Annotated in this window: 53 protein-coding genes, 1 tRNA gene, 1 pseudogene and 1 riboswitch (2 of these 56 cut by a window edge); of the genes and pseudogenes, 23 read left to right on the plus strand and 32 right to left on the minus strand. The window is 67.6% G+C overall.

Going from position 1 to position 55032, the window contains the following annotated elements:
* From tagH to QTI68_RS21640, 6 genes and pseudogenes are all read right to left on the minus strand, one after another.
* A protein-coding gene (gene tagH / locus QTI68_RS21615) for a type VI secretion system-associated FHA domain protein TagH (protein WP_286524339.1) crosses the window boundary here: on the minus strand, positions 1-752 show its 5' portion. The gene continues 535 nt to the left of window position 1, outside the view; only the first 752 of its 1287 coding nucleotides appear in the window; it begins with the start codon at positions 750-752; its stop codon lies off the left edge, out of view.
* A complete protein-coding gene (locus tag QTI68_RS21620) occupies positions 749-2254 on the minus strand; it encodes a serine/threonine-protein kinase (RefSeq protein ID WP_286524340.1) in 1506 nt (501 codons plus the stop codon). The genes tagH and QTI68_RS21620 overlap by 4 nt, the downstream gene beginning before the upstream one ends.
* Positions 2255-2267: 13 nt before the next feature.
* Positions 2268-3140 (minus strand): Tll0287-like and HAMP domain-containing protein, encoded by an 873-nt coding sequence (locus tag QTI68_RS21625; RefSeq protein ID WP_286524341.1) that lies wholly within the window; start codon positions 3138-3140, stop codon positions 2268-2270.
* 57 nt (positions 3141-3197) lie between these two features.
* Complete coding sequence (locus tag QTI68_RS21630) at positions 3198-4256, minus strand: FecR family protein (RefSeq protein WP_286524342.1); 1059 nt, start codon at positions 4254-4256, stop codon at positions 3198-3200.
* A 772-nt stretch (positions 4257-5028) separates the two neighbouring features.
* Positions 5029-6303, minus strand: a complete 1275-nt coding sequence (locus tag QTI68_RS21635) for a hypothetical protein (protein WP_286524344.1) — start codon at positions 6301-6303, stop codon at positions 5029-5031.
* Between the two features lie 309 nt (positions 6304-6612).
* Positions 6613-7065, minus strand: a pseudogene (locus tag QTI68_RS21640) (SOS response-associated peptidase family protein); the annotation flags it as partial.
* 191 nt (positions 7066-7256) lie between these two features.
* Here QTI68_RS21640 and QTI68_RS21645 point away from each other — a divergent pair.
* Positions 7257-8081 (plus strand): site-specific integrase, encoded by an 825-nt coding sequence (locus QTI68_RS21645; protein ID WP_286524347.1) that lies wholly within the window; start codon positions 7257-7259, stop codon positions 8079-8081.
* Positions 8082-8179: 98 nt separating this feature from the next.
* On the opposite strand, the gene QTI68_RS21650 is transcribed toward QTI68_RS21645, so the two are convergent.
* The 10 genes from QTI68_RS21650 to QTI68_RS21695 all read right to left on the minus strand — a co-directional run bounded on the left by QTI68_RS21650 (position 8180) and on the right by QTI68_RS21695 (position 16754).
* Positions 8180-8256: transfer RNA gene (locus QTI68_RS21650), tRNA-Pro, on the minus strand.
* Positions 8257-8282: 26 nt separating this feature from the next.
* Entirely contained in the window at positions 8283-8756 is a 474-nt protein-coding gene (locus QTI68_RS21655) for a MerR family transcriptional regulator (protein WP_286524348.1), read from the minus strand.
* Between the two features lie 63 nt (positions 8757-8819).
* On the minus strand, positions 8820-9191 hold the full coding sequence (locus QTI68_RS21660) for an integration host factor subunit alpha (RefSeq protein ID WP_286524349.1): 372 nt from the start codon (positions 9189-9191) through the stop codon (positions 8820-8822).
* Positions 9188-11620, minus strand: a complete 2433-nt coding sequence (gene pheT / locus QTI68_RS21665) for a phenylalanine--tRNA ligase subunit beta (RefSeq protein WP_286524350.1) — start codon at positions 11618-11620, stop codon at positions 9188-9190. The genes QTI68_RS21660 and pheT overlap by 4 nt, the downstream gene beginning before the upstream one ends.
* 23 nt (positions 11621-11643) lie before the next feature.
* Positions 11644-12720, minus strand: coding sequence for a phenylalanine--tRNA ligase subunit alpha (gene pheS, locus QTI68_RS21670; protein ID WP_286524354.1), 1077 nt, complete (start codon positions 12718-12720; stop codon positions 11644-11646).
* Positions 12721-12854: 134 nt separating this feature from the next.
* Positions 12855-13214, minus strand: a complete 360-nt coding sequence (gene rplT / locus QTI68_RS21675) for a 50S ribosomal protein L20 (RefSeq protein WP_012747009.1) — start codon at positions 13212-13214, stop codon at positions 12855-12857.
* A 24-nt stretch (positions 13215-13238) separates the two neighbouring features.
* Positions 13239-13442, minus strand: a complete 204-nt coding sequence (gene rpmI, locus QTI68_RS21680) for a 50S ribosomal protein L35 (RefSeq protein ID WP_028253491.1) — start codon at positions 13440-13442, stop codon at positions 13239-13241.
* A 151-nt stretch (positions 13443-13593) separates the two neighbouring features.
* On the minus strand, positions 13594-14217 hold the full coding sequence (gene infC / locus QTI68_RS21685; RefSeq protein ID WP_286524869.1) for a translation initiation factor IF-3: 624 nt from the start codon (positions 14215-14217) through the stop codon (positions 13594-13596).
* Between the two features lie 98 nt (positions 14218-14315).
* Positions 14316-16223: a threonine--tRNA ligase gene (gene thrS / locus QTI68_RS21690; protein WP_286524355.1), complete on the minus strand. Its 1908-nt coding sequence runs from the start codon at positions 16221-16223 to the stop codon at positions 14316-14318.
* Between the two features lie 219 nt (positions 16224-16442).
* Positions 16443-16754, minus strand: coding sequence for a putative quinol monooxygenase (locus QTI68_RS21695; RefSeq protein ID WP_286524358.1), 312 nt, complete (start codon positions 16752-16754; stop codon positions 16443-16445).
* A 113-nt stretch (positions 16755-16867) separates the two neighbouring features.
* Here QTI68_RS21695 and QTI68_RS21700 point away from each other — a divergent pair, with 113 nt between their 5' ends.
* The gene (locus QTI68_RS21700) at positions 16868-17830 is read left to right on the plus strand and encodes a GlxA family transcriptional regulator (protein ID WP_286524359.1); all 963 of its coding nucleotides are present in this window, start codon (positions 16868-16870) and stop codon (positions 17828-17830) included.
* 272 nt (positions 17831-18102) lie between these two features.
* Here QTI68_RS21700 and aceA read toward each other — a convergent pair whose 3' ends face one another.
* Together aceA and QTI68_RS21710 are read right to left on the minus strand one after the other, a co-directional pair.
* Positions 18103-19434 carry an isocitrate lyase gene (aceA, locus tag QTI68_RS21705; RefSeq protein WP_286367339.1) on the minus strand — a complete coding sequence of 444 codons (1332 nt, stop codon included), beginning with the start codon at positions 19432-19434 and terminating at the stop codon, positions 18103-18105.
* Between the two features lie 251 nt (positions 19435-19685).
* Positions 19686-20081, minus strand: a complete 396-nt coding sequence (locus QTI68_RS21710) for a gamma-glutamylcyclotransferase family protein (protein ID WP_286524871.1) — start codon at positions 20079-20081, stop codon at positions 19686-19688.
* A 30-nt stretch (positions 20082-20111) separates the two neighbouring features.
* Here QTI68_RS21710 and QTI68_RS21715 point away from each other — a divergent pair, with 30 nt between their 5' ends.
* Together QTI68_RS21715 and QTI68_RS21720 are read left to right on the plus strand one after the other, a co-directional pair.
* Complete coding sequence (locus QTI68_RS21715) at positions 20112-21038, plus strand: DMT family transporter (protein WP_286524361.1); 927 nt, start codon at positions 20112-20114, stop codon at positions 21036-21038.
* A 173-nt stretch (positions 21039-21211) separates the two neighbouring features.
* Positions 21212-21637 (plus strand): SWIB/MDM2 domain-containing protein, encoded by a 426-nt coding sequence (locus tag QTI68_RS21720; RefSeq protein WP_286524872.1) that lies wholly within the window; start codon positions 21212-21214, stop codon positions 21635-21637.
* A 79-nt stretch (positions 21638-21716) separates the two neighbouring features.
* Here QTI68_RS21720 and QTI68_RS21725 read toward each other — a convergent pair whose 3' ends face one another.
* Complete coding sequence (locus QTI68_RS21725) at positions 21717-23444, minus strand: thiamine pyrophosphate-binding protein (protein ID WP_286524362.1); 1728 nt, start codon at positions 23442-23444, stop codon at positions 21717-21719.
* A gap of 106 nt (positions 23445-23550) precedes the next feature.
* Between QTI68_RS21725 and QTI68_RS21730 the strand changes: the two genes are divergently transcribed.
* The 9 genes from QTI68_RS21730 (at position 23551) to QTI68_RS21770 (ending at position 32677) form a co-directional block, all read left to right on the plus strand.
* Positions 23551-24198: a TetR/AcrR family transcriptional regulator gene (locus QTI68_RS21730; RefSeq protein WP_286524365.1), complete on the plus strand. Its 648-nt coding sequence runs from the start codon at positions 23551-23553 to the stop codon at positions 24196-24198.
* Positions 24199-24330: 132 nt separating this feature from the next.
* Positions 24331-25104, plus strand: a complete 774-nt coding sequence (locus QTI68_RS21735; RefSeq protein WP_286507517.1) for an ABC transporter permease — start codon at positions 24331-24333, stop codon at positions 25102-25104.
* A gap of 34 nt (positions 25105-25138) precedes the next feature.
* The gene (locus QTI68_RS21740; protein ID WP_286524367.1) at positions 25139-26143 is read left to right on the plus strand and encodes an ABC transporter substrate-binding protein; all 1005 of its coding nucleotides are present in this window, start codon (positions 25139-25141) and stop codon (positions 26141-26143) included.
* A gap of 10 nt (positions 26144-26153) precedes the next feature.
* Positions 26154-26936 (plus strand): ABC transporter ATP-binding protein, encoded by a 783-nt coding sequence (locus tag QTI68_RS21745; RefSeq protein WP_286524369.1) that lies wholly within the window; start codon positions 26154-26156, stop codon positions 26934-26936.
* A gap of 8 nt (positions 26937-26944) precedes the next feature.
* Complete coding sequence (locus tag QTI68_RS21750; RefSeq protein WP_286524371.1) at positions 26945-28390, plus strand: enolase C-terminal domain-like protein; 1446 nt, start codon at positions 26945-26947, stop codon at positions 28388-28390.
* A 34-nt stretch (positions 28391-28424) separates the two neighbouring features.
* Positions 28425-29402, plus strand: coding sequence for a tripartite tricarboxylate transporter substrate binding protein (locus QTI68_RS21755; protein WP_286524373.1), 978 nt, complete (start codon positions 28425-28427; stop codon positions 29400-29402).
* 23 nt (positions 29403-29425) lie between these two features.
* A complete protein-coding gene (locus QTI68_RS21760) occupies positions 29426-30589 on the plus strand; it encodes a Gfo/Idh/MocA family protein (RefSeq protein ID WP_286524376.1) in 1164 nt (387 codons plus the stop codon).
* A gap of 13 nt (positions 30590-30602) precedes the next feature.
* Positions 30603-31790, plus strand: coding sequence for a dihydrodipicolinate synthase family protein (locus tag QTI68_RS21765; protein WP_286524379.1), 1188 nt, complete (start codon positions 30603-30605; stop codon positions 31788-31790).
* 8 nt (positions 31791-31798) lie between these two features.
* Entirely contained in the window at positions 31799-32677 is an 879-nt protein-coding gene (locus QTI68_RS21770) for a sugar phosphate isomerase/epimerase family protein (RefSeq protein WP_286524381.1), read from the plus strand.
* A 6-nt stretch (positions 32678-32683) separates the two neighbouring features.
* Here the strand turns inward: QTI68_RS21770 and QTI68_RS21775 are convergent, their stop codons facing one another.
* The gene (locus QTI68_RS21775) at positions 32684-33244 is read right to left on the minus strand and encodes a hypothetical protein (RefSeq protein ID WP_286524384.1); all 561 of its coding nucleotides are present in this window, start codon (positions 33242-33244) and stop codon (positions 32684-32686) included.
* Between the two features lie 98 nt (positions 33245-33342).
* On the opposite strand from QTI68_RS21775, the gene QTI68_RS21780 reads away from it, so the two are divergent.
* From QTI68_RS21780 to QTI68_RS21790, 3 genes are all read left to right on the plus strand, one after another.
* Positions 33343-33918: an NnrU family protein gene (locus QTI68_RS21780; RefSeq protein WP_286524386.1), complete on the plus strand. Its 576-nt coding sequence runs from the start codon at positions 33343-33345 to the stop codon at positions 33916-33918.
* 7 nt (positions 33919-33925) lie between these two features.
* Positions 33926-35020, plus strand: a complete 1095-nt coding sequence (locus QTI68_RS21785; protein WP_286524388.1) for a DNA glycosylase AlkZ-like family protein — start codon at positions 33926-33928, stop codon at positions 35018-35020.
* A gap of 105 nt (positions 35021-35125) precedes the next feature.
* Positions 35126-35284, plus strand: a riboswitch (FMN riboswitch).
* 87 nt (positions 35285-35371) lie between these two features.
* A complete protein-coding gene (locus QTI68_RS21790) occupies positions 35372-35884 on the plus strand; it encodes a 6,7-dimethyl-8-ribityllumazine synthase (RefSeq protein WP_286524390.1) in 513 nt (170 codons plus the stop codon).
* Positions 35885-35902: 18 nt separating this feature from the next.
* Here QTI68_RS21790 and QTI68_RS21795 read toward each other — a convergent pair whose 3' ends face one another.
* Positions 35903-37150: an MFS transporter gene (locus tag QTI68_RS21795; RefSeq protein WP_286524393.1), complete on the minus strand. Its 1248-nt coding sequence runs from the start codon at positions 37148-37150 to the stop codon at positions 35903-35905.
* An 89-nt stretch (positions 37151-37239) separates the two neighbouring features.
* On the opposite strand from QTI68_RS21795, the gene QTI68_RS21800 reads away from it, so the two are divergent.
* The gene (locus QTI68_RS21800; protein ID WP_286524395.1) at positions 37240-38094 is read left to right on the plus strand and encodes an AraC family transcriptional regulator; all 855 of its coding nucleotides are present in this window, start codon (positions 37240-37242) and stop codon (positions 38092-38094) included.
* Positions 38095-38252: 158 nt separating this feature from the next.
* Here the strand turns inward: QTI68_RS21800 and QTI68_RS21805 are convergent, their stop codons facing one another.
* On the minus strand, positions 38253-39650 hold the full coding sequence (locus QTI68_RS21805; RefSeq protein WP_286524398.1) for a coniferyl aldehyde dehydrogenase: 1398 nt from the start codon (positions 39648-39650) through the stop codon (positions 38253-38255).
* Between the two features lie 70 nt (positions 39651-39720).
* Here QTI68_RS21805 and QTI68_RS21810 point away from each other — a divergent pair, with 70 nt between their 5' ends.
* A complete protein-coding gene (locus QTI68_RS21810; RefSeq protein WP_286524400.1) occupies positions 39721-41433 on the plus strand; it encodes a SulP family inorganic anion transporter in 1713 nt (570 codons plus the stop codon).
* On the opposite strand, the gene arfB is transcribed toward QTI68_RS21810, so the two are convergent.
* From arfB to clpB, 3 genes are read right to left on the minus strand one after another with little or no spacing between them, the layout of a single operon-like run.
* Entirely contained in the window at positions 41402-41815 is a 414-nt protein-coding gene (gene arfB, locus QTI68_RS21815; RefSeq protein WP_286524403.1) for an alternative ribosome rescue aminoacyl-tRNA hydrolase ArfB, read from the minus strand. The two genes, QTI68_RS21810 and arfB, sit on opposite strands and share 32 nt — an antisense overlap.
* A 26-nt stretch (positions 41816-41841) precedes the next feature.
* A complete protein-coding gene (locus QTI68_RS21820) occupies positions 41842-42174 on the minus strand; it encodes a hypothetical protein (protein WP_286524405.1) in 333 nt (110 codons plus the stop codon).
* Between the two features lie 5 nt (positions 42175-42179).
* A complete protein-coding gene (gene clpB / locus QTI68_RS21825) occupies positions 42180-44801 on the minus strand; it encodes an ATP-dependent chaperone ClpB (protein WP_286524408.1) in 2622 nt (873 codons plus the stop codon).
* A 90-nt stretch (positions 44802-44891) separates the two neighbouring features.
* On the opposite strand from clpB, the gene QTI68_RS21830 reads away from it, so the two are divergent.
* The gene (locus QTI68_RS21830) at positions 44892-45884 is read left to right on the plus strand and encodes a Bug family tripartite tricarboxylate transporter substrate binding protein (protein WP_503011722.1); all 993 of its coding nucleotides are present in this window, start codon (positions 44892-44894) and stop codon (positions 45882-45884) included.
* A gap of 3 nt (positions 45885-45887) precedes the next feature.
* Here the strand turns inward: QTI68_RS21830 and QTI68_RS21835 are convergent, their stop codons facing one another.
* Positions 45888-46367 carry a molybdenum cofactor biosynthesis protein MoaE gene (locus tag QTI68_RS21835; protein ID WP_286524409.1) on the minus strand — a complete coding sequence of 160 codons (480 nt, stop codon included), beginning with the start codon at positions 46365-46367 and terminating at the stop codon, positions 45888-45890.
* Positions 46368-46675: 308 nt separating this feature from the next.
* On the opposite strand from QTI68_RS21835, the gene dapA reads away from it, so the two are divergent.
* Positions 46676-47512 (plus strand): 4-hydroxy-tetrahydrodipicolinate synthase, encoded by an 837-nt coding sequence (gene dapA, locus QTI68_RS21840; RefSeq protein WP_286524411.1) that lies wholly within the window; start codon positions 46676-46678, stop codon positions 47510-47512.
* Here the strand turns inward: dapA and moaD are convergent.
* The 6 genes from moaD to QTI68_RS21870 form a co-directional block, all read right to left on the minus strand.
* Complete coding sequence (moaD, locus tag QTI68_RS21845) at positions 47499-47750, minus strand: molybdopterin converting factor subunit 1 (protein ID WP_286524412.1); 252 nt, start codon at positions 47748-47750, stop codon at positions 47499-47501. The genes dapA and moaD overlap by 14 nt on opposite strands.
* A gap of 2 nt (positions 47751-47752) precedes the next feature.
* Entirely contained in the window at positions 47753-49000 is a 1248-nt protein-coding gene (locus tag QTI68_RS21850) for a molybdopterin molybdotransferase MoeA (protein WP_286524414.1), read from the minus strand.
* Entirely contained in the window at positions 48993-49538 is a 546-nt protein-coding gene (gene mobB / locus QTI68_RS21855; protein ID WP_286524416.1) for a molybdopterin-guanine dinucleotide biosynthesis protein B, read from the minus strand. Before mobB ends, QTI68_RS21850 begins: the two co-directional genes overlap by 8 nt.
* Before the next feature lie 99 nt (positions 49539-49637).
* Complete coding sequence (thrC, locus tag QTI68_RS21860) at positions 49638-51056, minus strand: threonine synthase (RefSeq protein WP_286524419.1); 1419 nt, start codon at positions 51054-51056, stop codon at positions 49638-49640.
* A complete protein-coding gene (locus QTI68_RS21865; protein WP_286524422.1) occupies positions 51056-52378 on the minus strand; it encodes a homoserine dehydrogenase in 1323 nt (440 codons plus the stop codon). Before QTI68_RS21865 ends, thrC begins: the two co-directional genes overlap by 1 nt.
* A gap of 27 nt (positions 52379-52405) precedes the next feature.
* Complete coding sequence (locus QTI68_RS21870) at positions 52406-53629, minus strand: pyridoxal phosphate-dependent aminotransferase (RefSeq protein WP_286524424.1); 1224 nt, start codon at positions 53627-53629, stop codon at positions 52406-52408.
* Positions 53630-53695: 66 nt separating this feature from the next.
* On the opposite strand from QTI68_RS21870, the gene QTI68_RS21875 reads away from it, so the two are divergent.
* From QTI68_RS21875 to QTI68_RS21885, 3 genes are all read left to right on the plus strand, one after another.
* The gene (locus QTI68_RS21875) at positions 53696-54070 is read left to right on the plus strand and encodes an Mth938-like domain-containing protein (RefSeq protein WP_286524426.1); all 375 of its coding nucleotides are present in this window, start codon (positions 53696-53698) and stop codon (positions 54068-54070) included.
* A gap of 152 nt (positions 54071-54222) precedes the next feature.
* Complete coding sequence (locus tag QTI68_RS21880) at positions 54223-54699, plus strand: peroxiredoxin (RefSeq protein ID WP_286507466.1); 477 nt, start codon at positions 54223-54225, stop codon at positions 54697-54699.
* A 190-nt stretch (positions 54700-54889) separates the two neighbouring features.
* A protein-coding gene (locus QTI68_RS21885) for a PhoH family protein (protein ID WP_286524429.1) crosses the window boundary here: on the plus strand, positions 54890-55032 show its start. It continues 1597 nt past the right edge of the window; only the first 143 of its 1740 coding nucleotides appear in the window; the start codon lies at positions 54890-54892; its stop codon lies beyond the right edge, outside the window.

Below are 55032 nucleotides of genomic sequence, written 5' to 3' on the forward strand. Positions count from 1 at the left end.
GCGCCCAGATGTTCCATCAACTCCGGCGTCAACGGCGGCACCTGGGCGCAGCCCAGTCCGGCGCCGCGACCGAATGCCGCGGCAAGCTCGGCCAGATCCGGCGATCCGCCCTCGGGCGCGGTCGATGCGGCCGCCGCTGCGGTGGCGGGCCGCGGCGGATCTGCCGACTCGGCGACCTGCCGGGGCAGCGAAGGCGGTGGCAACGAGGGCGCGTTGTGCACCATCGGCGTGCCGGTCCGCACGACCAGCGGATCCGTCTTCCAGGACACCACCGCGCTCGCTGACACCGCCTCGGGCGCCGATGCCACTTCGGGCGCCGGCGCCAGGGCCGGCAGCGGCGATTGCGCGGCAAGCGGATCGAGCGCGCCGTCCAGATCGAACCAGCGATCCAGACGCGCCCGCGGAGCCGCCGGCGCCGCAATGCACTCGACGGCGAGCTCGAACCCGCCGATGCGCAGGCAGTCGCCCACCGACAGGCCCAGCTGGTCACCCGGGGCGAGCTGCGTGTCGTTCACCCACAAGGGAGTGGTGGCGCTGATGCAGCGCACGAGCGCGTCCTGGCCGTCCATGACGACTTGCGCGTGTTGGCGCGACACACCGCGCAGCGGGTCGGCCAGCACCAGGTCGCATTCGGGAGAGCGGCCGATGATGACGCCCTCCGGCGAAAGCGGAAGCGCCGTCGCATCGGGCTCGGTGGCGCCGGGGCGGCGCATGACATGCAGCGCGATCACGGTGGGCCCGTTCGGATTCAACCCAAGGCTCGCCACAAGTCGGCCTGCACACGGCGGGCATCGACGGTGGGCGCGAGCTGTTCCATGACGCTGGCAACGAACTGCTCGCGGGTGTTCGATTTCGCGGCGCAGCGCTTCGCGACCACCCGCGCGATCGGCCCGAGCGAGGAAAGGAGTGCAGCGGCCGCCTTGTCGACATCGCCTTCGCGCATGGGCATGCCGTTCGGCGCCGCGACCTCCGCTCTCGTGACCTTGGAACCAGAGGCTCGTCCAGCCGACACCGCACTCTGGGTTGGCGGCACGCCGGCCCTGGCCAGGAAGCGCTCGCGCGCTTCGATGTCGGTGATCGCGCTGGCGACGGCATGGCGCACTTCCGCCAGCGTGGACAACCCACGCGCGGCGCGGCGCACCATCACGCGCGCCACCGCGCCCACGTGCTGGGCCAGTTCGCGCTCGACCTCGGCCAGCGCGACGGTGTCCCATCCGGTGGGCGCGGGAATCGAAGGCGGGACGGTGACGGGCAGCGACTTCGGATGCGCCGGAGCGTTCCGCTCCGGGTCGGGCACCGTCGGCACGATCGGCGCGCTCGGCCCGGGCATGTCGGACACGTGGCGCAGCGTCGGGACGGGCAGGCTCGGCTCGAGGCTCTCGATGACAGGCGCCAACACGATGTCGGCCGGCAGCACCTCCGGCAAGGTCTCGGTGGCGAGCGCCTGCAGCGCCGTTCGCATCGCCATCGCGTTCGGATAGCGCTGCGCCGGATCCTTCGCCAGCGCGCGGTCCAGCACCGCATCGAACGGCTTGAGGCTGGCGTCGTTCGTCACTTCGCTCAGCGGCTTGTGAGGCTCGTAGACGATCTTGTACATGATCGCGTCGTCCGTGCCGACGAATGGCGTCGTCCCGCTCAGCATCCGATAGAGCAGCACGCCCGCCGAGAAAACATCGACGCGGCGGTCGATCTCGCGGTTGGTGTACTGCTCCGGCGCGATGTAGCCGGGTGACCCGACGACCGAATTCGCGCGGGTCAGATTCGACGATTCGGTTCGCGCAATGCCGAAATCGGTGATCTTGAGGCGCCCATCATCGGCAATCAGCAGATTCGCCGGCTTGATGTCCCGGTGCACGATGCCGCGCTCGTGCGCATAGTGCAAGCCGTCGAGCAGTTGCATCATCACGCACAGCACCTGCGGCACCTCGAGCTTGCGCGGTGGCTGGACATAGTCGCGCAGGTTGCGTCCGGCGACGTACTCCATCACGATGTAGGCGAAGTCGTTGTCTTCGCCGAACTGGTAGATCGAGACGATGTTGCGGTGGGTCAGCCGCCCCGCCGCCTTGGCTTCCACCCGAAAGCGTGCCGCCACGCTCATGTCGTCGCCCCCCGATTCGAGCAGGCGGCGGTGAATCGTCTTGATCGCCACCGCACGGTCGATCGCCGGATCGTGCGCCAGGTACACGATGCCCATCCCGCCCGAGCCGATCACGCCGCGGAGCGGGTACGGACCGACGTGGGTGGGCGGCGACATGCGGGTACGGGCCTCAGGTATCGATCATCTTGATGGCCTGATCGAGGCTGCGGCGCATGCGGGTGAACGATTTCGCCAGGGTCCCGATCTCGTCACGGCCATCCGTCGCGAACTCCGGCACATCGGGTTCGCCCAGGCTGACGCGGTTGGCCACCTTCGACAGCGCCGTCACCGGCCGGATCACGAGCAGGTAGAGCATCACGTTCAACACGATGCCGATGGCCAGGAAGATGCCGACAAGCGAACCCATGAAGATCTTGAAAGTCTGTTCGGCGCGCGCCAGCGGCACCGACATCGGCACCGAAACGACCTGCGCGCCGATCACCTCGTTCAAATGCCAGCCGAAGCCGTTGGCCGGCCCGTACTTCTCGATCACCGTGCGCGGCGCCGCCTCGACCGTGCTGTGGCAGGTCAGGCAGGCGGCGTTCGTGATACGGATCGGGCGTGCGATGTAGAGCGCCCGCCCGGTACCCGACTCGCGCTCGCCAATGAACTCCTTCTGATCGGCCTGGGTGCGAAAGCGATTCACGATGTCGGCTTCCCAATCGACGGCCCGATCGCGCGGGTTGGTCGGATTCAGGGTCGCTTCCTTGTAGGTGTAGTCCGGGAAGCTCTTGGCCAGTGTCGCCAGCACTTCCGTGGCGGAATAGGCCGGCACGGTCTGGGGCAGGAAGGTGTACTTCATCTGCGTTTCGAGCAAAGGACGGATCTGGTCATTGGTGTAGGCGCGTACCGCCATCGCCTTTTCCATGGTCAGGCGAGCATGGTTGAGCACTTCCTGCTTGGCGTTGGCTTGCAGCAGGTCGTAGGAAATCTTGCCCGTGCCGGCCACACCTGCGACGAACACAACCAGGAAGATCAGATTGAACTTGAGTAGAAGGCTCATGAAATTCTCCAATCCTGGTCGTGGTAGTCGCTGGGTTGCGCCACGACAGGGAACGGTTCACTGAGACGTGCCGCGCCCGGTGCTGGTGCCCGAGGCTGCGGGGATGGATCCAGGTGCAGGTGCGGGGGCTGCGGCAGCGGCGGCGGCAGCCGCCCGGGCCCGTGCCGCTGCGGCCGCGGCCTCCCGCGCCCGGCGACGCTCGGCCTCTTCGGCCAGGCGGCGCGCATACCCCTCGGGGTCGGCATAGCGCTCCCACTCGGGGTGTTGCGCCAGATCGGCCTTGGCTCCCGCACGGAAGTCCAGGTCGGCCGCACGCGACTGCCACAGCGGCAGCAGCGGCAGCCGCAGCGCCGGTTCGGTGCGCAGCCAGGCGGCCACATCGGCGTAGGTGATTTCGCCGCGCGCCTTGGGTGCGACGTTGCGCTTGGCGCGCTGCTCGCCACGCGCGGGCAGCGAGTCGCGGAACTGGCTCGGCACCTTGCTCACGAACTCGGGCGCGGCACGCTGCCCGACCGTCGGCGTGGTGCCTTCGCGCCGCTGTGCGAAGTCGCCGCCGGCCAGTTGCATGACCGTCTGCGAGCCATCGCGCAGCGTCAGCCTGGCGGAGCCGGATTCGACGAACAACTCGTACTGCGCCCCCTTGGTGTGGATGACGGCAGCGGCGGCCTGCGTCGCCACCTCGACGCCGGGGCCGACGTAGCCGAAGGCGCCCGGGGCGGTGGTCTTGAGCCAGCCCTCGAGCAGATACAGCGGCGGCGCCGTCAGCCCCTTGCCAACGCGAGGCGCCAGCATCAGCCGCGTGGATTCACCGATGCCGACGAGGACGCCCCCGGGAAGTTCGATCTGGGCAAAGGCGCCGGGCGCCGTCTCGATGATGTCCTGATCATTCAACAGCACGCCCTCGGCGAGGGCGTAGCGCGTGGTCTGGCGGATCAGCGCGACCTCGCCTTCGACGATGCCGACGATGCTGCCGGATCGCGCCGAGGCCGGCGAGGCGCCGGTGGCTTGCGCACAAGCAAATGACGACGCGAACAGGCTCGCGGCGCACAGCAGCAGGAACCCGAACAAGAGCCTTGCGAGCCGCAAAGACGTAACTCCGCTGGCGTCGAGCATCATGGTTCCTAGCTGCAAGACAAATTTACAACTTCCATATTACTCAGTCCCCCGCGCCGTGTCCGTCTTTTTCCGGGCCGACGAGCGCGCAGCACGGTCGGTGGCGAGTTGCGGGCATGGTAGGCAGTTCCTGCCCTCGTCTCAAGAAGCCGGATGGCCTGTCCGGTTCAGCCAATGTCCGACCAAGGAGGCCGAGCGCACGGCCAGGAAGGTGTACAGGTCCAGGGAGCAGGCCCGCGCCGACGTGTTCGATGACACCCGGCCTCTGAAACGACGAAGGGGTTAGCAACTACTACGCTGCTAACCCCTGTCAAGTTTGGTCGGTGTGAAAGGATTCGAACCTTCGACCCCTTGCACCCCATGAGGGGGGCAATTCCGTCGCAAGGCGTTGTCATGGAACGGCTTTGCGGTAACACCCGTGACAAACCGACGGGCGGAAATCTCAGCATTTCCACATCCGGCTCCCTCTGACGGTGGCGCGTTTGTCACGGGGAAAGCTGGCTGCCTAACCAGCGTCGAGCATCGTGCCGATACACTGACTTCTTTCGCGGCGGCCTGCTTCGACAGATGCACCGAATCGGGCCCGTTGCTGTCCTTCGGCTCGCAGTGACAGCAGCAGACTGGTTCTCAAGTTCAGGGTCCGGCTCCAAATGACGGCTCCTGACGGGGAAGCTGTCATCGGCACATTCGCGGCGCAGAAGTCGTTCAATAAGATCCAGGGCACCACGGACTTCTGGATAGCATCGGGCCGTCAGCACCCTCAGACTCACGACCCCTATTGCTGCTTGAAGTTAAAGACCGTTAAACGGGCACGCGTTGAAAAACCTAGAACCGACTCACTGGAAATCGCTGTGAGGTGCAGGCTAGCGCCGTTCCCGTCCGTAAAAAATGCAAGTCCTTCCGCTTCCCAAAAACGATGACTCGTTGACGCTTGTCCGACATAATCAGCCAAGTGTAAAACCGGAGTGACTGTTCCGGTCTTCAAGTCAATCATATTGACGGTCATCTGGGGGTCGTTCCCGAACGTGAACAGGTAATTGCCACTTACCTTGCCGCACTGGACCAAGGATAACGGCTGAGACAGGTTCAGTTGCGTGCGCACAGGAACCCCATTCCACACGGAACTGAGCGTGAACATGTTCAGCTTGGTGGCATTTTGATATTTCATCGCGTACACCATCTGACGCCCCGAATCAACTGCCACCCACGGCACCCCGTCACTCTGGTCGACATCAAGAGGCAGAGCCGCGATCTGACCGGTAAACGAAAGATTGTTCGCATCATAGGTTGCGATAGCCGGGTGCTGGTATCCGGTCACCTCGTCCTCAAGAGGTACAAATATCTGCCCTTGATAGACATCGATGCACCCAATGTGATCGGAACGGTATGTGCTGTGGATGGCACTGGTTATAGCGACCGTATTGGACTTGATACTATTGAAATTCAAATCTGTCGTGTTCAGGCCGGTTCGCCCCGAAAATGCGATCGAATTGCTCTGCATGTTGAAGGCGATGCCTTGGGAGCGTGTGAGAGCAATTGCGGGATCGCTGCCCAAGCGAAACTCATTCGTATTGACCAGAGCCCATCTCGATATGGGCTGTGCGTCGGAGCCGATGTTCCAAAGCGCCCGGCCGCCGCCATAGATGACTAGGTTGCCGTCATCCTGCGCTGCCAGATACGCACCCGGGTTGCCGCTCGTTTGCGAGGCCCAGAGCGGGACGCCGTTGGCGTCATACACGACAAGATTGCCATCGCCCTGCATGGGGGCGAACGCACCGGGACTCTGAGTCTGGCTGTTCCAGCGCGGGGTCCAGTCCGATGTCCGGTAGTAGACAAGATTCCCGTCGCCCTGCATCACGAGGACGTAGCGGCCGTTGTCGGAACTGATGGCTTGCCCCGGTAAAAGCGCCGTGTTGGGCGCTAGGATGCCGGCGCTGGCGAAACATACGACGAGGACAAGTGCGAAGGCACCCAGTGCCCGAAATGACGTCACCATCACGACCCCCTTCAGGCATGTGACTGCCCGCACTGCATTGCGCTGCGCCAGCACGGATTGTCAGGCGCTGGCCCCGTCCCCGCTTGTGATGAGCGTGCAAGTGAGGCGGAAATTGTTTCGCAAAGTGATAGCGCGTGCAAGCGCGCCCAGCCAGTTTTCTCGGTGGCCGCCGGGACGAGGCGATCGGGATTCTGACGCGGAACGGATGTCGAGGCTTTCGCCCCCGGGACCGGACCCGGCCTCACAGCGTGAGCTCGGCCCGCGTGAGGGAAGGACAGCAACTTCTACACAGCTGTCGCTTGCTGGGCCGGGTCGAGCGGCCAGCTGATGCCGTTCGTCACGGCTTGCGGCCGCCAGATTGCATCAGCCCGGCGCCATGATAGGCCCGGCGTCGAACACCTCGACCGGCGTCAGGCGCATCAATTGCCTTGCCTCGTCCATGGTGCCCGCAAGCCACTGGTCGACGTCGCCCCGTTCGATCGCGATCACCGAGCGCTTATCCTGCTGGTCGGGCGGCAGCTTCGGATCTGGCTTGTGCATCCGGTTCATCAGTGGGTGGTGGTCGGCGTTCAGCGTGAGCATCGTGTAGCTCTCGTGCACCTCGCCCGTGGCCTTGTCGGTCCAGGTGCTCCACAGGCCGGCCAGGCCCCACGGATCGCCGTCGGCGCGCCGGAACTGCCACCACTGGTTTTTCCCGCTCTCCCAGTTCGGCTCGTCGAAGCTGGCCGCCGGGATGATGCAGCGCTGCCCGCGCTTCCAGGGGTCCTTGAAGGTGGCCTTGGCCGCCAGCTCCTCGGACCGGGCGTTGTTCGTGCTGTTCCAGCAATGTGGTACCCCTGATAGGCATAGAACACTGCAGGCATCGTCACCTCTTGCGCCATAACCACCCCCCCGTCGGCAGCCACGTAGGCCGCCGCCGTGAAAGGGTAGATCGGCGTCTCCACATACCCTGCGGCCTGATCCCAGATCCGGGCGGCGATGCTATTCACCTTGTCGGCGCGAGCCTTGTGCGTGCTGATCGTGATCTGGTTCTGGGCGGTGCTTCCGTCGTTGCTCCGCTGGACGATCGCGAGGCCCAGGGCCTGCTGCCCGGGTTCCTCAGCGCGGTCACGATCACCCAGCACCTGCACGACAACAAGGGCCGGGCCGCTTCTGCCAACAAGGACATCCAGCTGCTGTCGCGCATGTTCCGCCTGGCGCGCGTGCGCTGGGGCCTGACCACGTTCAACCCCTGCGAGGCCATCGAGTACCTGCCCGAAGGGCCGCGCACGATGTACGTGAGCGACAAGCGCTACGCCGACATCTACGCCGCGGCCAGCCCGGTCCTCCAGTGCATGCTGGAGATCTCGACCCAGACCGGCGCCCGGGAAGGGATGATCTTCGACATCCGGATCGGCGACTTCGACCAGGACCAGATCGAGCTGCGCGTCACGAAGAAGCGCAACGAGAAGGGCCACACCGCCAAGAGCTACACGATGACGCCCGACCTCTGGCGGGCTCTCGGCCGCGCGCTCGAGCTGCGCAAGAAGCGCCGCGGCGGCGCCGCCAGCCTGCCGAGCGACTACCTGTTCATCACGAAGAACGGCAAGCCTTACGCGAAGGAGTCGTTCAAGAGCCTGTGGCGGGTGGTGCGCACGAAGCTGAAGCTGGAGTCCCGCGAGATCACCTTCCACGACATGCGCGCGAAGGCCGGCTCCGATTCGGCGTCCGACGTGGCCGCGCAGGAGCTGCTGCACCACGAAGACGTGAAGGTGACGAAGCGGGTGTACCGCCGCAAGGTGCCCTCTTCCACCCCTTTGCCGTCTGCAATTGGGGGGCGTGGGAAGGGCTGATTCGGGCCGGGTTTGTCACGGCCCCCCCGAATTTGTCACGGACAAAGAAAAACGGGTCACGCCTTGTGAGCGTAACCCGTTGATCTATCTAACGATTTTGGTCGGTGTGAAAGGATTCGAACCTTCGACCCCTTGCACCCCATGCAAGTGCGCTACCAGGCTGCGCCACACACCGAAGCTCTCGATTATAGCCGCCTGAAATCAGTGACTCGCGCCGAGCAGCTCACGAATTTCAGTCAGTTCGCGCCGCAAGTAGAGCAATTGCGACAGATCGATGGTGCGACCCGGTGCTTCGACGCCCTCGGGCGGCGGCTCGATGCCATCTTGCACCGCGGCGTCGAACTCCTCCTGGTCGATCTCGATCGCCTCCATGCCCTCGAGCGGAATCTCGCCGGCGCGGCGCCGGTCACGCTCGGTCTGGACCAGTTCCTGCAGCTTGTTGCGCGCCCCGCTGATCGTGAAGCCCTGGTCGTAGAGCAGGTCGCGGATGCGGCGGATCATGAGCACCTCGTGGTGCTGGTAGTAGCGCCGGTTGCCGCGCCGCTTCATCGGGCGGAGCTGCGTGAACTCCTGCTCCCAGTAGCGCAGCACATGCGGTTTGACACCGCACAACTCGCCCACCTCACCGATCGTGAAGTAGCGTTTGACGGGGATCGGCGGGAGTGTTTTCTCCATTGAAATCAAGACAGTGCGAGCGAAACCTCATAGGTTACTCCACCGGCGCACGGATCACCAATGTTATTCGGCGCCGACGCTCCATTCCACCTCTTGAGGCGCCACGGCGTCGATGCTTCCGTGGATTTGTTCCTTCAGCTTGGCGCTCGCGTGGAAGGTCGCGACGCGCCGCTCGCCGATCGGAATGGCCTCGCCGGTGCGCGGATTGCGCCCCGGCCGCGGCGCCTTGACGCGGATCTGGAAATTGCCGAAGCCCGAGATCTTGACGTCGGTGCCTTCGATCAGGCTGCCGGCGATCAGGTCGAAGAAGGCTTCCACCATGTCCTTGGACTCGCGCTTGTTCAAGCCGATCTGCTCGAACAGCAGGTCGGCCAGGTGCGCCTTGGTGAGCGCCGGCGTTTCGAGGGCCTCGAGCGTGAAATCCATGGCGTTCATACCCGCAGTCGGGCGCCGAGCCGGGCGCCCAGTTGATCGATGATCTTGCGCACCGCCGCTTCGACCTGTTCGTCGGTCAGCGCACTGTCGCTGTTGAAGCTGAGCCGCACGGCCATGCTCTTCTCGCCCGCCGCCAGGCCGCCGCCCACCACCGCGCCATCGCGGCCGACGGTCGGGCGGTAGATGTCGAACAGCGCCAGATCGCGCAGCAGGCTGGCGTCCGAAGCGGCCCGGATCGCGCCCATCAGCGCGTCGTGCGTGACCGCCTCGGCCACCACCAGCGCCAGATCACGCTCCACCGGCTGCTGCTTGGGCACCGGCTGCGCCACCGGCACCGGGCGTGCGGTGACCGCATCGAGCGCCAGTTCGAACAGGATCGGCGCCTGGGCGAAGTCCCACTTCTGGCGCCAGCGCGGATGCAGCTCGCCGACGACGCCGATCTCGCGGCCGTCGAGCAGCACGCGCGCTGCCCGTCCCGGGTGCAGCGCCGGGTGCTCGGTCGCCTCGAAGGTCGGCACGCGGGGCGCCAGCAGGGCCTCGACATCGCCCTTGATGTCGAAGAAGTCGACCCGTTCGGCCTTGCCTTCCCAGCGGCCATCGGCCGCATCGCCCCACGCCAGGCCGGCCAGCCGCATCGGCTGGTGGACGCCCTTGACGGTGCTGTCGGTGGTGGCGACCGAAGCGTCGCGCAGGAACACGCGGCCGAGTTCGAACACCCGCACCTGCGTCGCCTTGCGGTCGAGGTTGAACTTCAGCACCTGCAGCAGCGAGCCGAGCAGCGACGAACGCATGACGCTCATCTGGCTGGCGATCGGGTTCAGCAGCTTGATCGGGTCGGCGTTGCCGGCCAGGTCCTGCTCCCAATGCGCTTCGACGAAGCTGAAGTTGATGGTCTCCTGGTAGCCCAGCGCAGCCACCCGATGGCGCACCGAGAACCGGCTGCGTTCGGCCTCCAGCCGCAGGCGCGCGGTGATCGGGGCCAGCGGCGGCGTGGTCGGCAGGTTCTGGTAGCCGACCAGGCGGGCCACTTCCTCGATCAGGTCTTCCTCGATCAGGAGATCGAAGCGATGCGGCGGCGGCGTGACCACCAGCGTGCCATCGCCCTCCGCCACCGGCAGCGAGAGCCGAAGCAGCGCATCGGCGCACTGCGCCTGCGTGAGCGGCATGCCGATCACGCGCGCCGCGCGCGCCACGCGCAGGGTCACGGGCCGGGCTTCCGGCAGGCGCAGGGTCTGGTCGTCCATCGCGCCGGCCACGCCGCCGCAGATCTCGGTCACCAGCTGCGTGATGCGCTCGATGATCTCGACCGTGCGGCTCGGGTCGACGCCGCGCTCGAAGCGATGCCCCGCATCGGTCGAGAAATTGAAGCGGCGCGAGCGGCCCTGGATGCTCTCGGGCCACCAGAAGGCAGCCTCGATGTAGATGTTGCGGGTGTCGTCCGAGACCGCGGTGGCGTCGCCGCCCATGATGCCGGCCAGCGACTCGACCTCGCGCTCGTCGGCGATCACGCCGACCTTCTCATCGACCGTGACGGTGTTGCCGTTGAGCAGCTTGAGCTGTTCGCCCGGACGGCCCCAGCGCACCGTCAGGCCGCCATGGATCTTGTCGAGATCGAAGATGTGGGTCGGCTGGCCGTACTCGAACATCACGTAGTTCGAGATGTCGACCAGCGGCGTCACGCTGCGCTGGCCGCAGCGCGCCAGGCGCTCGACCATCCAGGCGGGGGTCGCGACCTGGGTGTCGACGCCGCGCACGATGCGCCCGGAGAAGCGCCCGCACAGTTCGGGCGCGTCGACCTTGACCGCCAGCTTGTCGCCGAAACCGACCGCCGCCGGCGCGATCGCGGGCTTCTTCAGCGGTGCACCGGTCAGCGCGGCGAGTTCGCGCGCGATGCCGTAGACGCTCAGACCATGCGCCAGGTTCGGCGTCAGCTTGAGAGTCAGCAGCGAATCGTCGAGCTTCAGCACCTCGCGGATGTCGGCCCCGATCGGCGCATCGGCGGCCAGCTCGAGCAGGCCGCCATGGTCGTCGCTGAGCTGGAGCTCGCGCGCCGAGCACAGCATGCCCTGGCTCTCGACGCCGCGCAGCTTGCCGAGCTTGATCAGGAAGGGCTTGCCGTCTTCGCCCGGCGGCAGTTCGGCACCGACCAGCGCCAGCGGCACCTTGATGCCGACGCGCGCATTCGGCGCGCCGCAGACGATGTTGAGCAAGGCGCCCTGCCCGGCATCGACCTGGCACACGCGCAGGCGATCGGCGTTCGGGTGCTGGACGGCTTCCTTGATCTCGCCGACCACGATCTTGCTGAACGGCGGCGCCACCGGCCGGCGCTCCTCGACCTCGAATCCGCCCATCGTGAGCGTCTCGGCCAGGGCTTCGCTGCTGAGCTGCGGGTCGCAGAATTCGCGCAGCCAGGACTCGGGGAATTGCATCTCGTCGTACTCGTTCTAGTCGTTTATTGGAATTGGCTCAGGAAGCGCAGGTCGCCGTCGAAGAACAGGCGCAGGTCGTTGACCCCGTAGCGCAGCATCGTGAGCCGGTCCGGCCCCATCCCGAAGGCGAAGCCGATGTAGCGCTCGGGGTCCAGCCCCATGTTGCGCACCACGTTCGGATGCACCTGCCCCGAACCCGCGACCTCGAGCCAGCGGCCGGCCAGCGGGCCACTCTGAAACTGGATGTCGATCTCGGCGCTCGGCTCGGTGAAGGGGAAGAAGCTCGGGCGGAAGCGCAGCACCAGGTCGTCGCTCTCGAAAAAGGTGCGGCAGAAATCGGTGAAGACGACCTTCAGGTCCTTGAAGCTCACGTTCTCGCCCAGCCACAGGCCTTCGCACTGGTGGAACATCGGCGAGTGCGTGGCGTCGCTGTCGACGCGGTAGGTGCGGCCCGGCGCGATCACGCGGATCTCGGGCGCCTTGACCGTGCCGGTGGTGTCGGCGGCCGCGGCCGCGAACTGCGCCGCGTACTTCTTGACGTGCTGGTTCGCGTAGCGCACCTGCATCGGGCTGGTGTGCGGACGCAGGTTGTAGGGCACGCCGTCCTCGCCGTCGATGTCGACGTAGAAGGTGTCCTGCATCGAGCGCGCCGGATGGTTCGGCGGGTTGTTGAGCGAGGTGAAGCTGTGCCAGTCGCTCTCGACCTCGGGGCCGTCGGCGACGTCGAAGCCCATGCTCGAGAAGATCGCCTCGATGCGCTCCAGCGTGCGGCTCACCGGATGCAGCCCGCCGCCCACGCGGCGGCGGCCGGGCAGGCTGACGTCGAGCGCCTCGGCCCGCAGCTGCACCGCGAGCTCGTCGTCGGCCAGTTGCTGGCGGCGCGCGGTGAGCGCGGCCTCGATGGCCTGCTTGGCGACGTTGATGGCGGCGCCGCGCGACTTCTTCTCGTCGACGCTGAGCGCGGCCATGCCCTTCATCAGCTCGGTGATGCGGCCGGCCTTGCCGAGAAACAGCGCCTTCGCGTTCTCGAGTTCGGCCGGGGCTTTCGCTTCGGCGAAGGCGGCACGGGCGGTGTCGACCAGGGAGTCCAGCTCGTTCATGGAGAAATTCTTCGAGATCAAAAAAGAAATGCGAGGGCTGCCGCAGGATGAAAAAAGGGCTGGAGCCCTTTCAAGCGCCAGCCCTTGACGTGGGCGCAGATCGCCGTCCGGGGACGGCGCTCTGCTGTGCAGGATCAAGCAGCCAGCTTGGCTTTGACCTGCTCCACGATGCCGGCAAAAGCGGCCTTGTCGTGCACAGCGATATCGGCCAGCATCTTGCGGTCGATCTCGATGCCCGCCTTGCGGATGCCGTTGGCGAACTGGCTGTAGGTCAGGCCCAGTTCACGGGAGGCGGCGTTGATACGCGCGATCCACAGTTGACGGAACACGCGCTTCTTGGTGCGGCGGTCACGGTAGGCGTATTGGCCCGCCTTCATCACCGCCTGCTTGGCGATGCGGAAGACATTGCCGCGGCGACCGCGGAAACCCTTGGCGAGTGCGAGAACCTTCTTGTGGCGGGCGCGAGCCGTTACACCACGTTTGACGCGAGGCATGTGTGTACTCCTTGTTCGTCTGGATTAAATGCCGCTACCGGGCAACATGGCGGCCATCGAAACCATGTTGGTCTCGTGAACTGCCGTGGCACCGCGCAGGTGGCGCTTGTTCTTGGTGGTCTTCTTGGTCAGGATGTGACGCTTGAAGGCTTGACCGCGCTTGACGGTGCCACCGGGACGAACGCGGAAACGCTTTTTCGCGCTGCTCTTGGTCTTCATTTTGGGCATGTGAATGCTCCTTTAGTTTGTGCTCGTGAGGCGCCGCGGAAACTCCGCGGGCTTGTTGGCCCCGAGACACTTCTTCATCCCGCCGCCGCCTTCACCCGAAGGCAAAGGCCACAGCGAAATCCCTGCAACAACTTGCCGGCCTGCGCCGGACTCAGGCAGCCGCGGGCGCCGCCGTCGGCACCGCCGCCGCATCGGCAGCCGGCTTGGCCGCCCCACCCGCCTTCTTGCGGCCCGGCGCGATCATCATGATCATCTGCCGGCCCTCGAGCTTCGGAAACTGCTCGACGACGATCAGGTCGGCGAGTTCGTCCCGAATGCGCTGCAACAGCGCCAGGCCGAGTTCCTGGTGGGTGATTTCACGACCGCGGAACCGCAGCGTGATCTTGCACTTGTCACCATCCTCAAGAAAGCGCCGGATGTTGCGCATCTTGATGTTGTAGTCACCATCGTCAGTACCGGGCCGGAACTTGATTTCCTTGACCTCGATGACCTTCTGCTTCGACTTCGCCTCGGCCGCCTTCTTCTGCTCGTGGTACTTGAACTTGCCGTACTCGATCAGGCGGCAGACGGGCGGATTGGCCGCCGCGACGACTTCGACCAGGTCGACGTCTTGTTCACCAGCCAGGCGCAAGGCCTCGGCAAGACTCACTACACCCAATGGCTCGTTCTCGGGCCCGATCAGGCGGACTTCCGGGGCCATGATTTCCCGGTTCAGGCGGTGTTGGCGTTCCTCGCGGTGGCGGCGGTCGCGGAATGCAGTAGCGATGGTCAGAATCCTTCAAACAATATGCTACAAAAAATGTAGCGATTGCCTTCAAAGTCCGCGCCCACAAGCCACCTGATCACAGAATCAGCCCTTGAACTCGTTCAAATTCAAAGCTTGTGTTGGATGTCGTGGGCGATCTTTTGGGAGAACGCTTCCACCGACATGGCACCGAGGTCAAGATTGCCCCGGGCGCGCACTGCGACGGCACCTGCTTCCTTTTCCTTGTCGCCTACGACGAGGATGTAAGGCAGCTTTTGCAACGAATGCTTCCGTATTTTATACGTAATCTTCTCGTTGTGCAGGTCGAGCGCCACTCTAAGCCCTTGATTCTGCAGCGTTTTGGCAACTTCCCCAGCGTAATCGGCCTGGTTTTCGCTGATGTTGAGCACCGCGACCTGCACCGGAGCGAGCCACGCAGGCAGTGCGCCGGCATGGTGTTCGATCAGCATCCCGATGAAGCGCTCGAGGCTGCCGACGATCGCGCGGTGCAGCATCACCGGGTGGGCGCGGCCGCTGGATTCCGTGACGTACTCGGCGCCCAGGCGCTCGGCCATGTTGAAGTCGACCTGCATCGTGCCGCACTGCCAGTGGCGGCCGATCGCGTCGCGCAGTGTGTATTCGATCTTGGGGCCGTAGAAGGCGCCCTCGCCCGGCGAGATGACGAACTCCACGCCCGAGCGCCGCAGCGCCTCCATCAGCGCGTTCTCGGCCTTGTCCCACAGTTCGTCGGAGCCGATGCGGTTGTCGGGCCGCGTCGCGACCTTGTAGAGGATGTCCGTGAAGCCGAAATCGGCATACACCTTGAGCAGCTGCGCCGTGTAGGCCACGCATTCCTCGAGGATCTGGTCTTCCGTGCAGAACACGTGGCCATCGTCCTGCGTGAAGCCGCGCACGCGCATGATGCCGTGCAGGCCGCCTGACGGCTCGTTGCGGTGGCACTGGCCGAACTCGCCGTAGCGCAGCGGCAGGTCGCGGTAGCTGCGCAGGTCCGACTTGAAGATCAGCACATGGCCCGGGCAGTTCATCGGCTTCAGGGCGTAGTCGCGCTTCTCCGACTCCGTCGTGAACATGTTCTCGCGGTAGTTCTGCCAGTGGCCCGTCTTCTCCCACAGGCTCTTGTCGAGGATCTGCGGACCCTTGACCTCCTGGTAGCCCGTCTCGCGGTAGATCTTGCGCATGTACTGCTCGACCTGCTGCCAGATCGACCAGCCCTTCGGGTGCCAGAACACCAGGCCCGGCGCGGCCTCGTCGATATGGAACAGGTCGAGTTCCTTGCCGAGCCGGCGGTGGTCGCGCTTCTCGGCCTCCTCGATCCGCTTGATGTAGTCGTCGAGCTGCTTCTTGTCGGCCCAGGCCGTGCCGTAGATGCGCTGCAGCTGCTCGTTCTTGGCGTCGCCGCGCCAGTAGGCGCCGGCCAGCTTCGTGAGCTTGAAGACCTTCAGGAAGCGCGTGTTCGGCACGTGCGGGCCGCGGCACATGTCGACATATTCCTGGTGGTAGTAGAGGCCCATCGCCTGCTCGTCGGGCATGTCCTCGACCAGGCGCAGCTTGTAGTCCTCGCCGCGGGACTTGAAGACGTCGATCACCTCGTCGCGCGGCGTCATCTTCTTGACCACGTCGTAGTCCTGCGCGATCAGCTCTCGCATCCGCTTCTCGATCGCCTCCATGTCCTCGGGCGTGAAGGGACGCTCGTACGAGATGTCGTAGTAGAAGCCTTCGTCGATCACCGGGCCGATCACCATCTTGGCCGTCGGGTAGAGCTGCTTGACCGCGTGGCCGACCAGGTGGGCCGTCGAGTGGCGGATGATCTCGAGGCCCTCGTCGTCCTTGGGCGTGATGATCTGCAGCTTCGCCGAGTGGTCGATGATGTCGCTGGCGTCGACCAGCCGGCCGTCGACCTTGCCGGCGACCGTCATCTTGGCCAGCCCGGGACCGATCGATTTGGCAACGTCGGCCACCGAAACCGGGCCGGGGAACTCGCGCTGCGAGTTGTCGGGAAGCGTGATCTGGATCATTGGAAAACCTCGTCGAGAAAACAAAAAAGCGCGGTACGAGACCGCGCTTTGCTCTGGTTGATGGGCCGGGGATTTCCGGCGCGCGCGGCCTACCGGCCTTTTCCTTCGGGGAAAAGACCGCTCGTTGCGTGCGGTGTAGTTCGCGGTGTCATAACCAGGGTGCCTTTCTCGCTCTTGTGGGGTGCTGAGATGGAGCCGCAGATTCTATCCGCAGCGCCGTCAGCTCGCCGCGGCGGCGTTTTTGAGGCCCAGGACCTCGATCGGCTCGATGGACGGCGGCTTGGCGAACAGGTCCGGCGCCTTCGCCATGAGCGCCTGGGCGATCGGCCCGCTCAGGTGGGCCTGGCGCCCGGCTTCGTCCTCGAAGGCGTCGAAGACGCCGAAGACGCTGGGCGACAGGCGCAGCGCGAACCAGATGGGCGTGGTCTTCTCGTCGCGCGCCATGGCCAGGCCGGCTTCGAGGAACTGCTGGACCTCGGCTTCCTTGCCCGGCTTGGCTTCGAGGCGGGCGAACAGTGCGTACTTGATCATGAAAGTCTCCGGTGAATGCGGTTGCGCGAGATTGCGTCGACCGGCGTTCACTCTAGGCCCCGCCACGGATTCGCCCTATTGGCATTTTTGACATCTTTGCTATCGTTATTGCCATGAAAATCAACATCCTCGCACTCGATGGCGTGTTCGATACCGGGCTGGCGACGGTGCAGGACGTCTTCGGCACCGCCAACGAGCTGGCCGGCATGCTCGGCCTCGCGGTGCCGCCGTTCGAGGTCGTGCTGGTCGGCATGCGGCGGAAGGTGCGCACCGCGCAGGGGCTCGGCGTGCCGGTGCTGCCGGCCGGCCAGGCAGGCACGCCCGACTGGACCGTGATTCCGGCGATCGGCGAGAAGATGCCCGACGGGCTCCAGGTGGCGCTGCAGCGGCGCGACATCGCCGACGCCACGGCCGCGCTGCGCGAGCAATCGGCGGGCGGCGTGCGGATCGCCGCCGCCTGCATCGGCACCTTCGTGCTGGCCGAATCGGGTCTGCTCGATGGCCAGGGCGCGACCACCACGTGGTGGCTGTCGAACCTGTTCCGCCAGCGCTATCCGGCGGTCCGGCTCGAAGAGTCTCGCATGCTGGTCAGCTCCGGCGCCTTCGTCACCGCGGGCGCCGCGCTGAGCCATGTCGACATGGCGCTGCTGCTGGTGCGACAGGCCAGCCCCGAGCTCGCCGCGCTGGTGGCGAAGTACCTGATCGTCGACTCGCGGCCCTCGCAGTCCGCCTATGTCATCACCGATCACCTGAGCCACTCGGATGCGACCGTCGAGCGCTTCGAGCGCTGGGCCCGCGGCCGGCTCGCGGAGGGCTTCTCGCTCGACGAGGCCGCGAGCGCCGCCGGCACCAGCAAGCGCACGCTGGCGCGCCGCATGCAGCAGGTGCTCGGCAAGACGCCGCTGTCGTACTTCCAGGACCTGCGGGTCGAGCGCGCCGTGCACCTCCTGAAGACCAGCGACAAGAGCCTGGAGCAGATCGCGACGCTGGTGGGCTATGCCGAAGGCGTCACCTTGCGCGCCTTGCTGCGCCAGCGGCTGGGCCGCGGGGTGCGCGATCTGCGCACGGCGGACTAGTTCGATTCCTGGGTCGGGGCGGGCTCACGCCGACGGTGTGCGCCATCACGGCCGTCGTTCATTGGCTGGAACCACCTCCTGCTACCCGTGCCGAGGGCACCGGGTGGCCCCCGCAGCGAAATAAAGGAGGAGCCGAAGGCGGGGGACATTCGCGGAGGGGGCCACCCGGTGCCCTCGGCACGCACCCCGGAGTTCCTGGATGCCCCCCACCAAGACAAAAAAAGCCCCGCGTGATCGCTCACGCGGGGCTGTCAATCAGCGACCGTCAGCTCTCAGTGGAACTGCTCTTCCTCGGTCGAACCGGTCAGCGCCTTGACGCTGGACGAGCCGCCCTGGATCACGGTGGTGACGTCGTCGAAGTAGCCGGCGCCGACTTCCTGCTGGTGCGACACGAAGGTGTAGCCCTTGTCGCGCGCCGCGAATTCGGGTTCTTGGACCATGTTCACGTAGTGCTTCATGCCTTCGCCGTTGGCATAGGCGTGGGCGAACTGGAAAGTGTTGTACCAGTTGATGTGGATGCCCGCGAGCGTGATGAACTGGAACTTGTAGCCCAGTGCAGAGAGGTCTTCCTGGAACGAGGCGATCTGCTTGTCGTCGAGGTTCTTCTTCCAGTTGAAGGACGGCGAGCAGTTGTACGAGAGCAGCTTGCCCGGGCAGGCGGCGTGCACCGCTTGCGCGAATTCGCGGGCGAAGCCGATGTCCGGCACGCCGGTTTCGCACCACACCAGGTCGGCATAGGGCGCGTAGGCGACGCCGCGGCTGATGGACTGCTCGAGGCCGTTCTTGACGCGGTAGAAGCCTTCCTGCGTGCGCTCGCCGGTCAGGAAGGGCTTGTCGTTCGCGTCGTGGTCGGAGGTGATCAGGTTGGCGGCTTCGGCATCGGTGCGGGCCAGCACGATGGTCGACACGCCCATCACGTCGGCTGCGAAGCGCGCCGAGATCAGCTTCTCGCAGGCTTCGTGCGTCGGCACCAGCACCTTGCCGCCCATGTGACCGCACTTCTTCACGGCGGCCAGTTGGTCCTCGAAGTGCACGCCGGCAGCGCCCGCGGCGATCATGTTCTTCATCAGTTCGAAGGCGTTGAGCACGCCGCCGAAGCCGGCTTCGGCATCGGCCACGATCGGCAGGAAGTAGTCGATAAACTCCTTGTCGCCCGGGTTCACGCCGCGGCCCCACTGGATTTCGTCGGCGCGCTTGAAGGTGTTGTTGATGCGACGGACCATGGTCGGCACCGAGTCGTAGGCGTAGAGCGACTGGTCCGGGTACATGGTTTCGGAGGTGTTGCCGTCGGCGGCGACCTGCCAGCCCGACAGGTACACGGCTTCGAGGCCGGCCTTGGCCTGCTGCATCGCCTGGCCGGCGCTGATGGCGCCGAAGGCATTCACGTAGCCCTTCTTGGCGTCGCCGTTGATCTTCTCCCACAGCTTCTCGGCACCGCGGCGTGCCAGCGTGTGCTCGATCGGCAGCGAGCCGCGCAGGCGCACCACGTCGGCGGCGCTGTAGCCGCGCTTGACGCCCTTCCAGCGCGGGTTGGTGGCCCAATCCTTTTCGAGGGCGGCAATCTGCTGTTCGCGGCTCAGTTGTTCTGTGAGGGTCTGGGGCATGGTCACTCCGAGGGGTTGATTGAGAGGTGGGCGCTGTCGCGTCTTGGGCTTTACTGTAAGTCAGAGCCGGACTCTTATGTCTTATAGAAGACATATTTTTGCATGAGCAAAATCAACAACTTACAGATGTTTTTCTCAATGCAAAATTAATTTTCTCGTATTGAGAAAAAATATTGCAGCGCAGCACCTCGCGTTTTCACAATGTGAAGTGAACTTTTCGCGCGTGAAAACCTTGCGCGCAAGAGGTGCATTCAGTCGCGCCGGAACCAGTCGCCGCTGGCGATCGGCGCCCGTCCCGCGATGCGATCGGGATGGATCTCGTAGACCAGGCAGCAAAGCGCCGCCCCGGCCACGCGCACCTGCACTTCGCGCTTGATGTACTCGCCGCTGTCGTCGGGCCTGACCTCTTCGAGCGCATCCAGCTGCGCCTCGAGTGCCGGCGCGATGCGGTAGATCTCGCCCTGCACCCAGCCCTCGCCGCCCAGCACCGCGCCCGGATAGGCGCCCAGGTCGTAGAGCGTGCCGGCGATCACGCCTTCGCCGATGCGCAGCGGGGCGGGCGAGAAACGGGCGATGTCGTTGCTGCCGCCGGCGCGCAGGGTGCCGTAGACGAAGACATGGCGCGGTATCGGGGGGGAATCAGGCATCATCGAATCATCCTCGGAACGACGCCTCGATTGAACACCGCATCCCACGCACCCGGCCGCCTGGTGGCCTATGGCTGCCTCGCCCTGAGCATGTCGCTGGTCGGCAGCTACGTCGCCCTTTCCAAACCGTTGGTCGCCGCCTTTCCGGTGCTGCTGCTGGCCTGGCTGCGCTTCGGCATCGCGGCGCTGGCAATGCCGCACTGGCTTCGGCGGCCACCTGGAGAGGCACCGATGACCCGCCGCACCCGCGGGCTGGTCTTCCTCGAATCCTTTCTCGGCAACTTCCTGTTCTCGATCTGCATGCTGTTCGGCGTCAGCCTGACGAGTGCGGTGTCGGCCGGCGTGATCATGGCGTCGATCCCGGCGGTGGTGGCGATCGGCAGCCGGGTCTTCCTGCGCGAGGGCATCACGACGCGGGTCGCGCTGGCGATCGCCTGCGCCGCGCTGGGCATCGGGCTGCTCGCGCTGGCCCCGGCGCCGGCCGGCGCGCATGCCGGGCCCGCGGCCGGGGCCTCGATGCCCTGGCTGGGCAACCTGCTGGTGTTCTGCGCGGTGGTCTGCGAAGCCGCCTATGCGGTGATCGGCAAGTCGCTCACCGGACGGCTCGGACCCAAGCGCATCTCCTCGCTGATCAACCTCTGGGGCTTCGTGCTGTCGACGCCCTTCGGCATCTGGTTCGCGCTGCGCTTCGACTTCGGCGCTGTGTCGATCGGCCTCTGGAGCCTGCTGTTCGTCTATGCGCTGGCGGCGAGCATCTGGACCGTATGGCTCTGGATGACCGGCCTGAAGAGCGTGCCGGCCTCGCAGGCCGGCGTGTTCACGGTGATGCTGCCGGTGAGCGCCGCGGTGGTCGGCGTGCTGGTCCTCGGCGAGCGCCTGAGCACCATGCAAGGGGTCGCCTTCGCGCTCGCGCTGCTCGGCGTCGTGCTCGCGACATGGCCCTCGCGCCGCAACTGAGGCCGCTCCGAGGAGAACGGCACCGCTTCTCCCCCTCTGAAAAAACAACAGCTCCCAATGAAAAAGTCGCTTTTTCCCTTGGAAACGCGTTTCTTCTCCTTTAGCATCCGCAATGCCGATGGAGACACTGCTTTTCATTGGTGAAAGTGTCCAACCAAAAAAGGAATTCAACCATGGCAACTGCAAAGAAGGCTCCGGCCAAGAAAGCTCCCGCAAAGAAGGCCGCTCCGGCCAAGAAGGCGGCTGCACCGGCGAAGAAGGCTGCTCCTGCAAAGAAGGCAGCACCCGCCAAGAAGGCTGCTCCTGCAAAGAAGGCTGCTCCTGCGAAGAAGGCGGCTCCCGCCAAGAAGCGCACCCCGAACGCTGCGTTCATGAAGGCACTGACCCCCAGCGCGGCCCTCGCCGCCGTGGTCGGCTCGACGCCTCTGCCGCGCACCGCCGTGGTGAGCAAGCTGTGGGACTACATCAAGAAGAACAACCTTCAGGACAAGGCCAACAAGCGCAACATCAACGCCGACGCCAAGCTGAAGGAAATCTTCGGCAAGCCGCAAGTGTCGATGTTCGAACTGGCTTCGCTGATCGGCAAGCACGTCAAGTGAGCCCGCGGGCGCCTCGCGCGCCTGCCTCAAGAAAGCCGGCAGCCGCCGGCTTTTTTTTCGCCCCTGGGGCGTGTTCGCCCTAGCGTCCCGCGGCCTGCGCCTGGGCCGATCGGGTGATGGCGCTCAGGGTGCCGCGCGTGGTGATCACCTCGGGATCGAGCGGGATCTCGATCAGCGTCCCGGTATCGGCCGCCAGCGCGCGCAGCAGTGCGGCCTCGAACTGCGCGGTCGCGGTCACGCGTTCGGCCGCATAGCCATAGGCCCGCGCCAGGGCGCAGAAGTCGGGGTTGCGCAGCGCGGTGCCGCTGACCTTGGTCGGGTACTCGCGCTCCTGGTGCATTCGGATGGTGCCGAACATGCCGTTGTTGAGCAGCACGATGATGCTCTTGCCGCCGTGCTGCGAGGCCGTGGCCAGCTCCTGGCCGTTCATGAGGAAGTCGCCGTCGCCCGCGATCGTGAAGGCGATGCGGCCGGTGGCGATGCTGGCCGCGATGCCCGCCGGCACGCCATAGCCCATCGCGCCGCTGGTGGGCGCCAGCTGCGTCTTGTGGCCCTTGGCCAGGCCGTGGTAGCGGAAGTAGCGATGCACCCAGCTGGCGAAGTTGCCCGCGCCGTTGGTGATCACGGCATCTTCCGGCAGGTGCTTCTGCAGCAGCTGCACCACCGCCACCATGTCGACCTCGCCGCGGGGCGCGTCGGCCGGCAGGCCGGCCAGCGGCTGCGGTTCGAGGTTGGCGAGGTAGTCGGCCTGGGCAGCCGCGGTCCAGGACTCCCAGGGCAGCTCCGGCGGCGCGCTCAGCACCTCGAGGCTGCGCGCGGCCGAGGCCATGCCGGCATTGATCGCCAGGTCGGCCTGGTAGACGCGGTTGAGCTCCTCCGCGCTGGCATGGATGTGCACCAGCGTCTGCTTCGCCTTCGGCGCTTCGAGCAGCGTGTAGCCGCCGGTGGTCATCTCGCCCAGGCGCGGACCGATCGCGAGGATCAGGTCGCTCTGGCGCACGCGCTCGGCCAGCTTCGGATTGATCGCGATGCCGACATCGCCCGCGTACTGCGGGTGGTGGTTGTCGAAGGTGTCCTGGAAGCGGAAGGCGTTCGCCACCGGCAGCTTCCAGTTCTCGGCGAAGCGCTGCAGAGCCTGCGCCGCCTGCGGCGTCCAGCCGCCGCCGCCGGCGATGACCAGCGGACGCTCGGCCTTCAGCAGCAACTCGCGCAGGGTGCGCAACGCGCCGGGGTCGCTCCAGGCGGCCACCGGCTCGACCCGCCTGAGCGGCCGCGCGGCCGTCATGCTGCGAAGCATGTCCTCGGGCAGCACCAGCACCACCGGGCCGGGGCGGCCGTTCATGGCCGTGGCGAAGGCCCGCGCCACGTACTCGGGAATGCGGTCGGCGTCGTCGATGCGCTCCACGCGCTTGGCGAAGCCCTTGGTGCTGGGGCCGAAGAAGCTCGCGTAGTCGACCTCCTGGAAGGCCTCGCGATCGCGGAAGTCGCTGCCGACGTCGCCGACGAAAAGCACCATCGGGGTCGAATCCTGGAAGGCGTTGTGGACGCCGATCGAGGCATTGGTGGCGCCCGGTCCGCGCGTCACGAAGCACACGCCCGGCCGGTTGGTCAGCTTGCCGTGCGCCTCGGCCATGAAGGCCGCGCCGCCCTCCTGGCGGTTGACGATGAAGCGAATGCGATCGCCATAGGCATGGAAGCCGTCGAGCACCGCCAGGAAGCTCTCGCCGGGAACACCGAAGGCCAGTTCGACGCCTTGCTCGACCAGGCACTCGACAATCAGGTGGCCGGCAGGTTGGGATTGACTCATGGAAGGGCGCCTCTTTCTCTCTGATCTGGATGCAACGGGGATGTGCCGGATTATCCGTTCGCCCCTGCCCGCTTGCCTTAATTCCCCAATTGGTTAAATTCGCTCCATGAAAGCTTCCACCTCGGCCGCCGCCGAACCGCGCTCGCGCGACGCCGACCGCTCGCAGCTCGCGATCCTCGAGGCCGCCCGCGACGAGTTCTCGCAGCGCGGACTGGCCGGCGCCCGCATGGACAGCATCGCCGAGCGCGCCGGCCTCAACAAGCGCCTGATCTACTACTACTTCGGCAGCAAGGACGACCTCTTCCTGGCGGTGCTCGAGGGCACCTACGCCGACATCCGCCAGGCCGAGCAGCGGCTGCACCTCGACGAGGTCGAGCCGGTCGAGGCGATCCGGCGGCTGGTCTCGTTCACCTGGCACTACTACCTCGAGCATCCCGAGTTCATTACGCTGCTCAACAGCGAGAACCTGCACCGGGCCGCGCATCTCAAGCGTTCCGAACGGATCCAGGAAATGAACTCCCCGCTGGTCGCCCTGCTCGACGGCGTGCTCGAGCGCGGCCGGCGCGACAACCTGTTCCGGGCCGGCGTCGACCCGGTGCAGCTCTACATCTCGATCGCGTCGCTGTGCTACTTCTACCTGTCGAACAACGACACCCTGTCGGCGGTGTTCGGACGCGACCTGCGGGCGCCGAAGGCGATGGCGCAGCGCCTGTCGCACATGACCGACCTGGTGCTCGGCTACGTGCTGCGCTGATACGGGTATCTCCTAGTGGCTCGCCGGTTGACGGGCCGACGACGGCGTTCCTAGAATTGCTAATTCACTTTTTGGTGAATTGAGTTGCGCGGCGCCGCCGTTCGATTCCAGGTCAACCCACCTCCTTCGTCGATGCTCCGCAATCTCCTGCTCGCGCCCGCGCTCCGGCCCTTCCTGCTCATCCTGATGCTGCTGGTGCTGTGGGATCTCGCGATCCGCGTCTTCGGCATCCCGGCCTACCTGGTCCCGCCGCCGCTGGAGGTGGTCAAGATGCTCGGCGCCGAATGGCCGCGCCTGCTGGCCGAGAGTTGGAAGACCACGCTCGCCACCCTGGGTGGCTTCGCGCTCACGATCGTCATCGGCATCCCGATCGCGATGGTGATCGCCTATTCGCGCCTGGTGGAGTCGTATGTCTATCCGCTGCTGGTGTTCTCGCAGAGCATTCCGAAGGTGGCGATCGCACCGCTGTTCGTGGTGTGGTTCGGCTTCGGCATCTTCCCGAAGGTGATCTCGGCCTTCCTGCTGGGCTTCTTCCCGGTGGTGGTGTCGACCGTGATGGGTTTCAAGTCGGTCGAGCCCGACATGCTGGACCTGGCCCGCTCGATGGGCGCGAGCCGGCTGCAGACCTTCTTCAAGATCAGCTTGCCGCAGGCCCTGCCCGCGATCTTCAGCGGGCTCAAGGTCTCGGTCACGCTGGCGGTGGTGGGTGCCGTGGTCGGCGAGTTCGTCGGCTCCAACTCGGGCATCGGCTACGTGCTGCAGGTGGCCAACGGCAACTTCGACCTGCCGCTGATGTTCGCCGCGCTGGTGGTGCTGTCGAGCATCGGCGTGATCCTGTTCGTCGCCGTCGACGGGGTCGAGCGGCTGATGATTCCGTGGCACGCCTCGCAGCGCCACGTCCAGTGAGTTCCGTCGCAACAACATCCCAAAGGAGACAAGCATGAAGATGATGACTTCGCTGATCGCCGGCGCCGCAGCCGCCCTGGTGCTCGCCGTGACGCCCGCGCAGGCGCAGAACAAGCCGCAGGACAAGGTCACGCTGATGCTCAACTGGTACCTCTACAGCGAGCATGCGCCCTTCTTCCTCGGCAAGGAGCGCGGCTACTACGCCGACGAAGGCATCGACCTGGAAATCCAGGAGGGCCGCGGCTCGGCCGTCACCGCCCAGGCGGTGGCCGCCCGCTCGGCGACCTTCGGCTACATCGACGTCACGACCATGATCAAGGCCGCCGCCAAGGGTGCGCCGCTGAAGTCGACCGGCGTGCTGTTCCAGGTCAGCCCGATGTCGGTGATGGGCTTCAGCGAGAAGGGCATCAAGGCGCCGAAGGACATCGTCGGCAAGACCGTGGCGGTCACGCCGGGCGACTCGATGTCGCAGATGTGGCCGCTGTTCCTCAAGGTCAACAACATCCAGCCCGACCAGGTCAAGATCGTCTCGGGCGACGCCCAGACCAAGCTCAATGCCGTGACCACCGGCCAGGCCGACCTGCTGCTGGGCTACGTGATGGACCAGGCGATCAAGCTGCAGGACGCCACCGGCAAGCCGGTGACGCCGATCCGCTTCGCCGATTCGGGCGTCAACCAGATCAGCTCCGGGATCATCGCCAACAAGAACCTGCTGACCGAGAACCCCGACCTCGTGAAGCGCTTCATGCGGGCCTCCACGCGGGCGGCCGAGGCGGCCGAGAAAGACCCGGCCGCGGCCGTCGACGCGATGCTCAAGGCCAACCCCAAGGCCGGCGTGCGCGACACCCTGATCGTCGGCATGAAGCAGAGCGCGGCTCTCTATCACACCAAGGACACCGCCAACCAGCGGCCGTTCCGGGTGGCGATGAAGAACGTCAACGACTCGCTCGACCTGCTGGTGCAGTACGGCGGCATGGACGCGGCCACCCGCGGCAAGCCCGAAGACTACGTCACGCTCGACTTCCTGCCGACCAACTGACCTGCTTCCCATGGCCCTGGACACACTCATCGAAGCGCGCGGCGTCGCCAAGACCTACCAGAGCAAGGACGGCCCGGTCGAGTCGCTCAAGCCGCTCGACTTCTCGATCCGCGAGGGCGAGTTCGTCTCGGTGGTCGGGCCCTCGGGCTGCGGCAAGAGCACGCTGCTGAAGATGGTGGCCGGGCTGCTGCCGATCAGCGCCGGCACGCTGACCCTGGCCGGCAAGCCCATCACCGGGCCGCAGAAGGACGTCGGCATCGTGTTCCAGAGCGCGGTGCTGCTGGCCTGGCGCAGCATCGAGGACAACATCCTGCTGCAGGCCGAGATCCGCCGCCTGCCCAAGGCCGCGGCGCGCGAGCGGGCCCGGGCGCTGATGCAGATGGCGGGCCTCGCCGGCTTCGAGAACAAATACCCGTGGCAACTCTCGGGCGGCATGCAGCAGCGGGCCTCGATCTGCCGCGCGCTGCTGCACGATCCCTCGGTGCTGCTGATGGACGAGCCCTTCGGCGCGCTCGACGCCATGACGCGCGAGAAGATGAACCTCGAGCTGCAGCGCATCTGGTCGGCCTCGAAGAAGACGGTGCTGCTGATCACGCACAGCATCCCCGAGGCGATCTTCCTGTCGGACCGGGTGATCGTCATGAGCGAACGCCCGGGGTCGATCGCCGCCATCTACGACATCGACCTGCCGCGGCCCCGGCCGCTCGACGTCATGGGCACCGAACGCTTCGCTGCCTATGCCCGGACCCTGCGCGCGCATTTCTTCGCGCAGGGCCAGCTCGACGCCCACTGACACCTGCCGTGACCGCTTCCGCCTCGCCCAGCGCGCCGGCCGTGCGCATTCTCGCCGTCGATTTCGGCGTGCGCGCGATGACCTTGCGCCTGCCCTTCAAGTTCGGCGCCGTCACGCTCACCCGCTGCCCGCAGGTGTTCGTGCGCGCCACCGTGGATTGCGGCGCGCAAGGCACGGCCCAGGGCTGGGCCGCCGAGCTGATGGTGCCGCGCTGGTTCGACAAGCGGCCAGGGCTGACCCAGGCCGACAATGTCCGCCACCTTCAACTGGCGCTGGAAGCCGCTGCCGCGGCCTACACCCGCGGCGCGCCGGCGCCGGCCTTCGGCCTGTTCGCCCGGCACTACGAGGCGCTGACGATGCAGGGCGAAGCCGCGGGGCTCACGGCGCTGGCCACCGGCTTCGGCCAGGCGGTGCTCGATCGCGCGGTCCTCGACGCGCTGTGCCGCGCGATGAAGGTGCCGATGCATGTCGCTTTCCAGCGCAACCTGGTCGGCATCGGCGACACGCCGCTGGCCGACGACCTGCGCGGCTGGAACTGGAACGGATGGCTGGCGCGCCTGGCGCCTGCCGCCCATCTCGAGGCCCGCCACACGATCGGCATGCTCGATGCGCTCGAAGGTGACACCGTGGATGCGGCCGGGCTGCCGGTCAGCCTTCCCGCGGTGGTGCGCCGCTACGGCCATCGCTATTTCAAGATCAAGCTGGGCGGCGACCCCGCCGCCGACCTTGCGCGGCTCGATGCGGTGCTGGCGGCACTCGACGCCGCCGCGCCCGGCCATCGCTTCAGCCTCGACGGCAACGAGCAGTACGCCGACATGGCGGCGCTGCAGGCGCTGTGCGCCGGGCTGCGCACGCTGCCCCGGCTGGCCGCGCGGCCCGAAGCGCTGCTCTACATCGAACAGCCGCTGCCGCGCGAAGCCAGCATGACAGGCGCGCTGGCGGGGCTGGGCGCCCCGGCCCCGCTGCTGCTCGACGAGGCCGACGGCACGCTCGACGCTTTTCCGGTCGGCCGCGCGCATGGCTGGCGCGGCGTCTCGAGCAAGGGCTGCAAGGGCCTCTACAAGGCGGTGCTCAACCGCGCCCGTTGCGATCAGTGGAACCTGACGGCCCGCGACCCCAGCGACCGCTGCTTCATGTCGGCCGAAGACCTGACCTGCCAGGCCGGCCTGGCCGTGCAGCAGGACCTGGCGCTGGCATCGCTGCTGGGCCTGGTGCACTGCGAGCGCAACGGCCACCACTACGTCGACGGTTTCGGCACCGCCCCGACCGCCGAGCAGCAGGCCTTCGCCGCGGCCCATGGCGACCTCTACGAGAGCGCCGGCGGACCGCCGCGGCTCGCGATCCGCGGCGGCCGGATCGCGATCGGGTCGCTGGCGCAGCCCGGCTTCGCGCATGGCCCCGACCCCGACTTCAACAGCCTGCAACCCCTCTCGCAAGCGCCTGCCCTCGTGTAGCCGCTCGCTTCACCCCCCGCCACAAGGAGACTCCATGCCCTTCACCCGACGCGCCGGCCTCGCAGCCTGCCTCGCTCTCGGCGCCGCATTCGGCGCCACGGCCGCCGAAACGGCCTACCCGACCAAGCCGATCCGCGTGATCGTGCCGTTCGCGGCCGGCAGCACCACCGACATCATCGCCCGCGCCATCACCGACAAGATGAGCGCCAGCATGGGCCAGATGCTGGTGATCGACAACCGCGGCGGCGCCAGCGGCACCATCGGCCAGCAGGCCGTGGCCACGGCCGCGCCGGACGGCTACACGATCATGATCCACTCGTCGTCGCACACGGTGAGTCCCTCGACCTTCGCCAAGCTGCCCTTCGACACGGTCGCCGACTTTGCCGGCGTGACGCCGATCTCGACCTTGCCGAACGCGCTGGTGATCTCGCCATCGAAGAACATCAAGACACTGAAGGAACTGGTCGCCGCCGCCAAGGCCAAGCCGGGCACGATCAACTTCGCTTCCGCCGGCCAGGGCAGCGCCACCCACCTGAACGCCGAGAAGTTCAAGCTGGCCGCGAAGATCGACGCCACCAACATCCCGTTCAAGGGCTCGGCCGACGCCGTGACCGAGGTGCTGTCGGGCCGGGTCGACTACTACTTCTCGCCGATCGCGCCGGTCATCGGCCAGATCCGCGAAGGCCACCTGCTGGCCCTGGCGGTCGGCTCGCCGAAGCGCGCGGCCGCCCTGCCCGAAGTGCCGACCACCGCCGAAGCCGGCGTGCCCGGCTCCGAGTTCAATTTCTGGATCGGCATGATGGCGCCCGCCAAGACGCCGCGCGAGGTCGTCAACCGGCTGCACGACGAGGTCGCGAAGGCCCTCGCCAGCCCGGAGGTCAAGGAGCGTTTCCTGAAGCTGGGCGCCGACGCCTGGACCCTCAAGCCCGAGCAGTTCGACGCCTACATCAAGGACGAGATCGCCAGCAACGCCACCCTGGTGAAGGCCGCCGGCCTGTCGCCAGCCCCCTAAGCCAACTTACAGCGGAGAACCCCATGGCACAACAACGACTCGGAATCATCATGCACGGCGTCACCGGACGCATGGGCATGAACCAGCACCTGATCCGCTCCATCGTCGCGATCCGCGCCCAGGGCGGCGTGACGCTCTCGAACGGCGACAAGGTCATGCCCGACCCGATCCTGATCGGCCGCAACGCCGAGAAGATCGAGGCCCTGGCCAAGGCCCACGGCATCGCGCGCTGGGGCACCAACCTCGACGCCGCGCTCGAGAACAAGGACGACACGATCTTCTTCGACGCCGGCACCACGCAGATGCGCCCGACCCTGCTGGCCAAGGCGATCCGCGCCGGCAAGCACGTCTACTGCGAGAAGCCGATCGCGACCAACCTCAACGAGGCGGTCGAGATCGCCCGGCTGGCCGAAGGCTCGGGCCTGAAGCACGGCGCGGTGCAGGACAAGCTGTTCCTGCCCGGGCTGCGCAAGCTCGACATGCTGCGGCGCGCCGGCTTCTTCGGCCGCATGCTGTCGGTGCGGCTGGAGTTCGGCTACTGGGTGTTCGAAGGCGACCTGCAGCCGATCCAGCGGCCGTCGTGGAACTACCGCAAGGAAGACGGCGGCGGCATGATCCTCGACATGATGTGCCACTGGCGCTACGTGCTGGACAACCTGTTCGGCGAGGTGCAGTCGGTGTCGTGCCTCGGCGCCACGCACATCCCGAAGCGCTGGGACGAGGACGGCAAGCCCTACGAGGCGACCGCCGACGATGCCGCCTACGCCACCTGCGAGCTCAAGGGCCACAACGGCGAGCCGGTGATCGCCCAGATCAACATGAGCTGGGTCACGCGTGTGCGGCGCGACGACCTCGTGACCTTCCATGTCGACGGCACCGACGGCTCGGCCGTGGCGGGCCTGTCGTCCTGCCGCGCGCAATCGCGGGTCGCCACGCCGCGGCCGGTCTGGAACCCTGACGAGAAGCAGACCATGAACTTCTTCGACCAGTGGCAGGAGATCCCCGACTCGCAGGTCTACGACAACGGCTTCAAGATCCAGTGGGAACATTTCATCCGCCACGTGGTCGAGAACGCACCCTACAAGTGGACCCTGCCCGAAGGCGCCAAGGGCGTTCAGCTGGTCGAGACCGCGCTCGAAAGCTGGAAGGACCGGCGCTGGGTCGACGTGCCGGCGCTGAAGATCTGACGAGGACATCGCCATGACCCTCTCGCTCACCCTCCCCGTGGCCGGCGGCGCGCTGGCGCCGTACGCGCTGCGCGGCAGCGCACCGGTGCGGCCGCCCGCGGGCGTCAAGTTCAACCGCATCGCCTATTCGGCGGCGCACGTGGTGGCCGATCCGCTGGCCGCCATCGACCCCTGGCTGCAAAGCGCGGTCGACTGGGACGCCACCATCGCCTTGCGCCGCCACCTGTGGTCGCTGGGCCTGGGCGTGGCCGAGGCCATGGACACCGCGCAGCGCGGCATGGGCCTGGACTGGCCGACCTCGCTCGAGCTGATCCGCCGCTCGCTCGACGCGGCGAAGGACGTGCCGGGCGCGCTGGTGGCCTCGGGCTGCGGCACCGACCACCTGAACATCGACGAGGTCCGCAGCGTCGACGACGTGATCCGCGGCTACGAAGAGCAGATGGCGGCGATCGAGGCGCTCGGCGGCAAATTGATCGTGATGGCCAGCCGCGCGCTGGCCCGGGTCGCGAAGAGCCCGGCCGACTACGAGCGGGTGTACGACCGCATCCTGCGCCAGGCGAAGCAGCCGGTGGTGCTGCACTGGCTCGGCGACATGTTCGATCCGGCGCTGGCAGGCTACTGGGGCACGAAGGACGTGGATGCCGCCATGGCCACCGCGCTCGGCATCATCGCGGCCCATCCGGACAAGGTCGACGGCATCAAGATCTCGCTGCTCGACAAGGACAAGGAGATCGCGATGCGCCGGCGGCTGCCGCCGGGCGTTCGCATGTACACCGGCGACGACTTCAACTACGCCGAGCTGATCGCGGGCGACGGCCACGGCAGCGAGAAGACCCACGGCCAGAGCGACGCGCTGCTGGGCATCTTCGACGCCATCGCGCCGGCCGCGAGCGCGGCACTGGGCGAACTGGCGCAGGGCAACGTCGAGAAGTTCCACGCCATCCTCGGCCCCACGGTGCCGCTGTCGCGCCACATCTTCGCGGCGCCGACGCGCTTCTACAAGACCGGCGTTGTCTTCATGGCCTGGCTCAACGGCCACCAGAGCCACTTCACGATGGTCGGCGGCCAGCAGAGCACGCGTTCGCTGCAGCATTTCGCCGAACTGTTCCGGCTCGCCGATGCGGCCAACCTGCTGGAGCAGCCCGAACTGGCGGTGCGGCGCATGAAGACCTTGCTTGCGCTGCACGGCGTCGACGGGTGAGGCCGGCCATGCGCGACTTCTCGCAGAACCACGACTGGCTGTCGATCAACACCGCGACGATCCGCAAGCAGCGCGGCGCCGAGGTGCCGCTGGACCGGATCATCGACCAGTGTGCCGCGCACGGCATCCGCGCGATCAGCCCCTGGCGCGACCAGGTCGCCGCGGTCGGGCTGGACAAAGTCGCAAGGCAGCTGAAGGCCCATGGCATCGGGCTCTCGGGCTACTGCCGCGGCGGCTTCTTCCCGGCGCCCGATGCGGCCGGCCTGCGGGCCGCGCTCGACGACAACCGCCGCGCCATCGACGAGGCGAAGACGCTCGACGCCCCCTGCCTGGTGCTGGTGGTCGGCGCCCTCCCCGGCGCGCTCGACGGCAAGGCCGCCTACAAGGACATCGGCCGCGCGCGCGGCGAGGTGCGCGACGGCATCGCGGCCTCGCTCGACTACGCGCGCCAGGTCGGCATGCCGCTGGCGATCGAACCGCTGCACCCGATGCAGGCAGCCGACCGCGCCTGCGTCAACACGCTGGAGCAGGCGCTCGACCTGTGCGACGAACTCGACGCCGCACGCTCGGGCATGCTGGGCGTGGCGCTGGACATCTATCACGTGTGGTGGGATCCGAAGCTGCAGCAGCAGATCGCTCGGGCCGGCCGCGAACGCCTGCTGGCCTACCATGTCTGCGACTGGCTGACGCCGACGCGGGACTTGTTGTCGGACCGCGGGATGATGGGCGACGGCGTGGTCGAGCTGCGCAAGATCCGCGGCTGGGTCGAGGCCGCAGGCTTCGAGGGTTTCAGCGAGGTCGAGATCTTCTCGGCGCTGGACTGGTGGCAGCGCTCGGGCGAAGAGACGCTGGTCACCTGCATCGAGCGGCATCGCAGCGCGGTCTGAGCGCCTTCATCGATGATGCGCCCGCAGGGCGGCATCATCGATCCGCACCAGCAGACGGCGCCGGATCAATCCGCTGACCGGACGAATCAGCCACCAGTACGGCGTGAAGTGACGCCGTGCATTGGCGTCGATGCAATGCACGCGGGTTTCGGTCGTCAGCCGCGTGCGTCCGCCGGGCAGCGCTTCGGTGCTGAAATTCAGCACCAGCTTGGCCAGCCCGGGTTCGGAAAAGCCGGCGAACTGCTGCCTCGGGTGGGCCAGCGTGACGAGGCCGTAGTCGCGCTGCCAGAAGCGTCCCACCAGCCCGAAGGCGAGTTCGCGGTCGGCGTCGCGGCCCAGGATCATGAAGTCCTCGATGCCGAAGGCGGGGCGCCCGGCCAGGCCGCTTCGGGCGCCGAGCAGCCGGTCCGGCGCCTCGCGCAGGCGGATGAAGAACCGCGCCAAAGGATCTTCGGCCACGCCCGGAAGAAGCACGGCGTTCAGCAGCGCCTTGGGCGTCGCGCGGGTGATCAATGCGTGCCGCTCGCGGAACTGAAAAACGGGCAAGAAGTCATCGATCAGCGGCATGTTCATCATTCCTGGTGGTGCGGCATTCGCCATCCTGGTCCTGGACAAAGGGTAAAAGACACGCCACCCTCTTCCCGCCGCCATCCGGAGTCCTCATCATGTCCCTTCTCGTCCTCGGCCTCGTCCTGTTCCTCGGCATCCACTCCGTGTCGATCGTCGCGCCCGCCTGGCGCGATGCGCAGGTGGCGCGACGCGGCGAGCGAGCCTGGAAAGGCATGTACGCCCTGGCCTCGCTGGCCGGCCTGCTGTTGCTGATCCATGGCTACGGCCTGGCCCGCCAGGCCCCCGTCGTGCTCTACACACCGCCGACCGGGCTGCGGCATCTCGCGCTGCTGCTGATGCTGCCGGTGTTTCCGCTGCTCTTCGCCGCCTACCTGCCCGGGCGCATTCAACGCGCGGCCCGGCACCCCATGCTGCTGGCCGTGAAACTCTGGGCCACCGCCCACCTGCTGGCCAACGGCACGCTGGCCGATGTGCTCCTGTTCGGCGCCTTTCTCGCCTGGGCAGTGGCCGACCGCATTTCCGTCAAGCGCCGCGCGGTGCCGCGCAGCGTGCCCGGTGCGCCGCCGAGCGCCGTGAACGACATCGTCGTGGTGGTCGGGGGCTTGGGCGTGTATGCCGCCTTCCTGTTCAAGGTCCACGGATGGCTCACGGGCATGCCGCTGCTCGGCTGACGAGCGCATGCCCACTGACCCTACGCTCGACCACCTGCGCCGCTACGCGGTGGCGCGCACCCTCTTCGCGCCCACCACGCTGCCGGCCGCGATCCGGCGCCTGGGCTTCGTGCAGGCCGACCCGATCCGCGCCCCGGCGCGGGCCCAGGACCTGACCCTGCGCCATCGCGTCAGGGACTATCGCGCCGGCGACCTCGAAGGCCGCTACGCGCGACTCGCGGTCGAGGAGGATTGCCTGGTGAACTACGGCTTCCTGCCGCGCGAGCACCTGGCGCTGATGCACCCGCGCGAGGCCGCCCGCCCTTGGGATGCCGAGACCCGGCGCAAGGCGGCCGAGGTGCTGGCCTTCGTTCGCGAGCGCGGGCCGGTCCATCCGCGCGCGGTCGAGCTGCAATTCGCGCACGGCCGCATGAAGAACTACTGGGGCGGCTCCAGCAACGCCAGCACGCACCTGCTCGACGACATGCACTACCGCGGCCTGCTGCGGGTCCAGCGGCGCGACAGCGGCACCCGCATCTACGAGGCGGTGGCCCACCCGCCCGCCGACGACAGCCCGGCCGGCCGCGCCCGACGCGCCGCCGCGCTGGTCGACCTGATCGTGCGCAAGTACGCACCGCTGCCGGCCGCGAGCCTCACCTACCTGGTGCGGCTGCTCGGCTACGGCGCCCCGCACCTGTCGGCACAGACGCAAGCCGCGCTGGCGCTGGCGCGCGAGCAGCTCGCCAGCTGCCGCATCGACGGCACGACCTGGTACTGGCCGGCCGACGAGAACCCGCGCTCGCAGCGCCACACGCCGGACGACGAACTGCGCCTGCTCGCGCCCTTCGACCCGGTGGTCTGGGACCGCCGCCGCTTCACGCTGCTGTGGGGCTGGACGTACAAGTTCGAGGCCTACACGCCGGCTGCGAAGCGGCAGTTCGGCTACTACGCCCTGCCGATGCTGTGGCGGGACCAGGTGATCGGCTGGGCCAACGTCCCGGCCCGCGACGGCCGGCTGCAACCCGCCTTCGGCTACGTCGCAGGCCAGCCGCAGGGCGCCGCGTTCCGTGCCGCGCTCGACGACGAGCTGCAGCGCATGGCGCAATTCCTGGCAGCCCGCTGATGCGCCGTGGCGCGGCCCTGCCCCGCGATGGGGCTTGGCTCGTGGGCGACAGCGCGCAGCGGCCGACTTGCCTAGAATCCGGGCTGCTTCGACAACCGTCGAGGCAAGCGTTCTCAGGGCGGGGTGAAACTCCCCACCGGCGGTGATGGCAGCCCAGGCTGCACGAGCCCGCGAGCGCCTGCGGCGACGCAACTCGCCGCAGGGTCAGCAGACCCGGTGCGATCCCGGGGCCGACGGTGACAGTCCGGATGAAAGAGAGCGCGACCCCGTGGCGGGGTCGGCGCCGTCGCGTGCCGGCCCCTGCCGCGGGTTCGTGCGCCCTGATTCAGGCAATCCTTGCAAAGGCAAACCATGAGTCAGATCAACGACCTTCCCCTCTCCGCCGTTCCGGCCGCCGATGCACCGCGCGGCCAGCGCATCGCCTTCGTGCAGGCGCAGTGGCATTCGGACATCGTCCACCAGGCGCGCGACGCCTTCCTGGCCGAGATGAAGCGCCTCGGCGTGCCGGTCGACACCATCGACGTCTTCGACGTGCCCGGCGCCTTCGAGATCCCGCTGCATGCCAAGCGCCTGGCCGGCTCGGGCCGCTATGCAGCGATCGTCGGCTGCGCGCTGGTGGTGGATGGCGGTATCTACCGCCACGACTTCGTGGCCGCCACGGTCGTGGATTCGCTGATGAGGGTGCAGCTCGAGACCGGCGTGCCGGTGCTGTCGGCGGTGCTGACGCCGCACCACTTCCACGAGCACGTGGAGCACCGCAAGTACTTCCACCGGCATTTCGCGATCAAGGGCACCGAGGCGGCCGAGGCCTGCGTCAAGACCATCGAGGGCCTGCGCCGCGTCGAGGCGCTGATCGCCGCCTGAGCGAGCGGCGGCGCGGCGTCAGGCCGAGGCCGGCACCAGCGCCTCGCGCCGCACCCGTCGAACATTGAAGGCGCTGGCGATCAGCACGCCCTGCACCACCGCCAGCCCGACGATCACGCTGACGTACTGGCCGTGGTCCATGAGGCGCCCGAAGATCAGCGGTGCCACCGCCTGGCCGATGTCGAGCCCGGCGTAGACCACGCCGTAGACGCGGCCCGTCGCATTGGCCGGGGTCGAGCGCTTGACCAGCAGGTCGCGCGACGGCCCGGCGATGCCCGAGGCGAAGCCCATGGCGCCGAACATCACCGGCACCAGCACCGGCGCGAAGTCGGCCAGGGCCAGCACCAGCGCGAGCCCCGCCGCCACCCCGAAGCCGCCACCGACGATGCGCTCGCAACGCGTCGGGTCGGAGGCCAGGAAGCCGCCCACCACCATGCCGGCCGCACTGGCGACCATGTAGATCGTCAGGCACATCGCGATCAGCGCCACCGGCACGTCGTGCAGCCGTCCGGCCGCGGACGGCGCGAAGGTCTGCACCACGCTCAGGGCCATGGCATAGAAGAAGAAGAAGCCGAAGCACATCCAGACCGCCGGGATCTTCAGGAAGGCGAACTCGCCGCCCGCCGCCGCCGGGCCGGCCGTGCCGGTCGCGTGCTGCACCGCCTTGACGTCGAGCGACAGCACGCTCCGGTTGAGCCACAGGACCAGCAGCACCACCACCGCCACGCCGCCGCCCGCCGCCAGCGCGACGCGCCAGCCGAAAGCCATCGCCAGCGGCACCATCATGGCCGGAGCCAGTGCCCAGCCCAGGCTGCCCGTGATGCCGTGCACGCTGTAGGCGTGGCCCAGGCGGGTCGGCGCCACCTTTCGGTTGAACAGGGTGTAGTCCACGGGGTGGAACACGCCGTTGCCGACGCCGGCGACGACCGCCGCGCCGAGCAGCATCCAGTAGCTCTGCGCCAGCGCGTAGCCGAAGGCCGCCAGCCCGAGCAGGCCCAGCCCGACGAACAGAACCGGCCGTGGGCCGAGCTTGTCGACGATGAAGCCCGAGGCAGCCTGCACCACGCAGGAGACCACGAAGAACGCGGTCAGCACCGCGCCGAGCTCGGTGTAGCTGACGTTGAAGGCGTCCTTCAGCCACGGGAACAGCGGCGCCAGCAACAGCTGGCTGAAGTGGCTGACGGCATGCGCCAGGCCGACCAGGCCGATCAGCTTGACGTCGGAACGCACGGTGGGCGCGGCGGGGGAATGGGTGGCGGAAGACATGGATTGCTACAAGAAACTGGCTCGGGGGTCGATCCTAAGCTGGGCCGGAGCGGCAGAATGGCGATACAGAGACAAGATTTGTCGAATTCATGCCGCCCATCGCCGCCCCCTCCGCGACCGACCGCGCTCCCGGCTCCGCGCCCGCCAACAGCGTCGGGCCGCTCACGCCGCACCTCTACGCACCCGATGCGCTGCGTCCGTTGCGGGCCAAGGAGCACTTCCTCAACGCCGACACGCAGGTCGAGCTGCACCAGCATCCCTGGCCGCAGCTGACCTTCTCGACGCGGGGCGTGATCCGCCTGAGCACCGAGGACGGCAGCTACATCGTGCCGCCCTCGCGCGCCCTCTGGGTGCCGGCCGACATGCCGCACAGCATCTCGCTGATCGAGGATGCCGAGCTGCGCACCGTCTACCTCCACAGCTGGCTCGGCCCGGCCTGGGAGCGCTGCGAAGTGCTCGAGATCAGTCCGCTGCTGCGCGCACTGATGCTGGCGCTGGACACCACGCCCGACGGCCTGCCGCCGGCCGATCCGCACGCCGCCCAGCGCGAGCGCTGGATCGCGCCGCTGCTGGTCGACGAGCTCGAGCGCGCCACCCAGATCCGCATCGACGTGCCCTTGCCCACCGACAAGCGCCTGCGCCAGCTGTGCGAGGCGCTGCTGCGCAATCCGGCCAACCGGGCCACGCTGGCCGAGCGGGCGCAGCAGATCGGCGCCAGCGAGCGCACCGTGGCGCGGCTCTTTCGCGACCAGCTCGGCATGAGCTGGCAGCAATGGCGCCAGCAGGCGGTGCTGGCCCATGCGCTGCCGCTGCTGGCGCGCGGCATGGCGGTGAGCCTGGTGGCCTCGGCCAGCGGCTACGCCACCGACAGCGCCTTCTGCGCGATGTTCAAGGCCGCCACCGGGCAGTCCCCGACCGCCTTCCAGCACAAGAAGCGCGGCTGAAGCCGGGCTTCATCCGAGTTGCTGCACCACGCTATCGCGTGACCCGCGACGCATGAAACCGGCGCAGCCAAATGCCAGGGATACCGCGGAACCGGCTTTGCCGGGCCGCTGGTATCGCCCCCTTGAGGGGGAGGCGCCGCAGGCGCTTCGGGGGGGTGTCAATTCATCAGCCGCAGCAGCTTCATCATGCGGCGGAATCTCTCGCCGTAGGGCGGGTAGATCATCGCGCCGGCCGACCAGCGCGACTGCACCAGCACCGCCTTCTGCTGGGTGAAGCGCAGGAAGCCCGCCTCGCCGTGGTAGGCGCCCCAGCCGCTCTCGCCGACGCCGCCGAACGGCAGGTTGTCGTGCACGATGTGCATCAGCGTGTCGTTGACCGTCACGCCGCCGCTCACGGTGCGCGCCAGCACGCGGTCGCGGGCCGCCGTGTCGGTGCCGAACCAGTAGAGCGCCAGCGGTCGCGGACGGGCGTTGATGTAGCGGATCGCCTCGTCGCCGTCGTCGCAGGGCAGCACCGGCAGGATGGGGCCGAAGATTTCCTCCCGCAGCAGCCGCAGTCCGGCGTCCGGACCGATGACGAGCGCCGGTGCCAACTGGCGCGAGCCCGGCGGCCCGGCAGCGGCCGCCTGCTCGATGCGGGCACCGCTGTCCTTCGCCTCCTGGAGCAGCGCACGCAGGCGCGCCAGGTGACCCTCGCCCAGGATCGATGCGTAGTCGGGATTGCCGTCGAAGCGCGGGAACAGCCGCGCCACCGCGCGCTGCCAGGCGGCCGCGAAGGCGTCCTCGCGGCCGCGCGGCAGCAGCACGTAGTCGGGTGCGATGCAGGTCTGGCCCGCATTGAGCAGCTTGCCGTGCGCGATGCGCAGCGCCGCCTCGTCGAGGTCGGCCGAGGCATCGACGATGCAGGGCGACTTGCCGCCCAGCTCGAGCGTGGTCGGCGTCAGGTTGGCCGCCGCGGCCTGCGCCACCTTGCGCCCGACCGCGGTCGAGCCGGTGAAGAACAGGTGGTCGAAGGGCAGGCTCGCGAAGCGCGCGGCAACGTCCGCATCGCCCTCCACCACGGTGAATTCCTCCGGGGCGAAAGCCTGCGCGATCAGCTCGGCCAGCAGCGCAGAGGTGCGCGGCGTGAGCTCGCTCGGCTTGAGCATCACGCGGTTGCCCGCCGCCAGCGCGGTCGCCGCCGGCCCGAGCGACAGCTGAAGCGGATAGTTCCAGGGCGAGATCACGCCGACCACGCCCAGCGGCTGGCGCTGGACGAAGGCCCGCGCGGGCCTCAGCTGAAGCGGCGTGCGCACGCGCACCGGCCGGCTCCAGGCTTCGACGCGGTGCAGCAGCTGCTTGAGCAGGTTGCGCAGCACCAGCAGGTCGGCCACCTCGGTGAGCGCAGCGGAACGGACGCCGAAGTCGGCCTCGACCGCGGCCGAGATCGCGTCCCCGTGCTGGTCGAGCAGGCGCTGCACCCGCCGCACGCGATCGCGCCGCTCGGCAACCGACAGGTCGGTGGTCTCGCGGCTGGCCCGGTGCTGGGCGTCGAAAAGGGATCGCAGTTCGGTCATGGAGGGAATCTACCCTGGCGCTTTCGTATCATCGGCGGGTGCATTCCCCAACATTCCGCGGACACCGCGCATGGCCCTGACCCGCGACCAGCTCGAGCGCTGGCTCCCTTTCCTGACCTGGCCACGCCCCGACCGGGCCCTGCTCGTCAACGAGGCCGCGGCCGGCGTCACCGTCGCGCTGATGGTCATCCCGCAGGGCGTGGCGTACGCGGCGCTGGCGGGCATGCCGCTCGTGACCGGCGTCTACGCCGCGCTGCTGCCGGCCTTGATCGCACTGCTCTTCAGCTCCTCGGCCCGGCTGTCGGTCGGGCCCACCGCGCTGACCAGCCTGCTGGTCGGCGCCTCGCTGGCGCCGCTGGCGATCCCGGGCAGCACCGAATGGGTGGCCTACGCGGTCTGGCTCACGCTGCTGTCGGGACTGATGCAGGTCACGCTGGGCGCGGCCCGCTTCGGCTGGCTGCTGCGGATGGTCAACTCGCCGGTGCTGATGGGCTTCACGCAGGGCGCGGCGGTGCTGATCACGCTGTCGCAGCTGCCGGCCCTGCTGGGCTACACCGGCCGCTCGGTGGTCCAGCTGATGCATGGCCCGCTGCCCGACCTGGTCGCGATCGCCTTCGGGCTCGGCGGCATGGCGATGCTGTGGCTCGGCAAGCGGCTGGCGCCCAAGTTCCCGACCACCATGGCGCTGGTCGCGGCCGCCGCCGCGATCAGCGCCGCGGTCGGCTATGCGCTGAACGGCGGCGCGGTGATCGGCAGGCTGCCTTCGGGCCTGCCGCACTTCTACTGGCCGGGCGGCCTCACGGTCAACGAGCTCGGCAACCTGCTGCTGCCGGCCTTCCTGGTCACGCTGGTGAGCTTCCTGGAAACCGCATCGAGCGCCAAGGTCGACAATGCCCGCGCCGGCAAGCTCTGGAACGAGAACCAGGACTTGATCGGCCAGGGGCTGGGCAAGATCGCCTCGGGCCTGACGGGATCGTTCCCGACCAGCTCCTCGTTCTCGCGCTCGGCCATCACGCTGTACGCCGGCGCCAAGACCCAGTGGGCGACGCTGTTCAGCGTCGCGGTGGTGGCGGCCGCCCTGCTGTGGGCCATGCCGCTGCTCTACCACGTGCCGCAGGCGGTCTTGGCCGCGATCGTCGCCACCGCCACCATCGGCTTGCTGCGGCCTTCGGCCTTCGTGGCCCTGTGGCGGATCTCGCGCATCGAGGCCGCGATCGCGCTCGGCACCTTCGTGCTGACCATCGCCACCGCGCCGTCGATCTACTGGGGCGTGCTGGGCGGCCTGCTGGCGGCGCTGGCGCACTACATGTACCGCCATCTGCATCCGCGCATCATCGAGGTCGGCCTGCACCCTGACGGCAGCCTGCGCGACCGCCACCTGTGGCATCTGCCGCCGCTGGCGCCCGACCTGTACGCGCTGCGCATGGATGCCGAACTCGACTTCGCATCCGCCAGCACGCTGGAGCGCGCCATCACGGTGGCGCTGGCCCAGCGGCCCGGGCTCACCGACGTCTGCCTGTTCGCCTACCCGATCAACCGGATCGACATCACCGGCGCCGAAGTGTTCGGCAGCATCCGCCGCCTGCTGGAGTCGCAGGGCGTGCGGCTGCACATCTCGGGCCTGAAGCTGCCGGCGCAGCAGGTGCTCGAACGCGCCGGGCTGCTGGCGCCGGGGCCGATGCTGTTCAGCTACCGCACGGATGGGGAGGCGCTGGCGGCGCTCTCGCAGCCGGGAGGCACGCCGCAGGATCTCAGTCCCGCACCGGCCCGCGCAAGCTCTTAATCTCCGAGCGCTGGCTCTTGCCCGCCAGCCGTCGCTGCTTCGAGCCGTAGCTCGGCTTGGTGGCGCGCCGCACGCGCGGCGCGACGGCGACGCCGTCGACCAGTTCCTGCAGCCGCGCCAGCGCGTCGGCGCGGTTCATGTCCTGGCTGCGGTGCTTCTGCGCCTTCAGCACCAGCACGCCTTCCTGCGTGATGCGGCTGTCGCGCAGGGCAAGCAGCCGTTCCTTGACGTCTTCAGGCAGCGAACTGGCGGGAATGTCGAAGCGCAGATGCACCGCGCTCGAGACCTTGTTGACGTTCTGGCCGCCAGCGCCCTGCGCGCGGATGGCGCTGAACTCGACTTCGAGCGGTTCGACGAGGACGGGCGGGCGCGGCGTGGACATCCGCTATTTTGACCGGCCCCGGGGTGTCAGTCGTCGCGCGACACCGGCCGCGCCTGCACGTCGGTGACCACGCCCGGATCGCGCAGGCGCACCGGCGCATCGGCCGCCTGTCCCTGGGCCCGGGCGCCCGCGACGTCGGCCGCCGTCGGCTCGGCCGGTCGGCCCGCGGCACGAAAACGGTCGAATCCGCCGCGAGGGTCGAAGCGCATGACCCACGGCTGCACCGGCTTGCCGGTCAGGCGGGCCCAGGCATAGCGCAGCCCCCAGACGGCCGCCAGCAGCAGCACGGCGACCGCCAGGCTGGCCGCGAAGACCAGGCCCAGCATGAAGAAGACGAGGCGAAGAAAGAAATTCAGCATCGTTCTTAGGATACGGCCTCGGCCAAGGGTTCCCGGTCATTGGTGAACGTGAACTGCCCCGGTGCCTGGATCGGATCGGTGCCGACGCTGATCGTGTCCTTGGGCCCGAAGCTGCCGTCGAGCAGCAGCTTCGACAGCGGGTTCTCGATCCGCTGCTGGATCGCCCGCTTCAGCGGCCGGGCACCGAACACCGGGTCGAAGCCGACTTTGGCGATCTCGGCCAGCGCCGCCGGCGACACTTCCAGCCCCAGGTCCATCTTGGCCAGGCGGTCCTTCAGCACCTTGAGCTGGATCGCCGCGATCGCCTCGATGTTCTTGGCGTCGAGCGCGTGGAACACCACGGTCTCGTCGATGCGGTTCAGGAATTCGGGCCTGAAGTAGTTCTTGAGCTCGTCCCAGACCGCTTCCTTGATCTCCTCGGTCGGCTGGCCGACCATCGACTGGATGATCGGCGAGCCGATGTTGCTGGTCATCACGATCACCGTGTTCTTGAAGTTCACGGTGCGGCCCTGGCCATCGGTCAGGCGGCCGTCGTCGAGCACCTGCAGCAGCACGTTGAAGACGTCCGGATGGGCCTTCTCGACCTCGTCGAGCAGGAGCACGCTGTAGGGCTTGCGGCGCACGGCCTCGGTCAGGTAACCGCCCTCTTCGTAGCCCACGTAGCCCGGCGGCGCGCCGATCAGGCGGGCGACCGAATGCTTCTCCATGAACTCGCTCATGTCGACGCGAATGAGGTGGTCTTCGCTGTCGAACAGGAAGCCGGCCAGCGCCTTGCACAGCTCGGTCTTGCCGACGCCCGTGGGGCCGAGGAACAGGAACGACCCGGTCGGGCGGTTCGGGTCCGACAGGCCCGAGCGCGAGCGGCGGATCGCGTTGGCGACCGCACCGATGGCCTCGTCCTGGCCGACCACACGCTCGTGCAGCTTGCCTTCCATCATGAGCAGCTTGTCGCGCTCGCCCTGCATCAGCTTGGACACCGGGATGCCGGTGGCGCGTGCCACCACCTCGGCGATCTCCTCGGCGCCGACCTGCGTGCGCAGCAACGTAGGCGCACTCGACTTGCCCTTGCTGGCCTCGGTGTCCTGCGCTTCCTTGAGCCGCTTCTCGAGCCCCGGCAGCTTCCCGTACTGCAGCTCGGCAACCTTGTTGAAGTCGCCCTTGCTGGTGAACTCGGCGATCTGGAACTTGATCTTGTCGATCTCCTCGCGGATCTGCGCGCTGCCCTGGGCCTGGGCCTTCTCGGCCTGCCAGACTTCGTCGAGGTCGGCGATCTCCTTCTGCAGCTTCGCGATGTCGTCCTCGATCAGGCCGAAGCGCTTCTGCGAAGCCTCGTCTTTCTCGCGGCGCACGGCTTCGCGCTCGATCTGCAGCTGGATCAGGCGGCGGTCGAGCCGGTCCATGACCTCGGGCTTGGAGTCCATCTCGATCTTGATCTTGGCCGCCGCCTCGTCGATCAGGTCGATCGCCTTGTCGGGCAGGAAGCGGTCGGTGATGTAGCGGTCGGACAGCTCGGCCGCGGCGACGATCGCCGGGTCGGTGATGTCGACGCCATGGTGGACCTCGTACTTTTCCTTCAGGCCGCGCAGGATCGCGACCGTGGCCTCGACGCTCGGCTCGCCCACGAGGATCTTCTGGAAGCGGCGCTCCAGCGCGGCGTCCTTCTCGATGTACTTGCGGTATTCGTCGAGCGTGGTGGCGCCGACGCAATGCAGCTCGCCGCGCGCCAGGGCCGGCTTGAGCATGTTGCCGGCGTCCATCGCGCCTTCGGCCTTGCCGGCGCCGACCATGGTGTGCAGCTCGTCGATGAAGACGATGGTCTGGCCCTCGTCCTTCGCGAGTTCGTTGAGCACCGTCTTCAGGCGTTCTTCGAACTCGCCGCGGAACTTGGCGCCGGCCAGCAGCGCCGCCATGTCGAGCGACAGCACGCGCTTGCCCTTGAGCGAGTCGGGCACCTCGCCGGCGACGATGCGCTGGGCCAGGCCCTCGACGATGGCCGTCTTGCCGACGCCCGGCTCGCCGATCAGCACCGGGTTGTTCTTGGTCCGGCGCTGCAGCACCTGGATCGCGCGGCGGATTTCCTCGTCGCGGCCGATCACCGGGTCGAGCTTGCCCAGGCGGGCGCGCTCGGTGAGGTCGAGGCAGTATTTCTTGAGGGCTTCGCGCTGGCCTTCGGCATCGGCGCTGTTGACGCCCTGGCCGCCGCGCACCGCATCGATCGCGGCCTCGAGCGACTTGCGCGTCACGCCATTGCTGCGCGCGAGGTTGCCGATGTCGGCCTTGCTGTCGGCCAGCGCGAGCAGGAACAGTTCGCTGGCAATGAACTGGTCATTGCGCTTGATCGATTCCTTCTCGGTCGCCTGCAGCAGCTTGCCGAGTTCGGGGCCGACCTGCACCTGGTCATGGCCCTCGACCTTCGGCAGCTTCTTGATCGCCGCCTCGGCGGCCTGCAGAAGGCCCGGCACATTGGCGCCGGCGCGCTCGAGCAGCGCACGCGGGCCGTCGTCCTGGCGCAGCATCGCGACCAGCAAGTGGGCCGGTTCGATATAAGCGTTGTCGTTGCCCAGCGCGAGCGACTGCGAGTCGGCGAGGGCTTCCTGGAATTTGGTGGTGAGTTTGTCTTGTCGCATGGCTTGATTCCTGCATTCAAAATAGGGCCGTTCCGTGGCGAGTTCAAGACCGTCCGGACTTTTTCTACCCGCAATCATTGGAGTCGATAGATGCTGAAGTCAACATGGAGTGGCGCCACGCGCCTCATGCGCGGCCTTTTCGCGGCTGGCCTTCTGGCCGCTGGAGGCGTGGCGCTGGCCCAGCCGGCCGGCACGCCGATCCGGCTGCTGGTCGGCTTTCCGGCCGGCGGCGGCACCGACGTGATCGCCCGCACGCTGGCCGAGAAGCTCAAGGACGAGCTGGGCACCTCCGTGGTGGTCGACAACCGCGCCGGGGCCGGCGGCCAGATCGCCGCCCAGGCGCTGAAGGCCGCGCCGGCCGACGGCCACACGCTGTTCCTCTCGCACGACCATTCGATCTCGATCCTGCCGCTGGTGGTGAAGAACCCGGGCTTCGATGCGGCGCGCGATTTCGTGCCGGTGGCCGGCTTCGCCACCTTCGCCAACGCGCTCGCGGTGTCGGGCGGCACGCCCGCCAAGTCGGTCAACGACTACGTGGCCTGGGTCAAGAAGGAGCGCGGCGGCAAGGACACGATCGGCGTCCCGGCGCCGGCATCGATCCCCGAGTTCCTGGTCAAGCTGATCGGCGCCAAGTACAAGATCGACGTCCAGGCTGCGCCCTACCGCGGCAGCGCACCGATGCTGGCCGACATGCTGGGCAACCAGATCTCGGCCGGCATCGGCTCGGTCCCCGACTTCATCGAGAACCAGAAGGCCGGCAAGATCCGCGTCGTCGCCGTGATCGGCGACAAGCGGCAGGCCGTGCTGCCGCAGGTGCCGACCTTTGCCGAACTGGGCCTGGCGGGCCTGGAAGACCTGCCCTACTACGGCATCTTCGCGCCGGTTGGCACGCCGCAGCCCGTGATCGACCGCTTCGGCGTCGCGCTGGCCAAGGTGCTCAAGATGCCGGATGTGCGCGAGCGCCTGACCGCGATGGGCCTGAGCGTCGACTACATGCCGCAAGGCCAGTTCGCCGGCCGCGTTCGCAGCTACACCCAGACCTGGGCGCAGATCATCAAGAACAGCGGCTTCCAGCCGCAGTGAGGCTCAGGCGGCATTGCCGGAGGCGATGCCCCAGCGCGCGATGGCCTCGTCGTCCGTCGCGCGCGCATCGACCCAGCGCGCGCCCTCGGGCGTCTCTTCTTTCTTCCAGAACGGCGCCTGGGTCTTCAGGTAGTCCATCAGGAACTCGCAGGCCAGGAAGCTCTGGCCGCGGTGCGCCGAGGTCACGGCGACCATCATGATCTGGTCCTGCGGCTGCAGCAGGCCGACGCGGTGGATCACGCGGGCGCCAAGGATGTCGAAGCGCTTGCGGGCCTCGTCGATCATGGCCTCGATCGCCTTCTCGGTCATGCCCGGGTAGTGCTCGAGTTCCATCGAGGCCACGGCGCTGCCGTCGTTGCGGTCGCGCACCGTGCCGATGAAGCAGCAGACCGCTCCGACCCCGGCGTCGCCGGCACGCAACGCGGCGACCTCCTGCTGCAGGTCGAAGTCCTCTGTCTGGATCGAAACACGGGCGATGCGCATGCCTGGATTGTGGCACCGCGATACACTCGCGCGATGCCTTCCAGCGCCCTCCAACGCCTGCCCGCTTCTCGCGAAGAAGCGGCCTGCGTGCGCCTGCAAGGCAAAGCCAAAAAACCCGAGCTCGTCTGACCGGAGCCCAGGTTCCGTCGTCGGATGAGCGACGGAACTGCAAGGCCTCGGGCCGAAGTGGGTGGCGTGCGCGCATTCGACGGTGGTTTCCTCCATCGGTCGATTCCTGAAAGGACCACTGCGTGCAAGACGCTCATCACTCCCCTTCCCCCGACTTCTCGGGCCTCTGGATCCCGCTCGTGACCCCGTTCCGAGACCATGCGGTCGACCATGCCGCGCTCGCCGCGCTGGCCGAAAAGCTGGCCGGCACCGGCATCGCGGGCTTCGTGGTCTGCGGCTCGACCGGCGAAGCCGCCGCGCTCGACGAGGACGAGCAGATGGCGGTGCTGGCGACGGTCGCCGCGGCCGCCCCTTCGCTGCCCCGCGTCATGGGCCTGTCGGGCTACCACCTCGGCAAGATGCTGGCCTGGGTCCGCAAGCTGTCGGCCTGCGGCCTGGCCGGCCTGCTGGTGCCGGCGCCGAGCTACATCCGCCCTTCGCAAGCCGGCCTGGCCGAGTGGTTCGGGGCCATCGCCGATGCCAGCGCGGTCCCGCTTCTGGTCTACGACATTCCGTACCGCACCGGCGTCGCGATCAAGCGTGAGACCCTGCTGGCGCTGGCGGCCGACCCGCGGATCCGCGGCATCAAGGACTGCGGCGGCGACATGGCCAAGACCCGGGCCCTGATCGCCGACGGCCGGCTGCAGGTGCTGGCCGGCGAGGACGCGCAACTCTTCACCACGGTGGCCGAGGGCGGCGCCGGCGCGATCGCCGCCAGTGCGCATCTGCAGACCGAGCGATTCGTGAAGGTGCTGCGCCTGCTGGAAGAGGGCCGGCTGGCCGAGGCGCGGGCCGAATGGCAGCCGCTGCTGCCCCTGATCGAAGCCATGTTCTCCGATGCCAACCCGGGTCCGCTGAAGGCGGCGCTGGCCGCCCGGGGCCTGATGCAGGACGAGCTGCGCTCGCCGATGACCCGCGTTGCGCCCGAGCGGCGCCAACGCCTGCTCGACACGCTGCAGGCGCTCAACCGCCCGTGACCGGCGGGAAGAAAGCGACCTCGCTGCCCTCGCGCAGCGCGGCGCTCTCGGCGCTCATGATCTGGTCGAGCGCCATGCGCACGGCCCGGCCCCGGGCCAGCGCACTGGCATGCGGTTCGCCCCGCGCGATCAGTTCGTCACGCAGGGCGCCGAGGTCGGCCGCGCGGGTGTCGACGGTCTCGCTGCCGGTTCCCAGCGCCTCGCGCACCGAAGCAAAGTAACGGACCTTGACTTGCATGGTCAGCCGAGCAGCGAGGCGAAGGGAATGAACTGCACCGTGTCGCCGGCCTTGAAGGGCTGGCCCGCCGGCGTGTCGATCACGCCGTCGCCCCAGACCATGGAGGTCAGCACGCCGGAGCTCTGGTTGCCGAACACGTCGAGCCCGCCCGCCGCATTGCGCCGGGCGCGCAGGAACTCGCGCCGCCGGTCGGCCTTCGGCCAGTCGAAATCGGCGCGCACCGCGATCGGCTCGGGCGCCACGCGCGTCGCCCCCTGCAGGGTCAGCAGGAAGGGCCGCACCAGCAACAGGAAAGTCAGGAAGCTCGACACCGGATTGCCCGGCAGGCCCGTGAGGTGGGCGTCGCCGATGCGGCCATAGGCGAAGGGCTTGCCCGGCTTCATCGACAGCGACCAGAGATCGAGCTGGCCGAGATGCTGCACCGCGGCCTTGATATGGTCTTCCTCGCCGACCGAGACGCCGCCGGTGGTGATGATCAGGTCGTTGCCGAGCGATGCGGCGGCCAGCGCCTCGATGGTCGTCTCGCGCCGGTCCGGCACGATGCCCAGGTCGTTGACCTCGCACCCGAGCCGCACCAAGAGGGCCCGCATGAAGAATCGGTTCGAGTTGTAGATCGAGCCCGGCTTCATTGCCTCGGGCGCCACCTCGCCCGGCATCACGAGTTCGTCACCGGTCGACAGCAAGGCCACGCGCGGGCGCCTCGACACCTGCAGCCGGTCGAGCCCGACGCTGGCCGCCAGGCCGAGTCCGGCCGGCGTCAGCCGCTCGCCGCGGGCGAGGACCACGTCGCCCGCCGCGACGTCTTCGCCGGCGCGGCGGATCCACTGGCCGGCCGCCGGCGCGATCTCGATGCGCACGCGGCCCAGGCCGCCCTCCTCGGGCAGCGCGGCCGTGTCTTCCTGCATCACGACGGCATCGGCGCCCTCGGGGATCTGGGCGCCGGTGAAGATGCGCGCCGCGGTGCCGGCGGCGAGCGGCGTGCCGACACTGCCGGCCGGAATCCGCTGCGCCACCCGCAGCACGGTGCCCGCTGCCGCGCAATCGGCACTGCGCACCGCATAGCCGTCCATCGAGCTGTTGTCGCGCGGCGGCACGGTCAGACCCGATACCACGTCCTGCGCCAGCACCCGGCCGTCGGCCTCGAAGGTCGACACGCTCTCGCTGCCCAGGCGGGGCGCGGCGGCGGCGAGCAATCGCGCCAGCGCCTCGTCGAGCGGCATCAGCGGGGGACGGTTGGAAGCGCTAGCCATGGTGGTCTACCTTGTAGTCGAAACGCTCGGCATGCCGCAGCAGCCAGTCGCCGATGCCATCGACGTCATCGAGGTCAAAGATCGGCAGCTCGGTCGGCCGCGGCAGGCGTGCGGGATCGTCGGTCGCGATGCCGACGACGAAGGCGTCCTCGAGATAGCGCGCCGGCCGCGCCGCCTCGCCCTCCGCGGGCGCGCGAAAGACTTCGATCTTGAACAGGTCGCTGTGCTTGAAGCCCTCGACCAGCACCCAGTCGACCCCGTGGTCGAGCTCGGCGATCAGCGCGTGCACGCCGAGCTCGGTCGGGCGCTCGAACTCGCGCATCAGCGCCAGCCGCTTGTCGGAGGCCACCACGACCTCGAAGGCACCGGCCTCGCGATGGCGGAAGGTGTCCTTGCCCGGATGGTCGATGTCGAACTTGTGGTGCGCATGCTTGACCACCGACACGCGCTGGCCCAGCAGCCTGAGCACCGGAATGAGGCGCTCGACCAGCGTGGTCTTGCCGGCGCCCGAGTAGCCGGCGAAGCCGATGACTTTCATGCGCGGCCGGATTGCTCAGGCTGGCGCCGGGCCGCCCCAAGCCAGCCTGCGCCCCCTCGGGGGGCAGCGAGTACACGAAGTGACGAGCGTGGGGGCCTGTCAGTCATCACAGTGCTGCGCAATGTAGGCCTTGACGGCCTCGGCATCGGCCGGAAGCTTGACGACCCGCTTGGGCAGCGCCTCGATGCCCTCGAAGCGCGCCGGCCGCTCCGGCTCGTGGCCCAGCGCCTCGACGATGGTCTCGGCGAACTTGATCGGCAGCGCGGTCTCGAGCACGATCATCGGCACGCCGGCGACCAGGTGCTCGCGGGCGGCCTTCAGGCCGTCGGCGGTGTGGGTGTCGATCAGGGTCGCGAACCGCTTGTCGGTATCGCGAATGGTGGCCAGGCGGTCGGCATGGGTGCTGCGGCTGCTGGCGAAGCCGAAGCGCTTCGCCGCCTCGGCGAAGGCGGGGTCGCCACTCAGGTCGAAGCGCCCGGCCCGGCCCAGCTCGCCCTCGAACAGCGCGCGCGTCTTGGCGCCGTCGCGGCCCACCAGGTCGAACACGAAGCGCTCGAAGTTGCTGGCCTTGGAGATGTCCATCGAGGGACTCGAGGTCTCGTGCGTGTCGGCGGCCGCGCGCACGCGGTAGACGCCAGTGCGGAAGAACTCGTCGAGCACGTCGTTCTCGTTGGTTGCCACCACCAGCGCGCGGATCGGCAGGCCCATCATGCGGGCCACGTGGCCCGCGCAGACATTGCCGAAGTTGCCCGAAGGCACGGTGAAGCTGACCTGCTTGTCGTTCGAAGCCGTGGCCTGGAAGTAGCCGGCGAAGTAATACACGACCTGGGCCAGCAGCCGCGCCCAGTTGATCGAATTGACCGTGCCGATCTTGTACTTGCGCTTGAAGCCCAGGTCGTTCGACACCGCCTTGACGATGTCCTGGCAGTCGTCGAACACGCCGCTGATGGCGATGTTGTGGATGTTCGCGTCCTGCAGGCTGAACATCTGGGCCTGCTGGAACGGGCTCATGCGGCCGTCGGGCGAGGTCATGAAGACCCGCACGCCCTTCTTGCCGCGCATCGCGTACTCGGCCGCGCTGCCGGTGTCGCCGCTGGTGGCGCCGAGGATGTTGAGTTGCTCGCCGCGGCGGTTCAGTTCGTACTCGAACAGGTTGCCGAGCAGCTGCATCGCCATGTCCTTGAAGGCCAAGGTCGGACCGTTCGACAGGGCTTCGAGGTAGACGCCGTCCTCGAGTTCGCGCAGCGGCACGATCTCGTCGCTGCCGAACACTTCGGCGGTGTAGGTCTTGGCGCAGAGTGCCTTCAGATCGGCGGCCGGGATGTCGTCGACGTAGAGCGAGAGCACCTCGAAAGCCAGTTCGGCGTAGCTCAGGCCGCGCCATTTCTCGAGCGTCGCCGCATCGACGTTCGGATACTGCTCGGGCAGGTAGAGGCCGCCGTCGGGCGCCAGGCCCTCGAGCAGGATGTCGCAGAAGCGGCGGCGGTCCGGGTGACCGCGCGTGGACAGGTAACGCATCAGGAGAGCTCTTCCTTGCGGATGCGCACGATCGGCGCCAGCACGGTCGGCAGTGCCTGCAGCTGCGCCATGGCGTCGTCGAGCGTGCCCTCGCGGGTGTCGTGCGTGAGGATGATGAGGTCGGTCTGGGTCGAGCCTTCGCCGCCCACTTCGTCGGCTTCGCGCTGCAGCACGGCGTCGATGCTGATGCCCGCGCTGGCCAGCAGGCCCGTGACCTTGGCCAGCACGCCGGCTTCGTCGGCCACGCGCAGGCGCATGTAGTAGCTGGTCACGACCTCGGCCATCGGCACGATCTTGAGGTCGCTCATCGCGTCCGGATGGAACGCCAGGTGCGGCACGCGGTGCGCGGCGTCGGCCGTGTGCAGGCGCGCGATGTCGACCAGGTCGGCGATCACCGCGCTGGCGGTCGGCTCGCTGCCCGCGCCCTTGCCGTAGTAGAGCGTGGTGCCGACGGCGTCGCCGTGGACCACCACCGCATTCATCGCGCCCTCGACGTTGGCCAGCAGGCGCTTCGACGGCACCAGCGCCGGATGCACGCGCAGCTCGACGCCCTGCGCCACCCGGCGCGTCACGCCCAGCAGCTTGATGCGGTAGCCCAGCTGCTCGGCGTACTTGATGTCCTGCGCCGCGAGCTTGGTGATGCCCTCGACGTGCGCACGGTCGAACTGCACCGGGATGCCGAATGCGATCGCGCTCATCAGCGTGACCTTGTGCGCCGCATCGACGCCTTCGATGTCGAAGGTCGGGTCGGCCTCGGCGTAGCCCAGGCGCTGCGCCTCCTTGAGCACGGTCGCGAAATCGAGCCCCTTGTCGCGCATCTCGGACAGGATGAAGTTGGTGGTGCCGTTGATGATCCCGGCGATCCACTGGATCGAGTTGGCCGTGAGGCCCTCGCGCAGCGCCTTGATGATCGGGATGCCGCCCGCCACCGCCGCCTCGAAGGCCACCATCACGCCCTTGGCATGGGCGGCCGCGAAGATCTCGGTGCCGTGCACCGCGAGCAGCGCCTTGTTGGCCGTGACCACGTGCTTGCCGGCGGCGATCGCCTCGAGCACCAGCTGCCTGGCGATGCCGTAGCCGCCGATCAGCTCGACCACGATGTCGATCTCGGGGTTGGCGATCACGGCGCGGGCGTCGGCGACCACCTGCACGCCCTCGCCGACCACCGCCTTGGCGCGCGCCGTGTCGAGGTCGGCGACCATCGTGATCTCGATGCCGCGGCCGGCGCGGCGCTTGATTTCTTCCTGATTGCGCCGGAGCACCTGGAAGGTGCCGCTACCGACCGTGCCGATGCCGAGCAGGCCAACTTGGATGGGGTTCATTCGATTGTCTTCTGGAGCAGATGGGGCTCAGGCGCCCCGGTTTCGATAGCGTTCGAGGAAGCCGGCGATGCGACTCACCGCCTCGCGCAGGTCCTCTTCGTGCGGCAGGAACACGATCCGGAAATGGTCGGGCGTGGCCCAGTTGAAGCCCGTGCCCTGCACCAGCATCACCTTGGTTTCCTTCAGCAGATCGAGGAAGAACTGCCGGTCGTCCTCGATCGGGTAGACCTTCGGATCGAGCTTGGGAAACATGTAGAGCGCCGCGCTGGGCTTGACGCAGCTCACGCCCGGAATCGCGGTGATCAGGTCGTAGGCCAGGTCGCGCTGGCGGCGCAGGCGCCCGCCCGGGGCGACCAGGTCGTTGATGCTCTGGTAGCCCCCGAGCGCGGTCTGGATCGCCCACTGGCCCGGCACGTTGGCGCACAGCCGCATGTTCGAGAGCATGTTGAGGCCCTCGATGTAGTCGCGCGCCATCTTCTTGTCGCCCGACACCACCAGCCAGCCGGCGCGGTAGCCGCAGGAGCGGTAGCTCTTGGACAGCGAGTTGAAGGTCAGCGTCAGGACGTCCTTCGACAGGCTGGCGATCGCCGTGTGCCGGACGCCGTCGTACAGGACCTTGTCGTAGACCTCGTCGGCGAAGATCACCAGGCCGTGCTCGCGGGCAATTGCGACGATGCCCTTGAGCAGGTCGTCCGAATAGAGCGCGCCGGTGGGGTTGTTCGGGTTGATCACCACGATGCCGCGGGTGCGCGGCGTGATCTTGGCGCGGATGTCGTCGAGGCTCGGCATCCAGCCGTTGTCCTCGTCGCACACGTAATGCACCGGCCGGCCGCCCGACAGGCTCGCGACCGCGGTCCACAGCGGATAGTCCGGGGCCGGCAGCAGCAGTTCGTCGCCGTCGTTGAGCAGCGCGTTGGTGGCCATCGCGATCAGCTCGCTGGCGCCGTTGCCGAGGTAGATGTCGTCGAGCGTGACGCCGGCGATGCCCTGCTTCTGGGTCTCGTGCATCACCGCCTTGCGCGCCGCGAAGATGCCCTTGCTGTCCGAGTAGCCGGCCGAGGCCGGCAGGTTGCGGATCATGTCCTGCTGCACCTCTTCGGGCGCATCGAAGCCGAACACGGCGAGATTGCCGATGTTGAGCTTGATGATCTTCTGGCCCTCTTCCTCCATCTGCTTCGCGGCGTCCATGATCGGGCCGCGGATGTCGTAGAGCACATTGGCCAGCTTGGCCGATTTCTTGAGCGGTTTCAAAGTCCCTCCAAGGGGGTCTGCGCAGGGGAAAACCTATAATTTGACCACATTTCAACCCCCTCCCCGATGAAGCTCCAGCCTGACAAATCCGACGTCCAGACCCTCACTGCGCACGGCCCGGGCTGGGTCGCGATCAACAACGAACGGGTCGAATCCAGCGTCGTGGTCGGCTCCCGCGGGGAGCGCTTCGAGTGGGACGCCAGCGACTTCGGCCAGCTCGGCGCCGAGCATTTCGCCCAGCTGGCCTCGCTGGGCGCCGAACTGATCATCTTCGGCAGCGGCAAGCGCATCCGCTTCCCGCAGCCGGCCTGGCTGCAACCCCTGATGGCGCAGCGCACCGGCGTCGAAACCATGGACACGGCCGCGGCCTGCCGCACCTACAACATCCTCGCGAGCGAGGGGCGCCATGTGCTCGCTGCGCTGTTGATCGAGAAGCCCTGAGGGCAATTGGAGTCGCCCTGAGGGCAATTGGAGTCATTTCGGGGTAAAATCGCGGGTTGCGAACCGGCGGCCAGCCCCCTCAGTTAGCAACGACCAATCCTCCATGATCCCGACTGGGTCGGACATGGAATCAAACGGAGAAAACAAGTTTCATGGCGATCGTTGTCAACAAACCCATTCCCGAATTCGACGCCAATGCGACAGGCGGCCTGAAGGTCTCGAACACCTCACACCTCGGCCATGTGCTGGTCATGTACTTCTACCCCAAGGACAATACCCCGGGCTGCACGACCGAGGCGATGCAATTCCGCGATCGCTACAAGGACTTCGAGAAGGCCGGCGCCACCGTGTTCGGCGTCTCCCGCGACAACATGAAGTCGCACGACGAATTCAAGGCGAAGCTCGAACTCCCCTTCGAGTTGATCGCCGATACCGAAGAGAAGATGTGCCACATGTTCGGTGTGGTCAAGAACAAGATCATGTACGGCAAGAAGGTCAAGGGCATCGAGCGCAGCACCTTCCTGATCGGCGCCGACGGCATCCTGAAGGCCGAATGGCGGGGCCTCAAGGTCCCGGGCCACGTCGACGACGTCCTGAAGGCGGTCAAGGCGCTCAAGAAATCCGCCTGAAACCCGAATTCGTGTGGTTTTTCGCGCTCGCGTTGGCGAAGCGCAACGATCACAGGCTGCGTCACGTGCGATGTGCATAATGGCTTCATGCCGTTGAGCTCCACGACCGCATCCACCGAAAAAAGCCGCCCTGGTCTTCAGGCGGCTTTTTCGCTTTCTGGCCCCTTTACTTTTGCGAGCGACACCCTCCATGCCCTTGCCTCCCGCCCCCACGAAACGCGCCGCACTGCTTTCGCCGGACGCCCACGACGCGCCCGCCCGTTCCTCGCACGGACGCAGCGGCCGCCGCTCGGCCGACCGCAGGACTGAGCAAAGCGACTCGAACGGGCCCCA

Origin of the sequence: Variovorax sp. J31P207, from assembly GCF_030316965.1 — a bacterium.
In the GTDB taxonomy this organism is placed as follows: Bacteria; Pseudomonadota; Gammaproteobacteria; order Burkholderiales; family Burkholderiaceae_C; genus Variovorax; species Variovorax ginsengisoli_B.

What these genes read in the sequence shown, in the direction of transcription:
- QTI68_RS21620 (WP_286524340.1), bottom strand. Translation starts at nt 2,254, where the DNA reads ATGTCGCCGCCCACCCACGTCGGTCCGTACCCGCTCCGCGGCGTGATC.
- QTI68_RS21625 (WP_286524341.1), bottom strand. Translation starts at nt 3,140, where the DNA reads ATGAGCCTTCTACTCAAGTTCAATCTGATCTTCCTGGTTGTGTTCGTC.
- QTI68_RS21630 (WP_286524342.1), bottom strand. Translation starts at nt 4,256, where the DNA reads ATGATGCTCGACGCCAGCGGAGTTACGTCTTTGCGGCTCGCAAGGCTC.
- QTI68_RS21655 (WP_286524348.1), bottom strand. Translation starts at nt 8,756, where the DNA reads ATGGAGAAAACACTCCCGCCGATCCCCGTCAAACGCTACTTCACGATC.
- QTI68_RS21660 (WP_286524349.1), bottom strand. Translation starts at nt 9,191, where the DNA reads ATGAACGCCATGGATTTCACGCTCGAGGCCCTCGAAACGCCGGCGCTC.
- pheT (WP_286524350.1), bottom strand. Translation starts at nt 11,620, where the DNA reads ATGCAATTCCCCGAGTCCTGGCTGCGCGAATTCTGCGACCCGCAGCTC.
- pheS (WP_286524354.1), bottom strand. Translation starts at nt 12,720, where the DNA reads ATGAACGAGCTGGACTCCCTGGTCGACACCGCCCGTGCCGCCTTCGCC.
- rplT (WP_012747009.1), bottom strand. Translation starts at nt 13,214, where the DNA reads ATGCCTCGCGTCAAACGTGGTGTAACGGCTCGCGCCCGCCACAAGAAG.
- rpmI (WP_028253491.1), bottom strand. Translation starts at nt 13,442, where the DNA reads ATGCCCAAAATGAAGACCAAGAGCAGCGCGAAAAAGCGTTTCCGCGTT.
- thrS (WP_286524355.1), bottom strand. Translation starts at nt 16,223, where the DNA reads ATGATCCAGATCACGCTTCCCGACAACTCGCAGCGCGAGTTCCCCGGC.
- QTI68_RS21695 (WP_286524358.1), bottom strand. Translation starts at nt 16,754, where the DNA reads ATGATCAAGTACGCACTGTTCGCCCGCCTCGAAGCCAAGCCGGGCAAG.
- QTI68_RS21700 (WP_286524359.1), top strand. Translation starts at nt 16,868, where the DNA reads ATGAAAATCAACATCCTCGCACTCGATGGCGTGTTCGATACCGGGCTG.
- aceA (WP_286367339.1), bottom strand. Translation starts at nt 19,434, where the DNA reads ATGCCCCAGACCCTCACAGAACAACTGAGCCGCGAACAGCAGATTGCC.
- QTI68_RS21710 (WP_286524871.1), bottom strand. Translation starts at nt 20,081, where the DNA reads ATGCCTGATTCCCCCCCGATACCGCGCCATGTCTTCGTCTACGGCACC.
- QTI68_RS21720 (WP_286524872.1), top strand. Translation starts at nt 21,212, where the DNA reads ATGGCAACTGCAAAGAAGGCTCCGGCCAAGAAAGCTCCCGCAAAGAAG.
- QTI68_RS21725 (WP_286524362.1), bottom strand. Translation starts at nt 23,444, where the DNA reads ATGAGTCAATCCCAACCTGCCGGCCACCTGATTGTCGAGTGCCTGGTC.
- QTI68_RS21730 (WP_286524365.1), top strand. Translation starts at nt 23,551, where the DNA reads ATGAAAGCTTCCACCTCGGCCGCCGCCGAACCGCGCTCGCGCGACGCC.
- QTI68_RS21735 (WP_286507517.1), top strand. Translation starts at nt 24,331, where the DNA reads ATGCTCCGCAATCTCCTGCTCGCGCCCGCGCTCCGGCCCTTCCTGCTC.
- QTI68_RS21740 (WP_286524367.1), top strand. Translation starts at nt 25,139, where the DNA reads ATGAAGATGATGACTTCGCTGATCGCCGGCGCCGCAGCCGCCCTGGTG.
- QTI68_RS21745 (WP_286524369.1), top strand. Translation starts at nt 26,154, where the DNA reads ATGGCCCTGGACACACTCATCGAAGCGCGCGGCGTCGCCAAGACCTAC.
- QTI68_RS21755 (WP_286524373.1), top strand. Translation starts at nt 28,425, where the DNA reads ATGCCCTTCACCCGACGCGCCGGCCTCGCAGCCTGCCTCGCTCTCGGC.
- QTI68_RS21760 (WP_286524376.1), top strand. Translation starts at nt 29,426, where the DNA reads ATGGCACAACAACGACTCGGAATCATCATGCACGGCGTCACCGGACGC.
- QTI68_RS21765 (WP_286524379.1), top strand. Translation starts at nt 30,603, where the DNA reads ATGACCCTCTCGCTCACCCTCCCCGTGGCCGGCGGCGCGCTGGCGCCG.
- QTI68_RS21770 (WP_286524381.1), top strand. Translation starts at nt 31,799, where the DNA reads ATGCGCGACTTCTCGCAGAACCACGACTGGCTGTCGATCAACACCGCG.
- QTI68_RS21775 (WP_286524384.1), bottom strand. Translation starts at nt 33,244, where the DNA reads ATGCCGCTGATCGATGACTTCTTGCCCGTTTTTCAGTTCCGCGAGCGG.
- QTI68_RS21780 (WP_286524386.1), top strand. Translation starts at nt 33,343, where the DNA reads ATGTCCCTTCTCGTCCTCGGCCTCGTCCTGTTCCTCGGCATCCACTCC.
- QTI68_RS21785 (WP_286524388.1), top strand. Translation starts at nt 33,926, where the DNA reads ATGCCCACTGACCCTACGCTCGACCACCTGCGCCGCTACGCGGTGGCG.
- QTI68_RS21790 (WP_286524390.1), top strand. Translation starts at nt 35,372, where the DNA reads ATGAGTCAGATCAACGACCTTCCCCTCTCCGCCGTTCCGGCCGCCGAT.
- QTI68_RS21795 (WP_286524393.1), bottom strand. Translation starts at nt 37,150, where the DNA reads ATGTCTTCCGCCACCCATTCCCCCGCCGCGCCCACCGTGCGTTCCGAC.
- QTI68_RS21800 (WP_286524395.1), top strand. Translation starts at nt 37,240, where the DNA reads ATGCCGCCCATCGCCGCCCCCTCCGCGACCGACCGCGCTCCCGGCTCC.
- QTI68_RS21805 (WP_286524398.1), bottom strand. Translation starts at nt 39,650, where the DNA reads ATGACCGAACTGCGATCCCTTTTCGACGCCCAGCACCGGGCCAGCCGC.
- QTI68_RS21810 (WP_286524400.1), top strand. Translation starts at nt 39,721, where the DNA reads ATGGCCCTGACCCGCGACCAGCTCGAGCGCTGGCTCCCTTTCCTGACC.
- arfB (WP_286524403.1), bottom strand. Translation starts at nt 41,815, where the DNA reads ATGTCCACGCCGCGCCCGCCCGTCCTCGTCGAACCGCTCGAAGTCGAG.
- QTI68_RS21820 (WP_286524405.1), bottom strand. Translation starts at nt 42,174, where the DNA reads ATGCTGAATTTCTTTCTTCGCCTCGTCTTCTTCATGCTGGGCCTGGTC.
- clpB (WP_286524408.1), bottom strand. Translation starts at nt 44,801, where the DNA reads ATGCGACAAGACAAACTCACCACCAAATTCCAGGAAGCCCTCGCCGAC.
- QTI68_RS21830 (WP_503011722.1), top strand. Translation starts at nt 44,892, where the DNA reads ATGCTGAAGTCAACATGGAGTGGCGCCACGCGCCTCATGCGCGGCCTT.
- QTI68_RS21835 (WP_286524409.1), bottom strand. Translation starts at nt 46,367, where the DNA reads ATGCGCATCGCCCGTGTTTCGATCCAGACAGAGGACTTCGACCTGCAG.
- moaD (WP_286524412.1), bottom strand. Translation starts at nt 47,750, where the DNA reads ATGCAAGTCAAGGTCCGTTACTTTGCTTCGGTGCGCGAGGCGCTGGGA.
- QTI68_RS21850 (WP_286524414.1), bottom strand. Translation starts at nt 49,000, where the DNA reads ATGGCTAGCGCTTCCAACCGTCCCCCGCTGATGCCGCTCGACGAGGCG.
- mobB (WP_286524416.1), bottom strand. Translation starts at nt 49,538, where the DNA reads ATGAAAGTCATCGGCTTCGCCGGCTACTCGGGCGCCGGCAAGACCACG.
- thrC (WP_286524419.1), bottom strand. Translation starts at nt 51,056, where the DNA reads ATGCGTTACCTGTCCACGCGCGGTCACCCGGACCGCCGCCGCTTCTGC.
- QTI68_RS21865 (WP_286524422.1), bottom strand. Translation starts at nt 52,378, where the DNA reads ATGAACCCCATCCAAGTTGGCCTGCTCGGCATCGGCACGGTCGGTAGC.
- QTI68_RS21875 (WP_286524426.1), top strand. Translation starts at nt 53,696, where the DNA reads ATGAAGCTCCAGCCTGACAAATCCGACGTCCAGACCCTCACTGCGCAC.
- QTI68_RS21880 (WP_286507466.1), top strand. Translation starts at nt 54,223, where the DNA reads ATGGCGATCGTTGTCAACAAACCCATTCCCGAATTCGACGCCAATGCG.